Genomic DNA, 57,671 nt, shown 5'->3' with positions numbered 1-57,671 from the left:
CGCTTACAGGTTCTTTAACCTGATGCATATAAAAGAAAGAAGCTGAATTTACTGAACTTTTTGCAGTCTTTAAACCAACTGCCTTAACAGCTTTTAAAACTTTCTTCATACTTTCTTACCCCCTTTTGAATTAAAATTAATATTGCAGTTTCAAAAAGCGTCATTGCCACGATGTCCCCTACTTCTGCCAAGACACTTTTTGAAACGAATACCCCCAACAGATAGCACATGCTGATAAACCGCGATTTTTTTCGATTCATTACGACCTGTTCCCCGTCTAACGGTTTATTGGCATGCGGCACCGGAGCGAGCCACCAGATGATTCCCGTACCGACAGCCGCCAGCAGAAGCACTGCTGTAAAATGACTGTTCAGTTCCCCCGCTGCTGTCAGATTCAATATGTACAATCCGACCGTAGCACCTGCACATCTTACCTTTGTGGCTGCATGGTATCCTCCTGTGAAACTTCTAAGCACTGTAAATGACACAATAAAACAAATGCTTTGCCAGAATCTGCCCCACAATATGCCTAAAACTACTAAGAGCAGTGTTTCCAGAACACCGTCCATAAAAATCTCCAGCCCATATTGATAAATGTCAGCTTCATCTTTTTCAATCATCTGTTCCCGGGATAAATAGTCCGAAAGAATTCCCGCCAGCCGATGTGTCATTCGCTTTTACTCCTTATCTGTTTCTGCCCGAATCATATCTTTTTTCTGAAAAATTTTCAATAGGTTTGTCCTACTTTGCAGATATATGACGTACTTTGCAGATTTTCCGTGTAATAAAATATATTATACACAAGCAATATGCACCATAAACCGGCTGTTTTCTTCTGATATATCAATCAGTCCTCCATATTGATTCACAATTTTTTTCACGCTTAATATGCCAAGTCCGTGATTTTCAGCATCTTCTTTCGTGGTATGTAACTGCGGATTTCTGTCCAACACGGATTCTTCTATATAATTACTTACAATAAAATGACGGATATTATTGACTTCAAAACAGTCTACGCCAATAAATCTTTTTACCTCCGGCAGATTTTCCTCCGCCCGGATTGCATTGTCCATTAGGTTTGAAAATACAATCGCCATATCCATTTCACGTTCTTTCGGATAGCTGGTTGTAATCTGCCAGCGCACAAAAATGTCCTTTTTCCGGCACAGCTGCGCTTTTTCATACATCACCGCGTTAAGCATTTCGTTATCCACAATGTAGTAAACATTTACTCCGATACTGCTGACTGCACCCGTAAAACCTGCCATCTGCTTTTTTGCCTGTTCCACATTTCCTTCTTCGAGAAGCTTTGTCCATGCCATTGCATAATGTTTTAAATCATGGCTTAAAATCCTTGTTTCCCTCTGCATCTGATAAGCTTTTTCAATCATTGCTTTCTGTTTGTCCAGCTGGATTGCTACGATTTTGCCCTCGTTCATACGCTGATTCATCTTACTGATATGCAGTGCCAGAAATGTACAGCACCCCAGAATCACCAGCTGTAAGGTGAAAATTCCGAGAATATGTCCCTGCTCTTTTCCGTATATGCCGGTATTTAAGTTTATTTCTAACAGACTAATCAGGATAAATGCCGCCGCAATCAGAATCAGTAAAATTAACAGCCACTCCTGCCATTTTAAATACACTCTGTTTTTTCTCTGTATCATCGCTGCCCATATCAATATCACCAGCAACAGTCTTGCAATTAAGATAGAGCAGATTCTTGTGAAAATATTTCCTGTAATCAGTACCGACATCGGTTCTCCGGTTACCAGTGAAATCACCGGAAAACAGACACTGCTTGACACAATATACAGTATCATAATAATGATGCTCCACAAGCACCATGACCGCCAGCTTTCTTTTAAACATACATAACACATTCCAATATTGACTGCAATTCCCAATATAAACTGCTGTACCGGCAGCTGAATCAGGTATTGCGCACACAAGTACTGTAGCAGCATAAATAACACCAGATATTTGCTTTTCCCTTTACGGACCCCCAGTATGTATGCCAGCGAACCTATCATAAGCACGCCGTCACCCAGGCTTGTAATCTGCTCTACTATTATATTTAACACTTTTTCCCTCTTTTCTATCTGTACATACTGTTTCCCATTTTTCTGATATACCGCAGGTAGCGTGCCTTACACATTTCAAATTTTCCTCTGCTGATTCGGATAACTTCGTTATTACTCATAACAATTTTATCGCGCTGTATCTCGTATATGTATCTCATATTACATAAGTAGGAATAATGTGGACATAAAAAATCTCCGGTTTCAGCCAGATATGCGAAATCCGAAATTTTTCCGCGGACCTTTAATACTTCTTTCTGTGTGTGGACATACAAATGATGGCTTTGTACTTCGATGTAGATGATTTCCTGCTGTGGTAAAATCGTCGTAACCCCTCCGGTTTCATCAAACTCCAGACATTCCGTTTTTGTATTCTGCTGTATCCAGCTTTCTACCGCCTCTGTAAGTTCTTCCTCCAGATGTGATTTTCTGACAAAACGAAACGGTCTGAAATGAATGGATTCAAACACCAGATTTTCCATACTGCTGACAAAAATAATATTTTCCCCTCCTGTTATTTTATATAATTCCTCTGCAAGCGTAAAACCTGAAACCTCGCCCATTTGGATATCAAGCAGAACAATATCGTAAGGAACCCGGTGCAGCACGTCTAAAAAATGCTGTCCGGTCTGAAATTCCTCAATCCCGGCTTCCAGTTCTTTTTGGGAAAATATATTTTTGACAATTTGGACTTCCTGCATACGTTCCTGCATATCATCATCACAGACTGCAATCGTAAACATCACTCTTTCCTCCGTTTTGTGTTTTAAACCATTCCCCCGATTTATATATCTATTATATATGAATTACGGCAGTTGGGCAATACTCATTCCAACACGGGCATGAATCTTCATTTTTAGTTGATTTCATCACAAAACGGCACAAAAAGTCTCCCTACTCAAAATAATATAAATATACATCTTCTAAATCAATATTATCTTCTACCGGCACGGCTTCTTTAGGCAGCGTATCCCCGACAAGCCGCAGTGCCAGTCCGTTTTTCCGCTGACGGATATTTCCGACTTTATACTCTGCCTGCAATGCACCGACATCATCCAGCGTGCAGGTAATCTCAGCGACCTTTCCCTGCATTTTCTCAATCAGTTCCACCGGAGTCCCCGTTGCTACAATCTGTCCCTTCTTTATTAAAAGGACGTGGTCTGCAATGCACTCAATATCACTGACTACGTGGGTTGCAAATAAAATGATTTTATCCTTTGACAGTTCGGCAATGTAGTTACGGATTCCGATACGCTCCTTTGGGTCAAGTCCCGCGGTCGGCTCATCCAGAATGAGTATTTTCGGATTGCCGAGCAGTGCCTGTGCCAGCAGCACACGCTGTTTCATGCCGCCGGAAAAACCGCCGATTTTTTTATGGGCAACTCCGGTTAAATTGACAACCTCAAGCAGTTCGTCAATCTGCTGATTGACCGTTTTGCCCTCTGCATTTTTCCCTTTTAAACCTTTGACCTCTGCCATATATTTTAAAAATGCTTTGGGTGAAAAATCCTCATAAAATCCCTGCTGCTGTGGCATATAACCGACAATGGCACGAAACCTTTTCCCCAGCTTTAAAATATCTTCTCCGTCATATAAAATCCTGCCGCCGTCACTGCCGTTATCGCGGCTGACATTATCTGTTATCAGGTTAATCATCGTACTTTTTCCGGCGCCGTTTGCCCCCAGTATCCCGTAAATTCCCGGCTTAAAAGTGTAAGTTACTTTCCGTAATGCCTGTACCGTACCGTATGTTTTAGATAAGCCCTCTAACTGTAATTCCATATTTTTCACCTTTCCTTTATACAAGCTGTGTCACCTGATGCAGTATCCACACCAGCAAAATAACGCCTGCCAGTACTGCCGGCATCAAGGCTCTGTTTCCCTTTTTTCCAATCGCTCTAGATACCAGCATGGCAGCTGTCATTGTAAACAATGCTACAACCAATCTTACAAGCAGTAATATCATAAGCCACCCTGAAATACTCACATGACCTGCAAGCCCGCCCCACGCATTTTCCAGAAATGTAAGGCTTAACGCCGGTGCTGCCAGATACGGCATTCCGTAAATGTGGTGCAGATTCCAGATATCAATGCCGTAAACCGCCGCCGTCAGCCCTATGGTCAATACAACACAGGCGGTAATCTTCCAGCGCATCACCGCCGCTCTGCCGTTTGGCGCACTGTGTACAATCTGATACATGCCGGTTCTGTACTCCATGGCAATACTTTCAGACACAATAATCATAATTGCCGTTACCAGTGCAAGGATTAAAATAAACTCACGCTGTCTGCTGTATTTTCCGAAAATTTCTTCATATCCTCTGTCGGAAACCAGCCATATTTCCTGTCCGGTTGTTTCCCGTATCTGCTCTGCGTAAGAGAGTTTACTTTGGTACTCCTGAATCGTATTTACAACCTGTCTTTGATACTGCAAGGCACTGACTGCCGCCGTATACTCTTTTAATTCAATTTCACCGTCCTCATATGCCGCCGCCGCTTCTTCCAATGCTTCCTGCGCCTGCCGGTATGCTTCGAGCCGTTCCTGCACATAATCTTCAATATAACCGTACTCTTTTCCGCCATGCTCTAAATACATTTTGTCATACTCTTTCTGTGCATCGGTAAATGTCATCTGTCCGGTTGTACTGAAATATGCCGCTATGATTATCAGTGCTGCCACCGCCCACAGGGCTTTGCCTGTTATCACCAGCTTGTGCAGTTCTTTTAATACTACCGGATATTTTGCAAATACACGCTGGTACTGTCCGTGAACCGCCGTAAACATGCGGGATAACAATGACACTTTTGTATTCGGCCGCATGGCGGCATAGCGCATTACCGCAAAAATTCCGCAAAACAGACCACACACCGTTAAGAAAAACAACGCCACGGAAAAGACCGAAAATACATAATTTTGAAAACCCCAGTTGATATACGTGCTGTACAAATCACTGATTTTTAAAAAGCTGACAACATTAATATAATGAAAAACATTATACACGCTCTGCACTTCGATTTTCTGATAGACGAGAATCTCTATGCCGACAAATGCAGCTGTGCAAATCAGCGTATGGTTGCGGTTGCGGAATGCCATAAACAGCGCCCATAAAATGATACTGAATGCCGCTAAAATAAACCATGACAGGAAAAACAGCCGTAAAATATATGCGCCTTTACTGAGTGTATATGTAAATTTCCCAAAATCCACAAAGGTCTGTACCGGATTGGTCAAATCCTTTACTCCGCCGTATAACAGCATCGCTGTAAGAAATGTCGTGCCGTACAAAAGAAAGAGAATCGCAAAGGAACCGCCCGCTAACAACAGCAGTCTTTTGAGGGCAAGTACAGTTCTTCCGTTTGGGGTGTTATGTACAATCTGCCACATTCCGTTTTCACGTTCATCAAAAAGGGAATAAATCACCGCCACCATAAGCGCTGCCGCAATGTAATACATCAGGTTGTAGTGAACAAATGCATCTGCGCCCTTATCGTTGTCTAACTTCAGTTCGACATTCTGTACTCTTTCAAAGTCCTGTGCCGTCCTTAAAATGTTGCTGTAGGAAAATGTATTCTGCTTGGAGAAAATACGGAATCGTTTCATATTTTCTGCGTTTGCCATGACTGTATCAATGGAAGTCTCATATCCGTTCAGATATTCGAGCTTACTGCGCAGCTGCTTTAACTGTAATTCCAACTGGGTCTGCTGTTGCGCTGTCAGGCTCTGATGATACGCAATCATTTCACGACTGCCTTCATCGACTTCCGATAAAAGTTCTTCCGATGTCTGCTTCTGTGCCGCATTTTCTGCCGTCTGGCTGTTCTGCATTTCATTTTGAGCAGTATTTTTCGTTTCTTCCTGACTGTTCTCCTGCTTTAAAATTTTTGCATATTTACGGATATTACTGAATTCCGTTCCCAGCCGTTCCTGCGCCTGTTCCAGACTCATATTTTCATAACGCTCAACCAGCTTCTGATACTGTCCCGCCGCAAAAAACATTTCCGTAAGGCTTCTGCCTGCCAGCTCGCTGTACAAAAACAGACACAAATTGCCTAGCACTGCCACCGCAATCAATATCCACATTTTTTTATGAAAAACCCTTTTTACTTCTCCCATATTTTTCTCCTGCATATGACAATTTTTAATTTACCTGAATCCACTCGGATTTATCTGACAAATTTTCTTTTTTCATATATTCCAGATTATCTCCGTTTTCTTCAAACAAATAGTCTGTGTCGCCAAAATAAACGACACCGTTGCAAAGAATTTTGGCAATCTGATTCCCTTTGGTATCCAGCACATAACAATATCTTTGGGTGCGTGTTTTTGTTTCTGTGGCTCTGCCTGCGCCGTTGTTAAAAAGATACAGATTTTTTCCGTCATAAGACATTTTGCACTGTATCAGTTCATCTTCCGCCGGATAAATAAGAGTATTACTGCCCTGTGTCATGTCATAGGCATAAAGCCCCGTTCCCTGCACAAAATAAAACAGCGTCTGATTTTCTGTATCCGCATGATAGTCACAGACATCGGCATCTATAACCTTTCTGGTATCTCCGGTGGCAAAATCATATTCAAACAAGCCTTTATAATCAGATGACACAGCCTTGGTTTCCTTATTCTTTGTATATTCCCGGATAACAAAATATAGTTTATCGCCAAAGCTTCTGCCGCGGTCAATAGAAGCTCCTGTTCCCGTATAGGAAAAAACGGTCTGTTCCGTTCCGTCTGTCAGCGAAATTTTTTTAATAACTTCTTCTGCTTCTTCCTCCTGACCTGCATGTCCGGTATCATCATATGCGTAGACATCATTTTCATGAAAGACAAGTGATATGCTTGATACGCCTGTATTGGCAAATAAATCGGCAATGGTTTCTCTTGCACTTCCGTCTGTATGGATGCGCACAAGTTTTCCCATTCCGCCTTCACATTGAATCAGATACAGATAACCGTTATAGCAGTATATCGTATCGGTCAGATACAATGCCGAACCGGTCTGCTTCATATCACAAAGATACGCATTACAGGTATTATCACTATGCGTACATTCCGGTTTTGCACAGACTGCAACCGCTTCCTGTGTTGTTTCATCAAAAAATGCTATTTTTGAAATTCCATCTGTTGTCTGAATAAAATAATAGCCGCCCATGCCCTTTGCAACTGCATGGTTGTCGGGATTCCAATAGTTCTGCGATTCATTTTGTGTTGTGCCCCACTGCCCGATGGCCACGTTTACTGTATTCTTATCAGGATTTTCACGTACCTGATTTTTCAGGACAAACCCTAAAATTACCGCCGCAGTAACAAGGACAACTGTACACGTTATCATCATTTTTTTCTTCATTGGTAATCACCCGCTTTCACGTTCTAAATTAATTTTAATTAACCGGTATCCATTCTTTTGCTGTCAGGATATCTGCTTTTTCAATATAATATTTTTGTCCTCCGCCCCATGAATCTGCGCCAAAAACATTCTGCTCATCGCCAAAACAGGTAAAATACATACCTTCTGTAGGAATCTTGTTCAATTCATTTCCGTCTGTATCCATAACATATAAATAAGTATCTGTACGCTTGAAAAAGTAAACAGAATATTGTTCATTACTCATATATAAATATTTTCCGTCAAAGGAAAGCTGGCAGATATTTGTTTCATTTTCGACCATTTTGTAGATTCTTTCCGCCTTGCTGTCCGACAATTTACGTTTATATAAACCGTCATTAAATACATAATAATAAAGCGTTTGTGAAACTTCATCTACTGTGTAATCCGTTATGTCCCCGGACGATATATTTTCTGTTTTCTTTGTTGCATAATCATATGCAAAAATGCCTTTACGCGTGTAAGTACGCTCTGCATGCTGTTCTGTACTTTCACGTCCCTCATCTTCCACTAAAAAGAATAATTTTCCCCCATAGCTTTTGGCGGCATGAATCACCGCACCATAACCTGTGTACTCATAGGCATGTTCATCTTCTTTTCCGTCTAACGAACGTCTTCTAAGTACGGCTGTGGATTCCTCATATCCCGAAACACTTCCCTGTCTTTGATAAATGTACACATTTTCATCATGAAAGGTCAGACAATATGCCGGAGAAACAGCTCCGATTTCAAACAGCCTTTTTCTATATGAACCGTCCGGTGCAACCTGCTCAAGATAGGATAAGCCGTCAGTATCATCATTGTAAATCACATAAACCATGCCATTATAATAATAAATTTGCTGTGCATTATATTTTTTGCTTAAATACGCATTGCAATTTTCATCTGTATGACTGCATTCTGCCTTTGAACATAACGGAATTGTGTTTTTAGTTTCATTATCAAGATAGCATATTCTGTTTGTCCCCGCCTCAATTTGTTCTATACAGTAATATCCATTTTCACATTTTGTAATATACCGCCCAAAGATATTCCAATACGGCTGGTCATCTTCAGTTGAAGGATTCAGTGTAACCGAAGTCTGCTTTTGGGTACATCCAGTGGCAAATATGCTTGTAAATAATAAAATTGTAACTGTGAGTATGATATATCTTTTTTTCATGGTAGTCACCCGCTTTCACTATGCCGCTACTCCATTTCTAATAAATATAACTCTAAATATGCCGGTGTATCAGAGGTTTCATATTTTTGACGTATGCCAAAATATTGTGTATGCTCTGTTCCGTCAACTTCCGTTATATCTGCCTGAATCACTGCACTTTCCAAATCTTTTTTATAATCGTTATAATATTTTTCTATTTCTCCGTTACTTTGTACGGCTATACAAAAAAATAAATAAACAGTCTGCTCTGATTCTCCTTCAATTTCAACAGACGGTTGATACATCGCTTCTAACTCATCTGTTGAAAATGAAAATTCATTTTTTGATAATCCGCCAGCAAAGTTATACAGTGTATACACAACCTTCTGAGTGGTTTTTTTTTCAATAATTTCAGGTATTTGAATATTATTGCCGCAAATTAAATACTCTGTTGTAATTTCATTTTCATCAGTTACTTTTTTGTCATAAGAAGCTTTATAGCCTTTTAACATAAATTCTTTTACTTTTTCTTCGGATATGACTTTTTTATCCATTGCCAGATATTTTATCTGATATTGTAAATATTGTTCCTGTATGTAAGTTATCCCGTCTTTATGTGTTTTTTCTATTCTCAGCGGTTCCTGTCTTTTTGTTTCTGTCGATACTGTACTCTCCTGCTTATCTGCATTTTTCGTTTCCCGTATCCCACACCCTGTTATAGAAAATACCAATGCCAGCACTATTCCAATGATATATATTTTTTTCATAATTCCACCTCCAATATAACGGCACAGTTCTTACTCCATTGCCTTCCATTCCCACTCACCCGGCAATGATTTATTAATATAACTGTATTCTGAATTTCCCCCGCTTATTTTTTGAATGACCGTCTGCGCAAATAAATAATTGCCGTCACCAAAATAAATCCGCTGTGTCTTTTCCCCTGAAATTTGCTGAATCATATTACCGTTTGTATCAATTACAAAACACTGTTTTTCAACTTCTTTTCCCATTCTTTTTGAAATTGATGCCCACGCACTGTTATCCATATAAATGTATTGTCCGTCAAATGAAATTTCCGGCATTTGATTCTTTTCATCTGCCTCTATAAGCAGCTTCTGTTCTTTAGTATTAATATCATAACTATACAATCCCTTCTCTTTTACAAAATAAAAAAGCTTGTTTGTATTTTCATCTATGCAATACCCCGTAACTTCCTGTTCCAGCACTCTGCCCGCTTCCATTGTATCCGTCCGGTATACATACAGTCCCTTATATGCCTGATTTAATACCACCTTATCATTTACGTTTTGTTTCTGTACATCCGATATAATAAAAAACAACTGATTTCCATAACATTTTGCCTGCATAATGGCACAGCTTGCTCCCGTATACTGTGCAACGACCGCCTGTTCTTTTCCGTCTAAGGAGTATCTGGTAATCGTTTCTGCATATTCTTCTTCCATTCCCAAATGTTGATTCATATTGTATACATAAACATAATCATTATGAAATACAAGATTTGTTCCTGTATCTCCCTGCCCATACTGGTATACTTGTACTATCTTTTCCCGCTGTGCGCCATCGGGTGAAAAACGTACCAAAAATCCTTCACTGTTTAATAAATATAATGAATCTTTATAATAATAAACCGTCTGCATCAAATATCCGGTACCTTTTTGTGTTCCAACATACGCATTGCAGTCTGTCGTATTATGCTGACAATTCGGCAAGGCACATAACGGATAGCTTTCCTGTGTTTCTTCATCAAAAAACATCAAGTAACTGTCACCATTGTCCATATAATAGTAACCACCTTCGCCTTTTGCAAAATTATGTGCCACCGTTCCCCAATAGCTCTGCGAATCATTTTCTGTTTCCTGCACGGTCTGAATTTCAAGCTGCTTTGCCTGATTTAAATCACTGCTTTGCGGCTGTTCACTTTGATTTTTTGCAGTACACGCACTGCACATAAGACATACTGTGAACACTAGACCTATTAATTTTTTTCTCATATACCCACCCCTCTTTATGGCTGTAAAACTCATATTCCATATTCATTTTACAGCCACAAAAAACACCTTTGTATTTAAAAGTTCTTTCTATTCATATAACGTAATTGCACTGTGATTACCATCATCGTCCCATGCATTGCAGTTTGCGTATGCACTGTCAAAACCGAAATCCATTTCTCCCCTTCATTTAACTATACTTAACCATTCCCACCATTTGCAGAATGAACACGCTCATCATCGCCATATTGATACTGTATCTATATGACGGTAATTTCATCCATGCAAAAAGACATGACAGTATCACCCCTATGATACTGTATACGGCGCTTTTGCAACGATATGCCCTTTTTTCATGTTCGTTTAACGGATTATTACCATTCTGCACCGGTGATAACCAAATAATCATGCCACACATGATACATAGATGTACTATACAAAATATACTGTTCATCTTAATATTTTGTATTAAAAACAGGTTTATCGTAACGAATACTGTTGACAATATCGTACATCTTAATCTTGTGTCTGCATGATAGCCCCCTGCATATCTCCTGACTGTTGAAAATGTAACTAGAAATACTGCCGTTTCACAAAACATATGCATTCCAAATCCAATTATCAGAAATAATGCAATATGTCCTAATGATATAACTGTCTGCTTAATTCCGTAAGTTACTATTTCCCTTTCTTCCGGTAAAATAATCTCATATTCAACCAAAATGTCGCTAACTGTTTTTCCCCTAATCACGTTTACTTCCCTGATACTTTTTTAACTGCTTAACCGTCTCCGGTATCTGTGGCTGATACATTAAAAAAGTACACGCGGAATTTGCGTCCTTTTTCGCTGTTTCCTTAGAAATTTTTGCAATTCCCGTCAATACTGCTTCTGTCACTTTTTTCATAACTGCTTACCCCTTTCTGTTACTTTCCCCTGTTTCTATCCTTACATTAACATGGGATTTTTCAAAATCAAGCAATGTTGGTTTATTCTGCAAAATGTTGGTTTATTCGGTAAAATTTTTACATTAATAAAGAATTAATCTGACAACAAATTCCCCATTTTGCGTATCAAAATCTATTACCCCATGATATTGTTCTACAATTTTTTTAATATGCTCCAGTCCGATTCCATGCCGACTTTTATTCTGTTTTGTTGTTTCAAATACATCTTCCCTCCTCTTTAAAACGCCGCGATATGGATTCTTCACCTTTATGACCATTTTATTTTCATGCTGGCGCATAACAAATTCAATCGATGCATTTTCAATATCTTTGGCTGCCCGAATGGCATTATCCAGTAAATTTCCGGTAATGGTACACAAATCGACATCATTCCACCGGGTGTTTTTTGCGATTGCAACTTCTGTATTTATACAAATTCCCTGTCTTTTAGCTTCTTCATATTTATAAGAAATCAGCGCATCCAATGATACATTTCCCGTTGAAATCCGATACCCCCCGTTATCGGACATATCTAAAAAACGTTGTACATAGTTTATGACTTCTTTATCCTGATTTTGTTCCGCCAAAAGGTATATAACCCCAAAATGATTTTTCAAATCATGTCTTAATGCCCGTGTATTTTCAAAAAGCTCCTCATAATGGTAAAGCTGCTGTTCGTAATTCCTGTTCTGCTCTTCTATTTTATTTTCCTTTATCTTTTCAGCCATGAACTGCGACAATACATCATATAGATAAAAAACAATAAGATTCATCAACAGTAACAATACAAAACTCACACCCGTAATCAGATTATATTTTTCCGGCAGCATACAAAGCACCGCCGCAATATAAATTGAAAATACAGGCAGTAACAGCAGCAATACCCAATACATTCCCGGTATTTCTTCTCCCTGACCGGTCCGTTTTATTTTCTCGGTTCCAAGTACAATCGGAAAACAGGAAATATTTGCAATAAAATACTGAATCATCGTGTAATCTTCCATATTCTGACTGGTAAGCTCCGGCATGACATTTACCGATACAAGCACTGCTATTGCCTCTGTACAGATTGATAAACCCAACTGTACCATGACATAAAACATTCTTTTACGGAATGTTGCCTGATATATGTATGTAACCGCCATTAAACTGACAATGTTTACCGCTAACGTAACGACCGGTACACAAATTTGAATATATACGATTGAATTTATTACATAATATATCAGATATACAAAAAATACACATTTCTTATTGATTTTATATTTGGTAAAAAATATATTATAAAACCGATATATTAAATACACTCTGAATATATTGGTAATTAAATATCCTGCTGTTCCCATATCCTGTCCCTAATCCATAAATTTTAAATACGTTCTCTGCGCCTCTTTCTGATAACTCCGGCTTGTATAATATATCTTTCCGTTACTCATCTGTATCCTGTCTTTATGAAACTGCCGGATATATTCCATATTGAGGATAACCGCCTGATTTATCTTTAAAAATCCGTGATGTCTGACCTGTTCTTCTATCTGCTCCATTGTTGCCCTGAACCGTTCTTCGCCCTCTGTTGTTGTCATGAGAATATATCTTTTATCAGTTTCAAAGGAAATAATTCTGCCAACGCTGACTGCATAAACCTGATAAGATTTCCTATAATAAAATTTATGCTTACGGACAGTCCATTTTCCATATGCCATTGCAATACATTCACGCACTTTAGCTTCATTTAACGGCTTTGCTAAAAAATTTAGCGGCTGAAAATCAAACAATTCGCGCTCATATCCTTCTTTTCCAGTCATATATACAATCTGCATCGTATCATTATGATCTTCTTTCCGGATTTTCCTGCTGATATCTATTCCTGTCATATCCCCCAGTTCAATATCCAAAAATAGTAAATCCACATTATTTTTTGCCATATATTCCATCAACTGTCCACCGGAATAAAATCCCTTTACTGTCTGTATCTGTTTCATGGACTGCTGTTCCGCAATTTGAACAAGCTGTGCTGTAATTTCTTTCATATCATCGCAAACTGCAATATTAAACACGCTAATCTCCATTTCTGAGCGACTTTTTGCGAAGAAGCGATTTCTCATCTGCTATCATAGGTGTTTGCTTTCGTTCGGAAGCAAACATCTGTGTGAAAAATCAGCACATCAGTGTGATTTTTCGCACTATTCCTCCGCAAATCACGAACTTTTTCTTTATTTTACTATTTTGTTACCGGATATACAATAGTCATGTCCTACTTTGCAGATATATGACGTACTTTGCAATTTTTAATTCTTTTAATTTTTATATTTAACTTATCATATATATTAAAGATATAAAATCAGACTGCCGCTTTCCGATTTATTGAAGGCATTCAATATATCCCTCACGCTCCGGCGGCAGTCTTTTCATATTACGCAATTCTTTATTTTATTCTTTATGGCTTTGCTCTATTGCTTCTATTTCTTCTGATTCCACAAACGTTCTGCTGTCGGCTTCCAGTTTTCCGCATAAGATTCGCATTTATCACACAAATGGTCTACGGATTCCATATCCTGATAATCGGTGTTGACAGCGCCTGTTTCTTTAACCATCTGACGGAGTTTTTCCGGATTTTCAAGCATCGGACATGGACGCAAATGATTGTCATTAAACGGCTGGTTGTCATGATATGCCTGAAAAATCGGACTCTTTAATGCTTCAAGCAGTGTGCAGTCATGAATATTTACATTTGAATAATGAATAAATACACATGGCTCTACATCGCCCTTTGCATTGATATGTAAGTACCGTCTGCCGCCTGCAATACAGCCGCCAACAAACTGACCATCATTCTGGAAATCCATCCCGAAAATTGCCTTTGTTTCACGGAAATGACGGATTCTCTTATACATTTCCTCACGCTGCTGTGGTGTCGGCAGTAATTCCGGCACTGCGGAATTGCCAACCGGCATATAATGGAAATACCATACAAATAACGCGCCGCTTTCAATCATCATATCATAAAAAGCTTCGCTGCTGATATCTTCAAAATTCCTGCTTGTGTAGCAGGTTGAAATACCAAACGGCAGTTTGTGGGACTTTAACAGTTTCATTGCGTGCTGAACCTTCTGGAATACACCGTCACCACGGCGTCCGTCATTGGCATCTTCAAAGCCTTCCAGACTGATTGCCGGTACAAAATTCTTTACACGAAGCATTTCCTGACAAAATTCTTCATCAATTAATGTACCGTTTGTAAATGAAAGGAACTCACAATCCGGGTTCATTTCACAAATCTTGATTAAATCCTGTTTACGAACCAGCGGCTCACCACCGGTGTAAATGTACATATAAGTACCGAGTTTTTTGCCCTGCTTTACAATGGAATCAATCGTTTCAAGGCTTAAATTCAACTGATGTCCGTACTCTGCAGCCCAGCATCCTGTACAATGCAGATTGCAGGCTGATGTCGGATCAAGCAGAATTGCCCACGGAATATTACAGTTATTTTCCTGTGAAAGCTGGTCCTGTAACGCACTTCCGTTCAAACTTGCATTAAAAATAAAGTTCTGGAAGAACGCTTTTCTTACACCCGGGTCTAATTCATAAAGTCGTAAAATCAACTCATACCAGTTGCCTTTTTCCTGTATTACCTTACGAATCATATTACGCTGTCCTTCGTACCAGCCCTGCGGTGCAAACCGGTCAACCATTTCCATCAACTTTGGAATATTTTCTTCCGGGTCTTTTTCCAGATATTTTAATGCCTGTTTAATACCAAAATCCTGCATTCCCTTTTGTAATTTGTTCGCCATAGTAATCTCTCCATTTCTTCAGTCTCGATATGCGTTAAATTTTACTTTGAAATGAAACAATTTACATTAGACACAACGACATTTTTGTAACAATTTAGGACAAATTTAAAAATTGTTACATTTTGGGACATTTTGGGAAATGTGTGGCTTTTCTATAAACGTTCCCGGCACAAGCATATTTCAAAATTAAATGGATTGGGTAAAAATGAACTTAAAAAACGGATAACAGCTACCCGTTATCCGTTTCTACATATTTTATTAATGCGCCGATGCTCGACTGCAACATTTTAATAAATAATTCCGGCTCTGTACATTCTTTTTCCGACAGCCAGCGCTCCAGCGCCGCAATAAATGCATCCGAATAAAAATTGATGCAGAATTCTTCATATTGCGGGTCTGCCAGAATATTTTTTACAACCATTTTTAACAATGGCTTTAACGTTTCCCTGAAATGTTCTACAAAAGAATTCTGCCCTTCAATCTGCAGTGCCTTTCTGTAAAATGACTGGTTTTCGTAAAAATACTGACAGCTGTCCTCCAAAAAACGCCACGACCAGTTTGGCAGATTGTAGTCCCGGACATGGACAGCCTGAAAAAATTCCACATCAAAAATCCAGTTCACCAAATCATATTTATCTTTAAAATGATAGTAAAAGCTTTTCCGGTTCATGCCGCATTTTTCACAAATGTCGGAAACACTGATTTTAGAAAACGGTATCTGCTCCATTAATTCTTTCATTGCCATTGCAAGCGCTTTCTTGGTAATATTAGAATCTGGCATTTCAGATACAACCCCCCTTCCTCTTTTTCGCACTGTATTATATTATATACAATTCAGACACACTTTTCAATTGTGAATTTGGTACGATAAAAGGTTCTATACTGCTAATACTGATATTTACCAAAGTTCTACAATGGCACGCACACCTTTATTGGTATCTGTAAAACCGACAACGTGTCTGTCTTCATGCTGGATATACACGCCGGTAATTTCTTCTCCGTAAAGAATTTCCTTCTTATATGAAATGCGGATATGATTCTTTTCGCCTTCTTCATAAATCTGCTGCGGTAGAAGCTCTCCGGCGGCATCTAAATAGGCTAAGTTGTGCATATGCATATTGGAATCAATATCCCGGCGCAGTACTGTATAGCGTTGTTTTACTGCATTTTCCGTATCAAAAAAATCTTTTGGATATGACATATTTTCGAGCTCTTCTTCAAATGCCTGACTCTGCGGCTCCCCCTGATATTTTTCAATCAATTCCTGTGTAAGCCGCAAAGGTCTACGCTTTACAATGTCAATCAAAACCCAGCGTGATGTTGCCCGCGCAAGCTTTTCTCCCTGCGTGTCAAACAATTCAAAATCCCTGTACGCACAGGCGATATTGTGATTTCTTGACCATGTGTATGCCGTGATTTCATCCCGGTAATGCGGACGCTTGATAATCTCAATTTTCCAGTCCAAAACAACCCACGCCTGTCCGGTCCGCTCCACTGAATCCAGTCCGTATCCGACCGAATCCGAATGTAATCCTCCAATATCTTCCATCATTGTCATCAATGCCCTGTTCGTTGCATTGCCTTTGATATCAACGTCTTCAAGACCTATCTGGTAGTTGTGTTTATACTTCATGCAAATCCCCACTTCCCAGCCATACCGCAGTCCGGCTGATTATTTTCATTTAGAAAGTATAACATAATTGGGGAATTTTTGCGACTATGATGTTATGCTTTTCTACTATTATTCCCCCTTCCCCGTCCTATGGAATTTCCCCGTAATCGTTACTACTTCCACGCGGATTACCATTGTCTTTTCAATGGCTTTTTCAAGCATTTCAAATGGAATATCTGTGTAATGTCTCATGATTTTTTCCAAATATGTCCGCTTTTGTGTAGCATCTGCAATTGCTGCATTTCCCGTACCGCAGACACTTTCATAATCCATGTAACTGTTGCAGGCAACAGAACTGATCCTTGCTTCCTCATGGACGTCCATTTCAAAAGCAACCCTGCCGTCTTTTTCTATGAGTTCTTTTTTCGTTCCCGCATTTGCCCCGTGAAAATACAAATAGATTTTATTTCCTTCTCTTTCATATCCGAAATTCATCGGTACAAGATACGGATATCCGTCATGATTCATTGCAAGGCGGCAAACCTTACATTGGTCTAATACTGCACAGATTTCTTCGATACTTTTCATTTCATTTTGTGTTCTACGCATCCTTTTTTCTCTCACAAATTCCGATTAAGATTTTTTTCCTTAAGATTTTCCTCACGCTTGTCGTCAAATACAACCGACGCATTGTCAAGAAATTCCTTCTTCCAATTTCGGAGCAGATTTGGCTGAATATTATTTTCAACTGCCAGGGTATTGATATCCTTCTCACCCTTTAACAGTTCGATAACAAGGTCTGATTTGAATTTTGCGCTAAAATTTCTTCTTTTTCTGGACATGATTTTGAATCCTCTCTTTCATACTGATTGTAGTATATCAGATTCATTAAAATCTGTCCGAAAAAGTGTCTTAATTTATGAGACCATTATATGTTCCTTTTGACAACTTTTCTTGTACAACTGCACAGATTTTTAATACCGTGCCTTCAGCTTTTCAAATGCCTTAAATGAGCGCTGAATCATTGCTTCATCCACACAGTACGAAATTCTTACAAATCCCGGACAACCAAAATCCGTTGCCGATACAAGCAGTAAATCTTCTTCCTTTGCCTTTTCACAAAAAGCATCGGCATCGTCTTCCAGCGCTTTTACAAACATATAAAATGCACCGTCCGGCTTAAAGCACTCATATCCTAATTCCGTCAGTCCCTGATACAATAAATCACGGTTCTTCTTATACAGATTCACATCACCTGTATTGCCGATACACTTCACAAGCATTTTCTGGAACAGACTTGGTGCACATACATAACCTAAAGCCCTGCCCGCTCCGCAGATTGCCGCATACACTTCACGACTTTCGTATGCTTCGTCCGGCACCAGCACAAATCCAATTCGCTCACCCGGAAGTGACAGGGATTTGCTGTAAGAATAGCATACCAGTGTATCATTATAATATTTTGTGACATATGGCACTTCTACACCGTCATATACAATTTCACGATACGGTTCATCCGTAATAATAAAAATGTGTGTTCCGAATTCCTTGGATTTTTTCGTAAGCAGCTCTGCCAGCTTCTGTATGGTCTGCTCAGAATAAACCGCACCGGATGGATTGTTTGGAGAATTAATAATTACACCTTTTGTATGTATATTTAAACGTGCTTCTAACGCATCAAAATCAATCTGGAAATTCTTTGTATCCGGCGGTACAATTGTAAGCTTTGCGCCTGCCGCCTGCACAAATACCTGATATTCAGGGAAGAACGGTGCAATCGTGATAAATTCGTCTTCACTATCCGTTGTAAGTGCCTTAAAACACAGTGAGAGTGATGCAGCCGCTCCCATTGTCATATAAAAATTATCGGCTTTAAATGCTGTCTGATACGTTTTATTCAGATAGTCTGCAACTGCCTGTCTGGTTTCTAAATCGCCCTGTGCAGACGTATAGCCGTGCAGATGTACACTGTCTAATTCCTTTGTCAGCTCCCGGATTGTTTCATTGACACATTCCGGTGCCGGAACAGTCGGATTACCAAGGCTGAAATCATAAACATTTTCCGTGCCGATTTCCGCCGCTCTCTTTTTTCCGTATTCAAATAATTCTCTGATAGCAGAACGCTTACTGCCAAGTTCATACATTTTCTCTGATACTATCATACTAATCCTCATTTCTGCGAACATTTTAATGCCGGAGAAATCGCGAACTGATGCAATTCAGTTCTGCAATAAAAAGATATTTGTGCTGCCGCGGCACAAATATCTGTGTGAACAATCTTTGATTTAAGGATTGTTCACACAAACCTCCCCATACATGTAATAATTATACATGAGATTATAACACTTTCCGGTATGAAATGTATACAACTTTTTCACTAATACAACATCTACTACGATTCTGCTTTTTTCTGATTTTCTGTATTTTCATTGTGTTCCGCTACTTCATGTCCTGTGATTTTTCCCTCGGCAATATGATAAATCTCATCAGACAGGAGATTCAGCTCCTCTGCATCATGACAGGCAAGAATAATGATTGAACCGTTATCACGCAGCTTCCACAAAATCTCCCGCACCTTTAAAGCCCCGGATTCATCGAGGGCGTTAATCGGCTCATCTAAAATCACAATATCCGGCTTTTCCATAATTGCCGCTGCAATACCAAGCCTTTGCTTCATACCGAGAGAATATTTACGGTATGTACGCTTATCATCCGGGTCGAGTCCGACCTCCGCCAGTGTTTCACGGATTTCATCTTCACCAATCCGATTTTGAATTGAAGCAAGCATTTCCAGATTCTTATAACCTGTATAATTTCCCAAAAAGGACGGATTTTCAATTAAAATCCCGATACTTCTCGGAAATGAAATATCCTTGCCGAGAATTTCACCATCAATATTAATCGTTCCGCTGTTTGGAATAATCAGCCCCGATATGGCACGCATCAGCATGGTTTTACCGGAACCGTTCTTACCCTTTAATCCGTAAATTTTTCCGCTTTCAAATGTAACCGTAATATCCTGTAAAATCGGCACCTTTTTAATTGTCTTGCATAAATTTTGTATTTCAATTTTCATTCTGCTCCTCCATTTCCGGCATCCCATCTGCCGCATCATCTCTTTTTTAAAATATCCATTCTATCAAAATAAATCTTACCGATAATAATCGAAATAACCGCCACTGCCACAGAAATTCCTATCGAAAGTCCTGTATTGACACCCCCGTCCACACAACAGGCATTTCTTAACATCATAAATGAATTTCCCTGCAAAAACGGTACTGTATAATATGCCGCTGCCGTGAGCAGTGCAACATTTACAATATATGCAATAACCGGACTGATAACCAGCGCCAGCATCATCTGGAATAATGCCATTCCTACAGACGTAACCAAAGGAAGCCAGCAGACGGTATGCCGCAGTACCTGTAAATCTACCGGTACATCATTGACCGCCGCCGGGATTCCACAGACCGTCTGTACAATCTCCGGTGTAAGCGCCGTTGTCAGTGAACCGCCGGTAATCATACAGATAAGAACCGCCGAAAGATAAACTGCTGCATAAAATCCAATAACTGTGATGACACACCACACACATTTACTCAGCCACCAGAATACTCTTTTCTGTGTCCGCACGAGAATATTTTTTCCAACCCCCAGTAAGTCTTTTAAAATGTAATCCCCTATCATATAAGAAAGATAGAGCTGTAACATCATATATTCTGTCGGAATCATAAACTCTGCACCGTTTATCGGATTGTATATTTCTTTTCCCCTGAAAAAATACAACAGCATATCGCCCAGCGTAAAATTCATTGATGATATCTTTCCCCTGTCCAGCGCATGAAAACATGTTGTTACATAAAACATCGCCAGGACGCACCCTAAAAGAATAGCAATGACATATCGCTGATATTTATATAAAATACCCTGTTTGATATCCATTTGTACTTCCTGTATAAACAGCTTCATTCCAATCTCCTTTCCGCAGGCATCACACTAATCTCCATTTCTAATTATAAATATCTTTTTTTAACAAATCCTTTTTGCAGAACAAAATGTAAGTGATCATCAACAGTCCCGCAAGCACCAGTACCGGGTAGATAAAATTTGAAAACACCCGGATATGCTTTTCGCTGATTACAACGGCATTCATGGTAACTCTGCCGTTAAAAACCAAGCCCCGGTACATTTCTTCTGCGGCATACAAAAGCATGACAATATATCCGCCGACCGGTGATTCAAAGACCCACCAGAAAAATAACATCAATACACACACAATCATTAATGCCGTAAACACCGCCGTAAAGCAGCCTGCCGCCACCAGTATCACAGACGGATGATATACCGTATCCACGCCGCCGTAAATATACACATAGCTTGTCTGCGCACTCCAGTTCCATATAACATCCGTAAAACAAAACGGTATCAGACAGATCAGCACTGTTAAATATACGGAAACCGCCAAAATAATCTTTGTAAGCTTTACACACATTTTCAGCCATACCTGCTTTAACTGTGTCTGCCGGATAATAATTCCGTACCGGTAACAGCCCTTAAAAAAATAAACCATTGTAAACGGAATAAATATTACCGCCATTTGATACAGACATGTCTGCATGCCCGCACCAATAATGTCATACACGCATTTGACATTTTCCGTTCTGTATTGTATGTGGTAATAAAATATATATTCAAAAAATACCACCACAACCGGACTTATCAGCGCAATCGCAAGAACGCACCCCTTATTTGCTTTTAAAAACTCTTTCATCTACAACCCTTCATCTTTCTTCTGCCTCCAGAAATACACTCCGCCAAAAAGCACTGTCAGACACACACATTCCAATACAACCGGTCCGAATCTTAACGCATTGATTCTTGTCATATCCATAATAATGATTGGACTATACTTCGCCTTTTTAATAAATGAAAGCATCATATATGAAAAATAGTTCAGTAAGAACGGAAACAATGTTATTAAAAAGCGGTTATTGACCCATGTTGACAATAACAATGCCAGGGAAACAAAAATAAACTGATAGAAAAAAATTAATATCAGATACAATACCATAAATATGTACGGGTGTGTGTAAAAAATATCTCCCCACAGCGCAATTCCATTCCCTGCATAACACCCCAGCGCTGCCACCGGTTTTAAGGACGGAAGCACCATCATATTGGCAATCAGATTCACAACAAGCGGAATTGTCGCCACAAGTCCGCCCGCGGTACAGCTTACAATATACTTTGCGGCATAATAATATTTCTTGTTGGTTCTTGTATACAGATTTTTAACATATCCCGAATTATGGTCTGCGCAAAATGTCGTTGCATAGGCAAATACCGCCAGTATCGGAAGTATCAGATAATAAATCTGGCGGTACACCAGCGGCGGTCCTGCCATTCCGAAATAACTGCTGAATACCCCATACGGTTCCGATATGCCTTTGGGCGAGTACGCATCTAAAATGTGCATGGACTCCTGCAAACCGACCATTACAAACTGTGTCATCGTCAATATCAATCCGATTCCCATGCTGATATAAAATGTCACCGAACGGAACAATCTTTGAAATTCTATTTTTAATACTGCCTTCATGTTCCTTCCTCCCCTATCTTAAATTCAATCATTCTCTGAACCGGATAAACCGCCTGCACAATCTGGAATGTATTATTCTTTACAAACCGCGGATATTCACTGTCACTGACCATTCCCAGTCCGATTGTATAGGCCGCCAAACATTCACATTCTTCTCCTGCGGCAAGCGTATTCTCCTGCGCATAATGCGTACCTAAACCATTGGTCCACCCGTCCGGATATGAATTAACTGCCAGCTTTAACATATACTGCCAGATATTAATTTCCGAATCCCCTGTATTTTTAATTCTGAACTTAATAACAAGCTGCCGTACACGACCTTTTTTCTTTTTTACCTGAAAATCCTGTCCGCCGAATTCATCCCGCATACAGGCTTCCAGTTCCTCACCCTCTAAAATTCTTGCCGTATCCGCACAAACCGACACACTGTTATCCAGCGGCATCCATTCACCCGGCGCATACACTTCTTTTGTCCGCTGCGGAAACCTTTTATTGACGTTGATTACCGCGGCTATTACCACAAACACCAGCACCAATACTATGCCAATTCCAATCCACTTCTTTTTTTTCATACGCACCTCCTACATTTCTTCCCCTATTTTATTTCAAATTCAATGACTCTTACGATAATGCCTCGTCTTTTTTTACCTGCCAGAAATACAGCAGACTGGTAACTGCCACTAATAATACCCCCTCGGCAAATACCTCCCGAAATTCCAATGACCGGATATTCGTCATATCAAATATCACAATCGGACTCAGACGATACTTTCGTATATTGACTACCAGCATGTGAAAAAAATAATTTAATAAAAACGGAAGTATCACAACCAAAAATCTGTTTGTCACCCGTCTTGACAAAATCAATGCTACATTCACAAATATAAACTGATAGAAAAAAATCAGCAGTATGTATAATAAAATAAATAAATACGGATTCGTATACAAAACATCTGACCATAATCCGATTCCATAAGGATAGATTGCCATTGAAGCCATTGGTTCTATCGCCGGGAGCATCATCAGATTCCATAAAAAGTTCGCAGCAATCGGCGCGGTTACGGCAATTCCGCCTGCAATACCGCTTACAATATACTTTGCTGTGTAATAATCCTGTCTTTTACTTCTGATATACAGATTTTTAACATACCCTGAAGCTTTATCCCCACAGAGTGTTACCGCATGTGCCATAACCGCCAGAATCGGGGCAATCGTATAATAAATCTGCCGATAGACCAACGGTGGACCTGCCAGTCCGAAAAAACTTTCAAATGCACTATACGGCGTACTTACCTCCGAAGGAATATATCCGTCAACAATATTTACCGCCATTGGAAGCCCCACTTCTATCCATTGCAGTGTCGTAATAAGTAATCCAATTCCAAGACTTAAATAAAACATTTTGGAATGAAATACTCTTTTAAATTCCATTTTAATTAGTTTCTTCACGTTTATTCCCCTATCTTAAATTCAATCATTTTGATGACCGGATATGCCGATTTCACAAGACGAATTGTATTGTTTTTTATAAATGTGTCATACTCCTTATCGTCTACATCCCCTCTTGATAACGCTATGGAAATCACACCTTCAGCTTCCTCCTGCGGTTCAATCTGTTCTACTGGAAAATAGTATTCATCTATTCCGTTGGCACAGCCGGCAGGATACGCTTCAAAATGCACTTGATGAACCAGCCTGCTGACCCTTAATGTATCATCTCCTACATTTCTTATTTTAAGCTTCATAAAGATTTCTCTCTCTTTATAACTCATTCCGATTATTTTTTCCCCGCCGAACTCTTCTTCATAATATTTCTCCATTTCCTCCCCTTTTAATATCTTTGCTTCAACAGCACATATTTCCGCTTTCCCTGTCGGCATCCACTCTCCCAGTCCGTATGCCTGGGTTGGTGCTTTGGGAAAACGGGAATTCAAATCGATATATCTGAAAATTCCAAGCAGGAAGACAAATGCCAGACCGATGAAGATGAGGTGTTTTTTCTTGTTTTTGCAAAATTTTTTCATCGCTCCTCATCTCCATATATACCGGAACCATTATCGGGACTCCACCAACATTCAAAATCATCTTGAACAAATCCCTTTGGCGATGCAGCTAAATATGCCGCTGTATATGCGTCATCTCCATATGTTTCATAAACCGTATTCCACATATACCATTCTTTATTTTTTCCAAATACATATGCCCTACGTCCACAATAACTGCCCGATGTGTTGTTATGTTCACTTGTTCCATATACTGTGACATAAAATTCTGATTCGTCACTGCTGGCATTAAAACATTTACACCAAGAGGACGTTGTATCATCTTTTCTTCTAAAATCCGAATGAACAGTATTGTCTCCTGAAAATGAAAAATACTCGTATGTATCTGAATTGTTATTAGCAAATACTTTCGTTCCTGTGCCGGCTACAATAAGCCCTAATAACACTGCCGCAAAACCTGTTGCAATTTGATTTACTTTTCCTGTTTTTTTCTTCATGTTAATTCTCCTATCTCTTTTACTGCTCATCTACCACTTTTCCGTTCTTTATATTCAGACAAATCAGTGGTTCTTCCTCTTGAACATTCCCTACTGCATATGTTTTAATATACACATTTTCTAATGTTGGAGTATCTGTAAATAAAACACCTTCGCTAGAAGAATATCCTTTTGATTGATACTTTGTCAGTCCCAGATATGCTACTGTTACAATTCTTTCTTCTCCCGGCTGTAACGAGGCAAAATTCCCATGCTTTGTTCCAACATAATCTGCATTGTAAACTTTTGAATATCCCTCTGATACTTTTGTAATTGTTCCATATTCATCATCATCATAAACATTGTACAATTCCAACTGACCCGCGTTAATATCCTGTTCTTCATTTGTTGTATTTTTTAAACGGATTCTGACAAACGGCCATATATACTCCCAGTCTTCGTTTTTCTTTACTGTATCAATATCTTCTCCCCCATTTTGACCTGAAAAATATGCCAGTTCTTCCTCGGTAAGCCCTGCTTCCTCTTTACTGTCGGCTAACAGCACATCTACCACTGATACTTCTATTCCACGGTATGTCGCCGTTTCATTCCTTGACAATAACCGATTTCCCTTTGATAACGGTGCTGCCTGTTCTCTTAACGATAAATGTGTTTTTTCTTCCGGTTCTTTAATTACAACATCTTTTTTTGCATATTCCGTTTCTGTTTCTTCTTCTGCCTGTATAGATTTTTCATTGACATCTGCAATACTCTGGCTGCTGCACCCGCTAATGCAGGTGCAGACTGTCAGACCAAGCAGAAGTATTCCTATACTTCGCTTTTTCATATAATCCGCTCTCCTCTTTTTACTACTCATTTACCACTTTTCCATTCTTGATATTCAGACAAATCAATGGCTCTTCCTCTTGAATATTTCCTATTGCATATGTTTTCATGTATACATTTTCCAATGTTGGGATATCTGTAAACAAAACACCTTCACTAGAAGAATATCCTTTTGATTGATACTTTCTCATTCCCAGATATGCTACTGTTACGATTCTTTCTTCTCCCGGCTGTAACGATACAAAATTTTCAAATGATGTTCCCTTATAATCTGCATTATACACTTTTGAATATCCCTCCGATACTTTTGTAACCTTTTTATATTCACCATCATCATAAACATTGTACAATTCCAGCTGCCCTGCACATATATCCTGTTCTTCATTCATCGTATTTTTTAAACGGATTCTAACAAACGGCCATGTATACTCCCAATTTTCGTGTTTTCGTGTTGTATCAATATCTTCACCGCCATTTTCTCCCGAAAAATATGCCAGTTCTTCCTCTGTAAGCCCTGCTTCCTCTTTACTGTCTGCCACCAGCACATCTACTACCGTGATTTCTATTCCACGGTATGTCGCAGTTTCATTCCTTGACAATAACCGGTTCCCCTTTGATAACGGTGCTGCCTGTTCTCTAAGTAAGGGTTTTGTTGAATCTTCCGGTTTTTTAATTACAACATCTTTTTTTTCGTCTTTTGTTTCTGTTTCTTCTTCTGCCTGTATAGATTTTTCATTAACATCTGCAATACTCTGGCTGCCGCACCCGCTAATGCAGGTGCAGACTGCCAGACCCAGCAGAAGTATTCCTATACTTCGCTTTTTCATAAATTTTCTTCTCCTATCGCTGTTCATCTCCGGTAATACCTGAGCCATTGTCCGGACTCCACCAGCAGTCAAAATCATCATAAATAGCCCCCTGTGGTGATGCAATCAGATATGCTGCCGTATAATCACAATCTCCATACGTTTCATATACTAAATTCCACATATACCAGGTAGTGTCTTCTGAAAAATAATATGACCTGCGTCCGCAGTAACTGCCGGAGGTATTATTATGTTCTGACGTTCCATACACCTGAATATAAAATCCCGCTTCACTGTTACTTGAATCATAGCAGTTGCACCAGCTTGAACTGGTATCGTCCTTTCTTCTAAAATCAGAACGTGAAGTATTTTCCCCTGAAAATGAAAAACACTCATAGGTATCACTGTTATTGTTGGCAAATGCTGTTACCCCCGTTCCCCCGATTGTGACTGCCAGCATCGCTGCTGTAATTGCTGCCAATATCTTATTGGACTTTTTAACTTTTGCATTTCTCATGCTTTCCTCCTCCTGCGGTTTCCCCTTCCGCTTTATTTTTATAGGCACTGCATACTTACTTTCCTGCCTATAATCCGATAATACCATGCCGTATTTTTTTGTAAATACCTTTGACCTGACGATGTAACGGATGACCGTTTTCATGTAACGGATGACAAAAAATGCCGCGCGAACATCATTCACGTGGCATTCCAATCATAAATACAATTTCTGTTTTATATTTTGTTTCACTCTTTTTTATACGTAATTCTGCATGATATTTTTGCAATACCTGTTCTACATTCCGGATTCCCCTTCCGTGATTGATTGAATTTTTTAGCGGCTGATGCAGACTTCTGCTGTTTTCAATTTCAAGATACCATTTCAGGGCATTTTCATATCCTTTAATGTGGATATACGGTTTTTCTGTTTTGACATATTCACAGGCTTCTACGGCATTATCAATGAGATTTCCCAGTAACACCCCCATATCCCCGTAATCAATATTTAATTTTTCAGGATATAACATTCTCACAGATACATCTATCTGATCCGATGCAATATTTTGCAGTTTATAGCTTAAAATCGAATTGATATAATTATTATTACAATACCGCTCCTCTTTTACGCTGCTAATCAGTCCCAGTGCGGTCTGGAGTTCTGCTTCAATTTGCTGTCTGTTTTCTCCCTCGTTCTGCATTGCCGCCAATATGCCGGACAGACGGTTTTTCATATCATGCCGGATATTCCGGATTGTATCCTGTCCCTGCTGTATTTTTTCATAAAAATATTCTGTATTTTCCAGTTCCTGCTGTATTTGCTGTTTTTCCGCATATAATTCCTGTAATCTGCTATACTGGCACTGAAATCCAAAGAACAGCAGACTTATGATAATAATTATAATCCAGATAAAACCGGCTGTCACTGCACTCATATCCATTCTGCGCTGTTGCTGCCTGAAAATATATGCTGCACAGTAAACCATCACTTCTGCTCCAAAAATAGTTGTGCTGGCATACTGTATTTTTTTCTTTTTCATCAAAGCGTATACGGCGCAAACTAAAATAATTTCTAAAATACACGTTACAACACAAGTTAATGACAACGTCATGATCTTCATTCTGCTGGGTGTATTCAGCTCGTCATGCAATGAATACTTGACGAATTGATACGAAAATACAGCTGCCGCCTGTCTTGCCGCAAATACATAAAAAATATAACTCATTCCCAAACTTAGTCTGCAAAAAACATTGCTGGTTTGTACATTCATACCCAGCAAAAGTACTGTCTGCAAAATGGTACATGGCAGATAAATATCCATGCAAACCGCTGTTTTTTCTTTATCCAGTACTATTGCTGCAAGTCTGACTACCACTGCCAGACTTGCGGCAATATAAAATATTTTGTCCTTTTTTCTTTCGTATCTGTTTAAAGAATGTATAAATGTATAATACAAAAGCACATAGGAAAATGCTTCAATTATACCCAGTCCCACTATTGCTTCCATTTTTACTGCCTGCTCTTACCTGTAAATTCTATTTCTGTATGCCTCATATTTTTCTTCAAAAGACTTCCTGTATTTTCTTGTTATATCAACGCTGTTTAATCCAATGCCGTGTACATTTTCATAATACACCGTCGCCTTATCAATCGTATGAATATATGCCATATTTTTATTCAAATCACAAAGTAATTTTTGACTATCTTTTCAAAAGTTCTTATATGCCGGTATAGCCTATTGTTACAGGCTTTTCCGGCATTTTTCATTGTGGAAGATACTCTCAAATCTTCTTATATCCCCGTATGTTTTTGTGTTCAAAAGTAGTATGTGGAGTAGTAAATTCTCCATTTACTACTATGCAATCAGCCGCTTCATTTCGGTTATTGACGTTTCGGAAGTTGTGTGTGCGTAATAGTTCAGCGTCATATTGATGTTGGAATGTCCCATGATGTATTGCAATGCTTTAGGGTTCATTCCCGCATTTGCTAACGTGGTGCAGAATGTGTGGCGTAAGGTGTGCGGTGTCATTACCTTTGGCAATGCGACCTTTTGCGTTTTGTTGTATTTCCTTACAAGCCCCCGGAACATACTTTCATAGTTGACTGCCACTTTTGGCAAGCCGTTCCGGTTAAGGAACAGAAACTTTGTGTAGCCCTCTAAAATAACAGGCTGTACATATTTCCGTTTATTTAGCACCCGTTGAAATGCTTCCAACACTTTTTCACTCATAGGAATAACCCGGTTGCCGCTTTTCGTCTTAGGCGTTTCCACATAGTAGCCCACATCTGCAATCTTCAAAAGTTGGTGGTCTACATTGATAAGCTGTTTGTCTAAGTCAATGTCAGCTTCCGTCAGTCCGCAGAGTTCCGAAATGCGAAGCCCTGTCCCTAACAGTATGATAATCTCGTCGTAGTATTTCTGATAGACTTTATCATGCTGTACAAAGGACAGAAAAGCCGCTTCCTGCGTAGGGGATAGAGGTTCCTTTGGTTCCGTATCATCTTCAAGGACTGTGTTCAACTGGAAGTCAAATGGATTTTTACGAATACAATCGTCCTGTATGGCTGTGTAAAAGGCAGCCTTTAAGGAACGCTTGTGGTTGTTGATAGTCTTGAAGCCGTAACCTTTTTCTTTCATGCGTAACGCCCATTCCTTTGCGTCGGAGAGCTTCACATTTTCAATCCGGCAGGCTCCAAGTTTATCCTCCTGCAAAATCCGCATGAGCTGTTTTCGCCCCTGCTTTGTACCATGCCGCACATTTGCCCGGTGGCGTATCTGCTTTGCGTAGAGTTGGCAGACCGTCATTTTCTTTCCGATATGGTCGATACCGTCGTCAAGGTCTTTTTGGATTTCTTTCTCTTTTTCCCTCAACGCTATATCGTCGCGCTTTCCTGCCGGGGTTTTGTCCGTAGGCACTAACTTCCAAGAATAAACAAACTGCGGTTTCCCAAAGGTATCTATATATTTGTAGGCATATCTCCCGTCTTTTCTCTGGCTCTCTCCGGTGCGGAGAATACGATTTTTATTATCCCGTCTTTTTTCCGACATCGTTATGCTCCTTTCCATAATGGAAAGAGCCTTGATATGCTTGACTACATTGTACCACATTCAAGGCTCGATTTCACTATTAGATTGCGTCCACCGTATCAATCATTTTTTCAAACTGCTTACGCTTAATCTGAATACGGTTTCCGTTCATCATTACCCAGTCCGGGACGGGATTTTCTTCTGCCAGTTTCCGCAGCTTGCTTTCTCCGATACGGAAATATTTTGCTGCTTCTTCTATGGTAAGAGTGTACTTTTCCCAAATCGGCACGTCGTTATTGTTCAATTTGTCGTCCCCCTTTCTTAATGGGTCAAAAATCAATCTGTAACATAGGCTTTAATCGGACGGCTATTAGCGTAACCTCATGGGACTTGCACCCCTCCGGCGGTCTGCCGAAGCCCTACCCATTGCCTGCGACGCTTCTAACGCTCGGACTATGGCTGTAAGGAAGTATCATTATGTATTCTGTGCGTTATCGCCCGCAGGCTGCTATCCCTGCTTTACGGTGTGGTATTTCTCGCTCGCTTTTCTGTTAAGAGAAAGGTCATGGCGTACCCGCCGCATGGCTCGGCACAAAAGGAACGTATCCGATTTGCCTTATGCTGCGTCGCCGTTCTATTGCGCCGCTTTCTTTATCAAAGAGCAGGGGGCTGTCTTGCGGTATGGAACGGAAAAGGGGAAAGAAGCGTTCCAATATCGCGTAGGTTATTCAGCCCGAAAAGTGAGGATAGCCCTCATCAGTCTTGCTTGCAGCCGTTCCCGAATATCCTCGTCAACGCCATAATAGACATTGCCGCGCTCGTCGTAGAGCTTCCGCATGGAAAGACTTGCTATGTAGCCGCTGAAATGCTGCAAGACCATTTTCATAGCGTCCGGGTCGCCTTTGCTCGCCGCCAAAATAACGGGATAGGGAACAAGGGCATTTTCCGGGTAGTCGTTTTGATTACCATTCGTTCCATTCATCAGCGTGTTCCTCCAAATATTTCTTTAACAGTTCAAAAGAGCTTGTCCGTCTGTACTGTATCGTGCTGCGCGACGTATTGAACATTTTTCCGATTTCCACGTCAGTCATGCCCTCGAAATAGTACAGAAGTATAGCAGTTCTCTTTTCTTCCGGCAGGGTGCGTATTGCTTCAAGCAATAACTTCGGGGTTATTTCTTTTCCTGCCATTTGATAAGTCGGCTCGGCTGTTTCAGCTTGAAAATATTTATCCGTAGTGTAAAGCTGCCGTTCCTCATGCAAGGCAAGGTCACAAAAAGAAACTTCCCGTTTCCTGCGTCGCCGGATTTCATCATGGGCGTTACAGGCTTCGTTGTGTAGCACCCGTTTACAGAAACTTTGAAAGACACATTGCTTCTGAAATTCTCTGCGATTAGGTTCCATGTAATCACCTCCTTTCTGCCGAAAGGCGGTAGTACCTCCCCTTTTCGCGGGATAATACAGACGACTTTTTTAAACGCCGGACGAAAGCGAAAATTTCTTTGAAAAATCTTCTGTAAAATGCAAAATGCGCCCATCTGCAAGGCGCAGACCGACGCATAGGAAATAACAGCAGTATTTAATTGATTTGATAGTTCATCTGTATAGTCGGACTTGTCCGGTGGGGGAGCTATACTTTTTTTAATGAATGTAACCTATGTATGCTGTATAGCAACAAAGAAATCCCCATAGCGGCAGCCCTCCTAAATGCCGCTAATTTATGTTAGCAGTAGACAAAAAGAAGCGGCGGCTCTAAAAATTAAAGCCACCGCTTCAAATGCGCGTGAAAATATGTCTGCGCTACGACGGCTTTTTTTCTTTTGCTGTCGTAGCGTAGAATTAGGAAGTGTGCATAAAAGACACTATTTTTTCAGTAGTGAGGAATCCAAATTACCAAAACTTGTTACTCCACACCGAATAAAACCTACCATATCAAGCTATTTGAATCAGAGTTCAATTCTTGCTTTTGATGGTTTATCTTCACAATAGATAACTTTAATCGTTGTTCCCTTGTCAGGAGTTTTGTTTCCTGCGCCAATCCATTTTTGGCAGGTGTAATCTTTGACGCCTATCGTGTATTTGACCTTGATAATATGTGGAAAAGCTGCACCATCCATAGCATGGGTACGGACAGGTTTACGATTTACTTTTAACCACCATTGTTTTGTAACTGAAATTACAGTTCCTGTTGTTTCCTTTTCCATAAGTTATACCTCCGATGTTAATTTAGAATGAGTAATTTTCTATTTAGATAGCTACATATTAAAGCAAACTGCCCTTTAATCCTTTTTTGAAAACCAATACAGCCCTTTCGGTTCCCCAAAATGACATTGTGACAAGGCGATAGCTTTCCTTTTCCATTTCCTCTATTTTGGCATTGATTTTCACTGTCGCATTTTCAATAGTAATTTCTTCTAATAATTCTGTCCTATACATCATATCTTTACCTCCATAATTATTAAATAGATGATACATATTTTCGGTTCAATCTTTTTGGTATTTACCAACCTTTTTTTCTAACTGCTTTTTTCTTCTTACCAACAGTCAATGTACCGGGTTCTTTCTTTTTATTTGCAAGAATAATCATAGAAATCAAGAAAGTCAAAACTATTGTAATGAAAGCGGGGAAAATGTGATAAGTATAACCATATTCCGCACCACAAGTAGGGTCTACTAAAATCATGCTTGCTTTAATCGGATAATAATTTAACAGTGTTCCTTCAAAAGTTCCAAAATATCCATACACAAAAGCTAGTGCAACTCCACCCAAAAAATTATTTGCCGAACAACAGAATATCAGAATAATCGGCAAGACTGAAATATAAATTCCTATATTCGCCCCAGTAACACGAATAAACATATTGAGTAGATTGCCAAAATGAACTCCCGGAAATCCGACAATAATATTGATTACTAATGCTATCACACAACCTATAAGACTAAAGCTGATTGTCAACAGCAATAGAATAAGTAATTTTCCAGAAAGTAACTGTTTATATGGAATAGGAATTGTTAATATATTCTTCATAGTATCGTCTGTATATTCCCTTGTTATGATATAACCTGCAATCAGTGCAATAATAATCGGAAAAAATAAGGTACAATTACTAATCATAACCTGTTGCATAAAATAGTCAAACGTCCATGTCGGTCCACCGTTGGCTGTGGAATAAAACAGTGACAGCAACGGAGAAAGTGTTGTCATAATAATTCCGGCTTTTATTACAGAATATCGTTTTAATTTTAAAAATTCAGTTTTTATTATATTTCTCATATCTTTTACCTCGTCCATTTTTTATAAAAGCGAATTATCAGCCACAAAGAAAGTACAACTGTAATTGCCATAATAAAAATTGTATGGAAAGTAGTTGGTACAATCGCATAGGCTTCCGGCAAAAGATTATCTTTTTGCAAATTATCCATCATTAAGCCGCTTGTCCAGTTCATAACACATATAACCGGAAAAGAATTTAAGAAAGCAATTTTGGCAGCACTTATAGATGTCCCAATCGTTCCCAGTATGCCCCAGTTAAAAATGGAATAAAAAAAAGCAAGCAGGATAGAAAGTAAAAAACTTTTGTTAAAGTAAATAATTAAAAATACAATCGGTAAAGAAGCTGCTACGATAAGAACTCCAAAAATAAGGCTCATAAATATCTTATAAGTCATACCGTAAACCATTCCTACATGAAACAATTTACAAAACAACGCAACAGACAATGTGCTTATCAGACAAAATGCAACGCTGAAAATAAAGAGCATAGAAATTTTTGCCATAATGAGTTGTGTATTTGTAACTGGAATTGTTCTAAGGTTTTTGGAAGTATCACAATCTCTTTCTATAAAAAACAAAATAGCGGCAATGATACCAATTAGACATGGAAGCAAAAAAACTAAACCATATCCCAACATCATTGTATAGACATAATCAAATCGGGTTTGAAGATAGTGTTCTGTTGTATCTGCACCAGTTCCCGCCTTTGCCATATATGCCAAAATCAACGGAAAAAATAACGACAATGACATCAGTGCATACAACAGTCTTTTTCGCTTTAATTTCCAAAATTCGCACTTAATCAGTTTAAGCAATTCCTTCGCCTCCTGTCACACGCTTGAAGTAATCTTCAAGACTTTCTTCACAAGTATGGGCTTCTGATACCTCCAATCCATTTTCTACAAAAGCAGTCACGATTTTTCCTACGGACAAATCAAGATTATGCAAGCGTAAATTGTGGTCGTCCTGTATAGAGAAATGACTCTCATGGAAAGTACGCTCTAAAATTCTTGCTGCCTGTGCGGTATCAGAAAGAGTAAATCGGATATGTTTGCTGCTTTTTTGTTCCAGTTCCGCAAGACTTTCTTCTTCCAATAGTGCGCCATGGTCGATAATTCCAATATCATCTGCTAGCAAAGAAATCTCCGAAAGGATATGACTGGAAATTAAAATTGTTTTTCCCTTTGTATCGCAAAGCTCGCGAATAAAAGAACGTACTTCTGCAATTCCAATCGGGTCAAGCCCATTGATAGGTTCATCTAAAATCAGAAGTTCAGGGTCGTGCATAACTGCAAGTGCAATCGCAAGCCGTTGTTTCATACCAAGAGAATACTGGGAAAACAGTTTTTTGTCTTTATAAGGCAATCCTACCAAATCCAATGTGTTTTTAATTGAATGACGGTTGGGTATGCCCCGTAAGGTAGCAAAAATTTGTAAGTTTTCCGTAGCAGTCAAATTAGGGTAAAAACCGGGTGACTCAATCAGACTACCGATACGGGGCAACAATTTCTTTTCATTCCCCTGCAAAGACTTTCCCCATATTTTAACTTCGCCGGAAGTTGGCTTTGTCAATCCAAGTAGCATTTTCATAGTGGTCGTTTTTCCGGCTCCGTTTCTTCCAAGCAGTCCGTAAATTCTCCCTTTCTGCACATGAATATTTAAGTCAGCGACACTCTTTTGTGAGCCGTACTGTTTGGTAAGATTTTTTGTTTCAATGATATAATTTTTGTCCATATTCAAACCTCCTGTTCTGTAAACTATTCTATCATACCAACCTTGCATTAACCTTGCCGCAACCTTGCATTAACCTTGCAATTTGAAATATTGTCCCAAAAATAATTAAGGCTCCCGTCAAAAGAACGGGAGAACCTTAATTTGCTAAGGGAAAAAGCAAAGTAAATTCCGTTCCTGTTCCCTGTGTGCTATTTGCTGTTATTGTGCCGTTCATTTTTTCTACAAGTTGGTGTGCGATAGAAAGCCCAAGACCGCTGCCTTTTTCAGACCGTCCCTTATCGCATTTATAGAGCCGTTCAAAAATATGCTTCAAATCTTCTTTTTCAATCCCTATTCCATTATCTGCTAATCGGATTTGCATATTTTTTTCCTGCTTTGATAGGATTATTTCTATTTTATCCGCATGACTGTGAGAAATTACATTCTGAATAAGATTGTTCAATATCCGCATATAGCCGTCCGTATCAAGTTTTACCCGGAAAGGCTGTTCGGGAATATCAATATTGTAATCTATCTGCTTATCTTCAAATATGGGTATCCAGTCAATCAAGATATTTCGTGTCAGCTCCGCAGCTTCAACAATATTTATATCCATAGCAAACTCATTAGAATTTAATTTGAACCAGTCAAAAAGAACATCAATATATTCTTTCAAATCGTGAGCTTTGCGGCGGGCTGTTTCGATATAGTCGTCCCTGTCTTTTCCTGTAACAATTCCTTTATGTGCAGCGTCAAGATACCCAATAAGCGTTGTAAGCGGTGTCCGAACATCATGGGAAAGACTTGTCATAAGCTGTCGGTTTGTTTCTTCTGTCTGCCGGACAGTAGAAAGCCTGCTCTCATAAGACACAACAATCTCATTTATTTCATAGGCAAGAGGGGCTACCAGTTCATTTGTTGCAGATAAAATACGTCTGTTTCCATTTCCGTTTTTTACATCAATCAATGCGTCTGTTATCTCGGCTATCTGTTTTTTAACACGTCGAATAGCAAAGCAGGAAACAAGAATAGAGAAAAGTGCAATTATTATGGATAGAAAAATGACTGCTTCCATAGAAAATCAAACCTCCTTGTTAAAACGATAACCGATACCTTTAATCGTTTGAATATATTTTGGACTTCCGGGATTTACCTCTAATTTCTTGCGAAGTCGGCTGATAATCGCCATAATGTTGCTGTCATCATAGAAATATTCCTCTCTCCACACTTCTTCATAAATCTGTTGCTTTGTCAGAATTTTCCCTTGATTTTTCGCGCAGTATAAGAGTAAGTCAAATTCTTTTGGAGGCAATTCAAAAGTTCCATTTTCCGTAGTAACAGAACGATTTTCAATATCAATTTTCAACCCGTCAAATTCAAGTTGCTGTGATATTCCGTCCTGTTGATTGAAACGGGTATAACGGCGTATAAGGGAAACGATACGGGCTATCAGTTCGTCCATGTCAAAAGGTTTTGTCAAATAATCATCAGCTCCTGCCCTTAAACCGCGTACTTTAGAAGCACTGTCATTTTTTGATGTAAACATCAAAATCGGCAGGCTGCTTTCTTTTCTAATTTCTTCCAATGTTTCAAATCCGTCCATACCAGGCATCATAACGTCCAGTATCACAAGTTGATATTCTCTCTCTTTTAATTTTTGTAATCCCTCTTTTCCCGTATTACAAAAATCAGCTTCTATATCTTCTGATAGCACGCTGCGTTTAATCAGCGCACAAAGTTCCTTATCATCATCTATAATCAAAACTTTATTCATGGTATAGCTCCTTTCCTTGTTTGGTTCTACCGTCAATCGGTTTTTCCGCGTCTTTTGGTATCAACCACATATACCCAAGTTTTGAAACACCCTGTATGCGTTTCTCCCTGCAAAGTATCTGTACCCGCCTTTCAGAAATTCCCCACTTCTTTGCTGCTTCGGGGCAAGACATATATTCCATAACAACACCCGTCCTTTCTGAAAATCTTATCATAATAATTATAGTCGGACACACGAACAATAGCAAGTATATAAATATGAATTATTATGGCTATTTAGTGGAACTGTATAGACATATCCAAAGAGAAAGGGGAACAGTAAAATGTAACTGGGTGAATAAATATGGCAAAAAGACCGGTAGAAAAATATGACTTCAAGGCATTTGGAGAAGCTATAAAAGCTGCGCGGACGGGGCGCAAAGAAAGCCGCAAACAGGTAAGTGATGAAATGTATATTTCTCCTCGCTATCTTGCAAATATCGAAAACAAAGGACAGCACCCCAGTCTGCAAATCTTTTTTGAGCTTATGCTTCGTTACAATATATCCGTAGACCAGTTTCTTTTAGATACGCCCACCCAAAAAGATACAAAGCGGCGGCAGCTCGACGCTCTCCTTGATGATATGAGCGATAATGGCATACGGATTGTAACGGCAACTGCAAAAGAAATTTCAGAAGTCGAAAAAGAGGACAAATAAATGTGTCCGGCAAATTGAATATGATTTAGGAAGCGTTGTAATCTTTACAGATTGCAGCGTTTTTCTTTTGCTCTTTTTTGGCATATAGAGCATTGCGTTGTAGTAACCAGTGAGGAAAAAACTTTCGTAGCAAGCATAGGAAAAGAGTACCCTTTTCCGTATTTTCTCCCTCCCGTCCTGCGGTGCGTCGGTTGAAAATTGCTTGTTGGGAAGTGTCCCAAACCCTCGGAACGGAAAGGAGTGATTGCATGAATGGACGCAAAAGAAAAGTACAAATCAAATTCTATGTAACAGAGGAAGAACGGGCATTGATTGAGCAGAAAATGAAGCTCGTCCCCACCCGGAACATGGCGGCGTATCTTCGCAAGATTGCCATTGACGGGTATATCATTCAGACAGACCATAGCGACATAAAAGCCATGACAGCGGAGATACAGAAAATCGGGGTCAATATCAATCAGATTGCAAAGCGTGTCAACGCGACAGGCAGCGTCTACCAAGAGGACATAGAGGAAATAAAGGGGGTGCTTGCGGAGATATGGCGGTTACAAAGATTAAGCCTATTAAAAGCACGTTGAGCAAAGCCCTTGACTATATCCAAAACCCGGATAAAACAGACGGGAAAACGCTTGTGTCCTCCTTTGGGTGCAGCTATGAAACGGCAGATATTGAGTTTGGATTTACGCTTGCACAAGCCATAGAGAAAGGGAACAATCTCGCCCACCATTTGATACAGTCCTTTGAGCCGGGGGAAGTGGATTATGAGAAAGCCCACGAAATCGGGAAACAGCTTGCCGACGCGGTAACAAAGGGACAGCATGAATACGTCTTAACTACCCACATAGACAAAGGGCATATCCATAACCATATCATTTTTTGTGCGGTCAATTTTGTTGACTACCACAAATACAATTCCAATAAACGCAGCTACTATGGCATACGGAACATGAGCGATAAGCTGTGCCGGGAAAACGGGCTGTCCGTTGTCGTTCCGGGTAAGGGCAGCAAGGGAAAAAGCTATGCAGAATATCAAGCGGAAAAGGTCGGTGCAAGTTGGAAAGGCAAGCTGAAAATTACCGTTGATACGCTTATCCCCCAAGTGGCAAGTTTTGAAGAATTGTTGCAGCGGTTACAGGCAGCGGGCTATGAGATAAAGCCGGGAAAATATATCTCCTGCCGCGCTCCGGGACAGGAACGGTTTACCCGCTTAAAAACCCTCGGTGCAGATTATACAGAGGAAGCAATCAAAGAACGGATAGAGGGCAAGCGCACAAAGGCGGCGAAAGCTCCCAAAGAGCAGCGCGGCGTATCGCTGCTTATTGACATTGAAAACAGTATCAAGGCAGCGCAGAGCCGGGGCTATGAACAGTGGGCGAAAATCCATAATCTGAAACTGGCTGCAAAGACTATGAATTTCTTGACAGAACATAAGATTGAGCAGTACGCAGATTTAGTCAGCCGGATTGAGGAAGTAAATGCGGAAAATGAAAAGACAGCAGACGCATTAAAGAGCGTGGAGAAACGTCTTGCAAACATGGCGGTGCTGATGAAGCACGTTACCACCTACCAAAAGACAAAACCTGTCTATGAAGCATACCGCAGGGCAAAGGATAAGGACGCATACCGGGCAAAGCAGGAAAGCAGTCTGATACTCCATGAAGCAGCGGCAAAGGCACTAAAAACGGCGGGCGTTTCCAAGCTCCCGAATGTCGCCGCGCTACAAGTAGACTATGAAAAGCTCCGGGAACAGAAAGAAGCCCTTTACGCGGACTATGGCAAACTGAAAAAACAGGTCAAAGAGTACGACGTTATCAAACAGAACATAGACAGCATTTTACGGCAGCCAAGAGAGCCGGAACGGGAAAAAGGGAAAGAACGCGGGGAGTAGTTTTGTTCATACTTGTGTGATATAATAGTTCCTATCAAAGACAGTAGCCACATACTAAAGTGATACATTTTCAGCAAAGGAAGTGTCAGAAAATGGAACAGGAAATGCCGGACTATGAAACGATATGCGCTGCCGTTGTGGGCGAAAAATGGGCGTTGGAAAAGGTGCTTGATTGTTACGGCGACGAAATCAACCGCCTTGCAATGGTAAAAAAGTGTCAGCCGGACGGGACTATCAAAGAGGAAATCGACGAAGATTTACGGCAAACACTCATAATGAAACTGTTAGAAGCTATCCCACAATTTCCAATGGAAAAGGAGTGATACCATGACACGCGGAGAAATTTGGAAAGACTTTTTCAAGAGAAACGTTTTGCCCGCCGTTATTGCATTGTTTTTATTCTTCATGTTCAAGAACATCTTTACAGAGGACGGGTAGACCAATTACTTTTATGTATGGCTGTGCTGCGGTATCCCCTTTGGCATTCGCCGTATGTTCGTATGGCTTGTACCGCATGGATATGACATAGCTGGAACGGTGGGTATCGTTGCCATTAACTTCATTTTGGACGGCATTATCGGCGGGGGCATTTTAATATGGCGGCTTGTCGTTGCTACGTGGTATATCCCCCTTACGATATACCGTTTACTTACCGCAGATAAGAGTGCAACCCCTCAAATCAATATAGAGAAAGGATTTAAAAGTTATGAATGAAAGAGAAAGAATTATTCATTTATGGTTTGATATGTGGCTAAAACAACAAGATTTAGGGATTGATAGTATTTTTACAGAAGATGTGATTTACACTGAAAGTTGGAGTCCTAAGTATGAAAGTCGAAAAACAGTAAAACATTGGTTTGATGAATGGAATACTCGTGGAAAAGTCTTAGTGTGGGATATTAAACAATTTTTTCATAAGGAAAATCAAACTATTGTAGAATGGTATTTCAAAAACAAAATGAATAATGGTAATATTGAAGAATTTGACGGAATTTCTTTAATAGTATGGACGGAAAATAACAAAATAATGGAGTTGAAAGAATTTGGTTGTAATCTCAATACCTATAATCCATACGCCCAAAATGATATGCCACAATTCAGAGATGAAAAAACAAAGTGGTTTTGAAGTTTTAAAAGCCGGGACGCAGACAGTCGGTAAAGACTATCCGCGCCCCGGCTTTCTTATGGGTACAGCGATAAAATGTTACGCAGTAGAACGCCATTTTTGAGGGAAAAGGTATAAAACCCTTGCCGCGTCATTTTCACACCCGGAAAGCCCTGTAAATCAAGGCTTTTTTTGCCCCTACTGCGTAACAAGGGCGCGTCGTTTCCTCATGCGCTCCGCTGCCTGTCTGCGGGTAATACGCTTCCGGCAGTCCGGGCAGTATTTGACGCTGTTAGAGGTGGACGCAAAAGAAGCTCCGCACTCGGTACAACGCTTTTTATCCTCGGTCTTGAAAAGCTCTGCATACAGCAGCTTATCAAAGGGAAGTACGGCGGTCTGAAACCATTTGCATAGAAGAGAATAGGAAATAAGCTGCGGGCAGACACATTCCTCCCCGTCGTCCAGTAAAATACAGTGTCCGTTATCGCAGTTGCAGCACTCCTTTTTTACAAGGCTGTTGACTTTCCGGCTTTGGGGCGGCGTAAGCCGCTTTAGCCCGGTCATACCTCATCAGCGGCGAAAATGGCAAGCTCCGTATACTCATTTTCTGTCAGAGGTGCAATTTTCGCAAGGGTGCGCTTCGCCAGTTCCCGCATATCCTCGTCCATAAACGGCAGCGCAGCGTTGATGTTCTCCATAAGCCCGCGCTTACCGCCCTCATTGTAAATGCTCAACAGGTTTGTTTCTTCAACGGTCAGTCTAATCATGCTCATACCTCCAATTCGTGATTTTTTGATTTTGCCGCTTTTTTCTGTGCGGTTTTTTCTTTGTCTGCTCTAAGCTGCGCCCGGATAGAGGGCTTCTTTTCCGTTTTTGCTGCCTTGCCGCGTTCCTTGTCAGCCTTGACAGCTTCCGCAAGGTCAACAAGGGAAATGGTTTCTCCTGCCTTTACCTTTGCTTCCAGTTCTGCGGTAGTCGGGGTGTTGTTTATCTGCCCGTCAATCATGTTGTAGTTTTGCTCTGTGGTCTGCTCGGCAGCTTTCAGATAGTTCTCTGGCTGAACGGGAACAGCAAAAGCCCTAGTGCCGTTCCCCATAATCAGATATTTTCCGTCGTCGGACTGGTGGTGCAATCCATATCCGGCAGCTTCCATTTGCTCGCGGCTCATGGCGGTTACATAGAAAGTCCCTCTCGGTGTTTTGATTGTTTCGCCCGTTTCCAAGTCGGCGGGAATGAGGGCATTTTCCTGCTCCTTGAAAAACTCCGGCACTTCCTTATAACCGAAGCTGTCTACATAGTGGGCGGTGTCCTGCCCGTTCTGATGAAGCACCACCACGTCGGAAACGGAAAGGCTGTGTCCCTTAAAATCTTTCGGGTGGTCGATATTAAAGCGGGTGTAAATATCTTCAAGGGAAGTCCCCGGCGTAAGCTCTGCGGAATAGACAAGTGTATAGTTTTTCGCGTCTACCCGGTGTCCTGTGGCAGTCAGACGGTCGTAAGGTTCAAAGCGCAAATCTCTTGTTTCGTCCCCGCCTTTTATCTGATAAATGGAAAAGGTGTCTTTGTCCTGTGGGGCTTCCTGTTCCGGCTGCTCCTGTGCATCTACCTTTTGCGCCCGGATATGCGCCCGTTGTAACTCGGTAGGCTTTTCCCCCGTAAGGGGTACAATCGCCTTGACATAATCAGCCGCATAATAGGCGTTACTGGTAAGCTGCCGCTGCCATGCCCCTGCTTTGGGCGACCAACGGAAGCCATTACTTTTTAGGGCTTCCCGCGTGGCTTCGTCCGGCTTATCCTCAAAGAAGATTTGCAGTCGGTTCGCTTCGGTGTTTGCTTCCACCTTGCCGCCGTCAAATTTCCAACCCACAAAACCGATTTCTTTTTGCTGTGAAAGAGATTTGATACGGTCTTTCACGCGCCGGATTTCTGCACTGTTGTTGGATAACGCCCAAGTCGCAAATGGCTTGTCCTCCAAATGCCAACTGCTCGCCATGTCTGCTTTCAGTTTTTCCAGTTCCTCCGGCGGTAAATGCGGGCAGCCGTCAAGGGTCTTATGCTTACGGTAATAGGCGTTTACGGCTTTCATGGTTTCCTGTGATTTTTCAAGGCTTTCCAGTTTCTTTTCTAACTTCTGTACTGCCTGCGGGTCGTCTGCGCTGATACCGCCCATGCCGGTACTGCGGATTTTATCAAGAAGCCCTTGTATGTCCTGCCATTCCCGGTAATTGCTGTCGCGGGCTGCGTTCTGCTTTTCTTTCTTCCTTGTGGGGAAGTTAGAGCCGCCCGCAATCAGGATAGAGGGAACACGCGCGTCAATCTCATAGCCTTTATTCATGTTCGCCGCCAGTTTCCGGGCATAGGTGTCAAGCAGGCTGTCGATTTTCTCATGGTACATCGGGTCTACCCGCTGTTTTTGCCTTTCTGCGATTTGTACGGCTTCATCTACATAATGCCTGTATTCAGCCGTCGCGCTGCCTTGCTTATAATCGGAAAAGCTGTTCATATCCTTTGCACGTTTGGCGGCAGCTTCATTGATAGGATAATAAGGGGCGGCGGGTGCAGCCTGTTCCGGCTGTGTTTCTTTTTCCTGTACCGGGGCTGTTTCTTCGGGAAGCTCCGGCGTGGCGGCTTCTGCTTCGGGCTGTTTGGTAGCTTCCTGTGCGGGCTGCGCCTGTTCGGTGGTCTGTTCCTTATCCTGTGCCTTTTGGATTGCTGCAAAATGTCCGTCTATGGTATCAATCAGATTTGCGGCGGTGCTGCGGATTGTTTCAAGAGAGCCTTTCAGTTCTGCAAGTTCTTTTCCGCTGCTCCACCCGGCGATATATCCAAAAGAATAGTCCGACGTATCAAGCCCGTAATGTTGGCAGACAGCATAGGCGACGCTTTCCGCCTGTACCTCGCGGGTACGGCGGTCGGGGCGTTCCGGCATAGCAAGGGCAGTATCATGCAGCGTGGCGTGGGCGATTTCATGGATTGCGGTCTTGATATTCTGCAATTCGTCCATGCCCTCGTTGATGATGATACGCTTTTCCTCATAATTGCAGCGTCCTTTTACGCCGCCGCTTAGTGCTTCAAATCCCATAGCAAAGGGAGAAGTCTTTTCAAGGGCAGCGAAAAAATCCTTGTATTGTTCCACGTTGCCCGTCAGCTCATAGGTAAGGGCAGGAAGCTCCTTTCCCTCGGTCTGTGAAATATCAAAGACAGATACCACACGAAAGGCGGGTATCTTGATTTCCTTTTCCTCGGTAACAGGTTTCCCGTCCTTATCGAAAACAGGCTTTTGGGTGTCCGGGTCGATTTTTTCCACCTGTTTCTTAACGGTAAACGGGGACGGCGCAAGTATCTTGATAGCTTTTTCTCCCGGCTTTACATGGCGGTCAAATTCCTTTTCCCATTGTTTATAGCCTTTCACAAGATTGCCGCCCTGCATGGCGATAAGGATTGTATTGTTAAGGCTGTAATCATGGAATTTTGACATAGTACGCAGATAGTCGGCGTAACGGTCGCTTTCATACAGTCCTAAAATCCCCTGTTCCAGTCGGTCGGTAATCTCTTTCATCTTGTCAGCGGGCTTTTCAGAAGATAGGATAATCGGGAGAACCGGGGGCTGCTCTGTGGCGGTGGTCGGTATAGCTGCGGAAGCGTCAAGGTCTGCCTGTTCCTTTTCCTGTACTGGCGGCTGCGGCGTTACCCGGTATTCCTCCGGCACGTCGCGCCCGTCATACCATTCTGTAAAGGTATTACGGTTATTGTAGATATAGCCCTGCTCGGTAAATCTGCCCCCGTCATTGATAGCAGCGTCCCGCCCGTATTCCTCATACATGAAATATTTTTTTGCTTCTTCGGGCAGCTCCAACTCGTCCAGTTCTTCAATCAGATAATGCCCGTAATCTTCCTCACTCTGTACGGACGGATAAAGCCAGTAACAATCAAGGTTTTGTGCAAGGTTGATAATGTCCTGCAAGTCCCTTGTATGGTCGCCGTATGCCATAGCTGCAACAAATTTTTCCCTGTCGTCGTCAAACTGCATTTTCAAAAGTTCGCTCAAATAGTTCAGCTCGTCAAGGCTTTCAAGCTCGGTCAATTTTCCTGCCAGTCCCGCAATAGAGGACTGGTATTCTGTGATATGCAGCTCCCCGTAGTTTTTGCCGTCTATGCCGATACGGTCAAAGACTTCTTTCAAATGCTCGGCAGTCGTGGGGAATGATACCCATTCGCCCGCAGGTCTGCCCTCGGTGTACTTTCCAAGATTAGAAAGATACCCGCTTAAAATCGGTTGTTCCATGTGTTCGCTCCTTTCTTTCTCAATCATGCGGTGCATAAGCTCGTAGTCCTCCATGCTCATGCTCCCGTCAAATAGATAGGGGTCGGGTTCTTCGCCGTCCCGGTAGGCTTTTTCAGAGAAAGGCAGCCCCGCAGCGTGGGCGGCGGCTCTTGCTTCCTCGATAAGCTCCGGCGGCAGCCTGTCGTCGTGGGCTTCGATAAATTCCCCGATATTGCTATATCCGTTTTCGTAGTGGCGGCGCACCCCGGCGGTCAGCTCGTCAAGGTTCCTATCCTCGCCAAGATAGCCGGAGTAATAGCCGTTTACCACAACGGCGGCAGGGTCAGCCTGTTTGATTTCTTCCATGCGGCTTCTGTCCTCCGGGTAGAGAATATCGCTCATTTCAAGGTGGAAATATTCTGCGTTCCAAGAGCGTCCCGTTTTCCAAAACGCCACCCAAGCGATACCGTCCCTTAATTCTTCTTGATAGTCCTTTACGGTGTCCCGTAAACTTGCCATGTGTAACCTCCTTTCTTCGGTTTCAGAGGGTTTGGGAAACTTCCCAACAAGCAAAAATCCCCGCCGTTCTCGGTAGAGAAAGCAGGGATTTTACGGAAAAGGGTACTCTTTTCCTATGCTTGCTATTCAGTTATTTTTTCTTCGGCAGTTCAATGCGGTAGTTGACATATCTCCCGCCCGTATCAGCCAATACGATAGTTCCGTTGTAGGTTTTGCCTGTCTTTGGGGAATAGAGCTTTTTCACATTTACCTTGCCGGATTTTAAGAGTGCAGCGGCAATCTTCGGGGTAAAGGTTACTTTTCGTTCTTCAAAGAAACGGTCATTTTTCCACATGGTAAAGATACATTCTTTGTTGCTGCAATAGTAGTTTTTCTTTCCCTCATAGACAGGAGAACCGCAGCGGGGGCAGCTTCCCAACGCTTCCCGTTCCGGCTTGAACATCTGCGCTTTATCATCAGAAAGAAACGGATAGGTCTTTACCAGTTCCCGCGCCATATTCTCGATACCCTCCATAAATGCGGCGGGGTCTGCCTTGCCTTTTGCAATCTGCGTCAGATTGTTTTCCCATTCTGCGGTAAGCTGCGGGCTTGTCAAGGTGTCCGGCAGGACGCACACAAGGTTGATACCGTCTTTTGTGGGAAGTAGCTGCTTGCCTTTTCGTTCCACAAAGCCGCCCTTTACCAGTTTTTCAATGACAGCGGCGCGGGTGGCGGGAGTTCCAAGCCCTTTGCGTTCTGCGTCCGGGTCGGTGTCCTCACTTCCGGCGCGTTCCATAGCAGAAAGGAGCGACGCTTCGTTGTGGGGCTTTGGCGGTGTTGTGTCATGCTCCGTTACCGTTGCAGCCGGATTGTCAAAGGTTTGTCCCTCGGTAAACGGCGGCAGGGTCTTTTCTGTGTCGCTGTCTGCGTCGTCCGTTTCGGGCTTGTTCTTTAAGGCTGCCCTGTATCTTCGGTCAATCTCTTTCCACCCGTCGGACAGCACCGTTTTTCCCCTTGCGGTAAAGGACTGTCCGGCACATTCAAAGACTGCCGTAACCGCTTCAAAGGTATGCGGTGCAGCGGTCGCCATAAGTAGACGCGCCCCGGAAAGGGTAAGGATATTCCTTTCGCTTTCCGGCAGCGCGGCAAGGTCGGTCTTTGCAAGCTCCATAGTTGGGATAATGGCATGGTGGTCTGATACCTTTTTACTGTTCAGCACCTTTCCAAGTTCCGGCGTGAAGTCTTTTCCCGCCATAAAGGAAAACTTCCCACAAAGCAGCTTGATAATGCCCGCCGCTGTGTCGCCCATGTCGTCGGTCAGAAATGCGCTGTCTGTTCTCGGATAAGTAAGCAAACGCTTTTCATACAAGGCTTGTGCAAGGTCAAGGGTCTGTTTTGCCGTATATCCGAACAGGCGGTTTGCTTCCCTCTGTAAAGAAGTAAGGTCAAAGAGCTTCGGCGGAGCTGCGGTCTTTTTCTCTTTCACAAGGGAAGTACATACTGCCCGCGACGCTTCGCAAGTCGTTTTTAATGCGTCGGCTTCTGCCTTATTTGAAATTCGTTCACTTGCAGCTTCCGCGCCGGATAATGCAAGGCGTACATGGTAGTATTTTTCTTTCTTGAAAGTGGTAATCGCTGCGTCCCGGTCAACAAGCATTTTTAAGGTCGGGGTCTGTACGCGCCCCACGTTCAAGGTATGATTGTAAAGGACAGAAAAAAGGCGGGTGGCATTGATACCGATTAGCCAGTCTGCTTTTGCCCTGCATAATGCGGAAGCAAAGAGAGGGTCATAATCCCTGCCGTTCTTCAGACAGGAAAAGCCCTCTTTGATTGCGCTGTCCTCCATAGAAGAAATCCAAAGGCGGCGCATAGGTTTCTTGCAGCCTGCCATTTCATAGACAAAACGGAAAATGAGTTCTCCCTCGCGCCCTGCGTCGCAGGCATTGACGACTTCGGAAACGTCTGCCCGGTGCATAAGCTCCTTTAAGGTTTTGAATTGCTTTTCCTTGTCAGCGGAAACGGTGTATTTCCATTCCTGCGGCAAAATCGGTAAGCTGTCATAGCTCCACTTTTTATACTGCTCCCCGTAAGCGGCAGCTTCCGCAAGCCCTACCAAATGTCCCACACACCAAGAAACGATATAGCCGCTTCCTGTGAGAAATCCGTCTTTCTTTTCCTTTGCCCCAAGTACGGCAGCGATTGTCTGCGCCACACTGGGCTTTTCTGCGATAACTAAAATCAAATAAAAATCCTCCTTTCGGGTAAAAGAAAAGAGCAACCGATTTTTCGATTGCTCCTACAAGTGATTGTATAAAATTGTGCGATATGAAATAGTAAAATGATTTGACAAAACTAAAATTTATCCAATATTGAGTAAACTATGGATTACCCAAGGTTGAACTGTAACCATGATTATAAATGTGTAAATTGCAAACAAAGGCACTTCGACCATATCATTGACATTCTCAGATTGAAATTGTTTTCTTAAATTATTAGGCAAGACTTTTGATAGCAAATAATAAACCAAATATCCTAAACAGACTCCAACTGTATTTGTAATAAGGTCATTTATATCTGTTGAACCCCAACCAAACATCTGAACAATTTCAACAGATAAAGAGAACAGAAAACCAGTTAATACAACAGTCTTTATGTGATGATATTTCTTATACAGCAACGGCAGAAAAAATCCAAAAGGAACAAATAAAACAACATTCAGTATGGTATCTATTGGTCCACTTATCATACCGAGAAACGGAATCAGAGAAATCCTCGGACGAAATGATATTGTGCTTGTATAACCAATACCTGTTACGGTCAAAATCCCGAAAAGATAATAATAGAATAAAAATACAGCAGTAATATGGAGAAGGCTTTGCTTTCTTCCTGATTTTTTAAGGTATAAGAAATACAATATAAAAACTGGAACTATAAACACATATCCACTTATTGAGCGAATAAGAATATCAGAAAGGGGTAACATATTTTTATCTCCTTTGCTTACTCTAAAAATTTGTTTAACTCTATCATTTCCTATGGTTGGAACAATTATATCATATTCCATATCGAAAGTACATCTTTTTATCGTTCCGGCTGTCGTTTTGCTTCAATCTTTCTAATGCAATACCCAACACAAGGGGACTGTCCCTTGTAAGGGCAGGAAGCGCAAGCCGGGGGATAAGGAACAGGCGGAGCATTATCACGCCGCCCGTTCGGTTTCTGTATCATCATCTTTTCAAAGGGATTGTCGGTAAACAGGGTCATAGGGTTTCTTCCTCCGTTTCTTCATCTTCGGGAGTTTCCCCGGTATCTGCTTCCGGCTCGTCCTCGTCGTAGTCCTCAAATTCAAAATCTTCAAGGTCGGTATCGCCCTTTACATTCTGCTTCGGCTTTAGAAACTTAAAGTAGTAGAACGCTGCGCCGCCACCAAGCAGGGCAAAGAGGACTAAGGCAAGCACCACACCGGGATTGCCGCCTTTTCCTTTCGGTTCTTCCGGCTGCTCGGTTGGTGTTGGGGTAGGTTCTTTGCCTGTGCAGCCTGTCATACTGGTAACACATACCGGGCAGGACGTGTTTACCTTTCCGGCTTCGCATTTCTCCGTACAGTTACAGATTTCCGGCTTTTTGGCAGCTTCGCCGTTTTCGGTCAGTGCCATAAGGTCGGCTTCGTCCACTTGATTTAGGAAATGTACGGTCTGTTCGCCCTCGGCGGCGCGGTCAATGAGGATATAGAAATAGTTGCCGCCTTTGGTGGTAACAGTGATAAGCTGCTTATTGCCGCCGTAATCGTCAACCAGTGTTGCGTTTCCCTTTGGGGTAAGGGGCGGCGTTTCCTCTTTTTCCTCCACAACTACGTTGCTGTCGTTGGTCGCGTCCCCTGCGGGCGGCTCTGTGGCTGCGCCCTGTGCATAGGCAGGGACAGAAAAACCGCCCATAAGGATAAGGGCGGCACAAAGGGCAGTCATGGTCTTTTTCAGTTTATTCTTCATCTGCATTTTCCTCCTGTTCTTCGTAGTCTGCCGCTTCGGTAGCGTGTGCGGCGTTCATGCCGGGAATACCGCTGCCGGACAGCATAGCGTTCAGTTCCTGCGGGGTCAGACGCATAGCTCGTACAAGCTGCACGATTTCAAGGTTTTCCGCTTCGGTTTTCTGCGCTTCCAGTCCTTTTAACTTGTTCTGATACTCTGTGATTTTCTCGCGGGTCTTTGCGATTTCCTTATTGATACGGTCGATTTTATTGTTTGCCATAGGTCATTTCTCCTTTCTTTTTGGGGCTGCTTTACCAGTTCATCAGCCCATAGCCTTTGATACATTGATAGTTAAGGTCATAGCTCTTTATCTTGCAGGCGTCGCCGGAATTGCCCTCAACGGTATAGACGCGGCTTCCGTCCCTGCCAAGCACAAGCCCCACATGGTCTGCAACACCGTCTAAATCCCAATCGAAAAAGATAGCGTCGCCCGGTGCGATATTCTCATAGCCCCGCGCGCCCCATTGTCCCCTTGACTGGAACCAAGGAACGCCCTGCCATTCGCAGCCTGCAAAGCGGGGTTCGCTTTTTCCGGCTTGATTGTAGCACCATGACACAAAGCAGGCGCACCATTCCACGCGGCTGTTAAAGCCATACCAACTCCAATAGGGATAACCGCCCACGTTTCCGACTTGCTGTTTTGCAAGCTCCATAAACTCCGGGTTTCCGGGACGTGTGCCGTTTACAAACTCCACGCCGCTTAAATCCTCGGAGGGGCTGCCGTCGGGAGAGCCGCCGCCAAAAATCAACGGTTTGTTGCCCTGTGTCTGTAAGTACACTTTGAACATTTCAAACTGCTGTGGGTTCAGCAGTTCTTCCGCAAGGGAAGCAATCGGCTTGTTTGTCAGCTTCACGTTCAAGATACGGTATTCGTATTCTTCCTCGTTGCCCTCCTCGTCGGTGGTGGTGCGTATCTCGATTTCTTCCGTCAGCGTCAAGGTGTACTGTAAGCCGAACAGCCGTTTTAGCTCTGCCTGTGCGCTCTGTGGGGTGTAGCTCTGTAAAAGGGCGGTCAGATAAGACGCAAGTTCGTGTGGGTTATGCCCGATAGTGTCAAGGTCATAGCGGTATTCATCATAGCCGCTGTGGGTGGTTTCGATATTGTCAATCTCACTTTGCAGTTCGTTTTCCATTGCAGCATAGCTCTGTTCCGTTGCCACAAGGTCGCTGTCCTCGGACGTGTAGGAAGTCCCTAACACGCTGTTCATGCTGCCGGAAAACATTGCCCCACAAGAGGAAAGCCCTACTGATACCATGATGAACAGAAGCAGCGCGGCGATAGCGATTATCACGCCCGCCGGGTGTCGCCCTACAAAGGCAGCCGCTTTCTTTGCTGCTGTCTGTGACGCTCCGGCGGTTGCTTTGGCGGTGGCTGCACCGCCTTTCTTTACAGTTTTTGCATACTGGCGTTTGATTTTTTGTTTCTGCATAAACCGGGAAAAGGGATTGCTTGTAAGCTGAGGATTTTCCTGCAAGACTTTGTGATACTGGAAGTTCACATTTGCCTTGAACGCTGCCTTTTCTGCCTTTGCTGCTTCCCGGTAGGGTTTCAGCTTATGGCTGCGGTAGCCCTGTTTGAATTTCCTTGTCCCGTACCTTGCGCCGCGCTCGGCAAGTTCCTCCGATTTGTGCGCGCCCTCCGCGCCGGAATTGTCTTTCTCGACGCTGTGGATTTTGTTGTGAACAAAAATACCCGCTTCCTGCGCGGGGCGGGATAACGGGTTGCTGTGGGCTTTGCCGCCGGGTATCGGCTTTTCCTGTTCCTCAAAGTGCAGGCGGGTCTTTGCCTTTCCTGCGGCTTCGTCAAAGGTGCGCTCCTTAACCAGTTTCTTTTGCTTTGGGATAGCTGCCTTTGCTGCGTCCAGTCGGTCAGCGGCTTTTTCCGATTTTTTGATGTAAGTTTCCAGTTCCGGCGTTGCCCGTTCTTCCTCGGTAAACTGTAAGCGGGAAGTGGAAGTACGCAAAGCAGTAGCTTCCTGCTCTTTTTTGACTTCCTTTTTGTTTGCTTTTCGGGTATGTGCTGCGTCAAGATGTTCTATGACGCGTTCCGCTGCGGCACTGTCCGGCTGTGAAAAGTCGCTGTCTGCTTCCCGGCTGCTGATACGCTCGGCGGTCTGCTGTGTTTCGTTTACCTCGATAAGCCCGTCGCGGGTCATTTTCTGTGTGATTTTATCGCGTGGTTTTAATTGCTTGATAGTCCTGCACCTCCAATCCGCGCCCTCGCAAGGGCGCAATATTCTGCATTTAATTCAATCCCGATATAATGGCGGTCAAGGCTTTTTGCTGCAAATCCTGTGGTTCCGCTTCCGAAAAACGGGTCTATGACAATCCCACCTTTGGGACAGCCCGCCAAGATACAGGTTTCCGCTAATTTCGGGGGAAAAGCTGCAAAATGCGCCCCTTTATATGGGACAGTGTTAATCAGCCACACGTCCCGCTTGTTCCGCGTGGTCGGCATGAGCGCGTCGTCATAGTAGCCACCGTCCCGCGGTCGGTTTAGTCCCTGCACCTTTCCTTGTCCGGGTATTTCCTGTGTGTATTTGCTGTTGGTGCTGCGCGCTCTGCGATACCGTTCTGCGGTAGTAGGTGCTAAGGGTTCTGCAATGGCGGCAGCGTCATAGTAATATTTCTTTTCCTTTGAAAGCAGGAAGATATGTTCATAGCAGCGGGTCGGGCGGTCTTTGCAGCTTTCCGGCATAGGATTTTGTTTTTGCCATATAATATCGCTCCGTAGATACCACCCCTGTTCCCGTAGGGAAAACGCCAAGAGCCAGGGAATACCGATTAAGTCCTTTTGTTTGCAGCCGGTAACGCGGCTGTTCCTTGCAATCCGCTGTCCGGTGCGTCCCTTTGGGTTTTTTGGGTCAGCATAGCCGCCTTTATTTCCTGTGCCGCAATAGGTGTCTGCGATATTCAGCCATAACGTACCGTCCTTTCTAAGCACCCGGTAAAGCTCGCGAAAAACAGAGGTCAGCCTGTCAATATACTGTTCCGGCGTATCCTCCTGTCCGATTTGTGCGTCAAGCCCATAGTCCCGCAGCGCAAAGTACGGCGGGCTTGTAACGCAGCAATGGACGCTTTCACTGGGTAATTCCTGCAAAGCACAAAGCGCGTCCCGGTTGATAATCACGTCTGTTTTCATAGGCTGCTCACTTCCTCCGGCTTCGTCGTCATAATGCGGTAAAGCTCGGTATCTTTCGGGAAATGGTCTACAAAGGGCAGCACCACATTTCCATAAAAGATAAGTCCCTCGCCTGCTTCGGTATGGGTTACATACTTCATCTGTTGCGGGGAGATATTAAGCTGCTTTGCAAGGATAGCCCGGTCGCCCTGCGCCTGATTGAGCATGAGGACAAAATCAGAGTTTTCAAAGATATTTTCCACCTCGCGTGAAGCAAGCAAGTCCTTAATATTCTGTGTGATAGCTGTCGGTATGCCGCCCCATTTACGGAAACGCTTCCAAATCTCCACACTGTAAGCTGCGGTCTGTTCCTCTTTTAAGAGCAAGTGAAATTCGTCCATATAGTAGCGGGTGGACTTTTTCTCTGCCCGGTTAATGGTAACGCGGTTCCATATCTGGTCTTGCACAATGAGCATACCTAACTTTTTGAGCTGCTTTCCAAGCTGCTTTATATCAAAGCAGACAAGGCGGTTAGAAAGCTCCACGTTGGTTCTGTGGTTGAATACGTTAAGGCTGCCGGAAACATACAGCTCCAATGCTGCGGCAATGCGGGCAGCTTCCGGCTCCGGCTGCTTTAACAGCTCGTCGTAAAGGTCGCCCAAGATAGGCATTTTCTCCGGGTCGGGGTCAGCAAGGTAGTCCCTATACACATTTCTTACAGCGCGGTCAATGACGGTCTTATCAACAGGCTGTAAGCCCTCCTTGCCGCCAATGACAAGCTCGCAGAGAGAAAGGATAAAATCGCTTTTCAGTGCAAGGGGGCTGTCGTCCTCGGAATAGTTGAGGTTCATATCCATAGGGTTCACATACTGGGGCGTACCGTCCATACCTTTGCCTGTCGGGGATAACCGTATCACTTGCCCGCCAAGCCGTTTTACAAGGGCAAAATACTCCGCTTCCGGGTCGCAGATAAAAATATCGTCGTCGGTAATGAGAAAAGCATTTGTGATTTCCCGCTTTGCCGCAAAGGATTTTCCGCTGCCCGGTGTTCCCAAGATAAGCCCGTTTGGATTTTTAAGCTGCTTGCGGTCGCAGAGTATCATGTTGTTTGACAGGGCATTTAAGCCATAATACAGGGCAGCCCCAGTCTGAAATAGTTCCTGTGTGATGAACGGGATAAAAATAGCGGTGCTGCTCGTCGTCAACCCTCTCTGAATAGGGATAAGGTTCTCCCCCAAAGGGATAGAGGACATCAGCCCCGCTTCCTGCTGATAGTCAAGACGGGTCAAGGCGCAGTTGTATTTCTGTGCAATGCCCGCCGCCGCGAAAATGTCATTTTCCAGTTTCCGCTTCGTGTCTGCCATGTTTACCACAAGGAACGTCAGCAGAAACATTCGCTCGTTGCGGCTCTGTAAATCCTGCAACAAATTCTTTGCTTCATTCCCAAAAGTGGCAAGGTCGGACGGGAGTATGTCAATATCGTAACCGCTTCTAACTGCTTTTTTCTGTTCCTCAATCTTCATCTTGTCAAGGTCAGTGATTTTGCGCTTAATGGTCTTGATTGCTTCCGACTGGTCGATACTTTTAATATGGAGATTGACAATAACCCCTGTTTCCAAGTCCAACATATCCGCTAAAATACGGTCGTTTAACTCCGGGGCAAGGATTTCAAGGAACGATACCGCCCCCGTTTTTTTCCCCATAGCAAAGTAGCGTCCCTCCCCGAACTTGAAAGAGGACGGGGCGATAAAGTCCTTTGTGGTAAGCCCTGTCGGGGTCAGCCAGTCATAGGAGAATGAGAACGGCTCGCCTGCCGGGTGGAATACCCCATGCAGCACCTTTAAGCGTTCATAGCCGGATAAGGGGTGCGCCGATACGCCAAGCACCTTGAAATTGTTGAGTACGTCCGTTTCGATACGGGAAAGCCGCGCCCTTGCCGCCGCCGGATTGTCCGCTTCAATGGAAAACGTGATGTACTTGTGCTTTACAAGCCCGTTGTTCCCTTTGGCAAGCTGCATTTTCAGCATATCGGAATATTCGGTGCGGATAGAGTTAAAATCATCATTTTGCGGCGGGATATGGATTGCCCGCGCTGCCTGTTCCTGCTGTGAACCTTGATTGATAAACGAAAGCTGCACATTTACGCTTGCGTCAAAGTAATTGAGAAAATCGCACCAGTTTTCAAAAATGGCGGTCTTGTCGTCTGCCTGTGCAAGCTGATAGTTAATGTCCTCAAAGGCAATGCTCTTTGAATATTTCCGCTGTGCCACTTTGCAGATACCGTCCGGGTACATGGCAAGGTAGGGAATGGTCTGCTGTGCGGTGTGGGCTTTGCCGTCCCCCTTTGCCTGCCGGATAACCGCCGCTATCTGTTTCTTTTCCGCGCGGGTCAGCTTACGCCTGTTTCCTGCGGCTTCCCGCGTCTTTTTTGTCTGTCCTTTTGACAATCGCTGATACCTCCTTTTCTAATGCCCGCTGTTTCTCCAAGAGTGCATATAGGTTTTCTGTCTGATATGGTCGCACTTTGGGGCGGGTAAATTTTGTCTGAATGATGTTCTTTATTACCACTTCAAGGGGCTGCCCATGCTTTTCATACATGGCAACCAAGAAGCAGGGAAGCATGACGACAATCATTACCATTGCCGCAAGGCTCGTCCCTGCGCTGTCTTTGAGCAAAAAGAAAAGCGGCAGTCCTATAAGAAGTGCCACTGAAAAACAAAGGATTTGCCGCTTTGTTAGATTGAAAGCGACTTTTGTTTTGACTTTGGATAGGTCTTTGGGTACAGGTACATACGCCAAGAAAAAACCTCCTTTCTGCCCTTAGTGGGCGTTGAATATGGATTTTGCCAGTGCGCCGGATTTGAACAGGGAGAAACAGAGGATAACGGTATAGGCTGCAAGGGAAAAAATCGCGCTGTGCAGATTGTCCGCTAAGACCATTTCGCCTACTAAAACCGCATAAATGCCGACGCATATCATAATGAGGAAGCCTTGAAAGCCCAGTGCAAACAGCCCCTTTAGGTAGTTGTTCCCAATCTGTCCCCATTCCCGGTTTGTCATGGTAGCAAAAGGGATAGGGGAAACAGAACAGTAGGCGTATATCTCAATCATTCTGCCGTAGAGGATAACGGTTATCAGTACGGACATGATTTTCATACAAAGGCTTACAAGGCTCGTTTCCATGACAAGTAACAGTAGTTCGGGGATTTCCATATCTTTTAGTCCCTCCTGCATGGCGGCAAGGGCTTCGGTTACGTCGATATTCGTATCGCCGCCGATTACCCCCGCCGCGCCGGATACAATATGCTGCGCCATATCAAACACCGCCATAGTAATATCAAAGGTATGTGTTACCAAGAAAACGGCAACAAAGGCTTTGAAAAACCACTTGAAAAACATAAATGTTTCTATGTCGTGCATATTGTTTTTTTCCGTTACCATGCTGATAAGCTCATAACAGAGGACATAGGTAATGACAAGCCCCGCAATGGGTACAATCACATTTTCCGACAGGTTTTGTATCATGCTGAAAATGTTTGCGTTCCACCCCTGCGGGGTCTTGCCTACCTCCGCTGCAATGGTGCCTACTTTTTCGTTTACGTCCCCGAACATAGTGGAAAGGTTGCCGTTAATGGCTCCGATAAGGATTTCTTTTATCCATTCGTTAATCGCTTCCAGTATGCTCTCCATAGGCTACCCTCCGTAATCTTATCCGAACAGACCGGAAAGAAGCGGTACAAGGATAGTGCCGATAAGGGCAACGCCGCCGCCCGCCATAAGCTGTTTTATCCCCAATTAGGTGTAAAACTCTGCTCGATGGCGGGCGGCGGCGTACAAAAAATCTATATGGTGTTTTTAAGAGAATCGTCCCGGTAGGACAGGTCAGGCAGTGACCTGTTCCACCTCTGGGATGGGTTTGAGATTAAAATGAATTTCGATAGAAATGTGTCTTGTTTTATCTTCGTCAATGCGCTCATGCACGACGATTTCTTTGATTAAGCGGTTAAGGGTGGCTGCGTCCAGCTCTGTGATGTTGGCATATTCCTGAATGGCTTCCACCCATTGTTTTGCGTCATTGGCAAGCTGGGCTTCATCGGACAGCCGCTTCCTGCCCTCGGACACTTTTGCTTTAAGCTCCGTCTGCTCGGTCTGTGTCTTTTCCAGCATGGTGTTGAAATTCTGCTCACTGATACGCCCTGCAATCATATCCTCATAAAGCCGCATGACCATTTTATCCAGAACCTCAATCCGTTCCTCGTCCCTTGTAAGGGAGCGTTCCATTGCTTCCCGCTGTTCCCGCTGCTCGGCTTCACAGGTATTAGTCAGGCGGTCGGCAACCGCTTTCCCGTCCATCAGGGCAGCTCTGGCACATTCCCGGATTTTTCGCAGCACATGGCTGTAAAGGGTGTCATAGTCAATCCGGTGCTGGGTGCAGTGGTTCTTTCCAAAGGCATTGTAGGTCTTGCAGGAATAAATCTGCTGGGGATGTTTTGCGTTTGTATAGCGTATCGTCAGCGACTTTCCACACTCGCCGCATTTTATCAGTCCGGCAAACAGGCTGATTTCATTGGTCTGCCCCGGACGCTGGCGGGATTTCAGCTTGTTCTGCACAATGTCAAAGCTCATGCGGTCAATCAGCGGTTCATGCTGTCCCTCCACTACAATCCAGTCCTCCGGCTTCTTTTCCCCAATCGTGCCGATTTTGAAACGGTAGTCTTTTTTCTGGGAAGCAATCGCCCCGGTGTAAACGGGATTCATCAAAAGGTCTTTGATAACGGAGAAGTCCCACATATACCGTCCGTTTTCCGGGTCTTTCTTTTCCCATTTGGTTCGGGTATTGCGAAGCCCCCGTTCCCGGTTCCACCATGTGGGGCAGGGGATTTTTTCTTCCTCCAGCCGTCTGCGGATATAGTTCGGACCATGACCGTTTAGGGCATATCCGAAAATCAGCCGCACAATCGGGGCGGTTTCCTCGTCAATGAGCAGATGGTTTTTGTCCTCCGGGTCTTTTCGATACCCAAACGGGGCAAGACACCCGGTAAACTGTCCTTTCTGCGCTTTCAGAAGATAAGAGGAATGGACTTTCTT

General features: G+C 42.6%; 64 protein-coding genes and 2 pseudogenes (1 of these 66 running past the window's edge). 6 read left to right on the top strand and 60 right to left on the bottom strand.

Annotated features, from left to right (window positions below; translation table 11 throughout):
• The 45 genes from WMO37_RS12510 to WMO37_RS12290 all read right to left on the bottom strand — a co-directional run.
• A protein-coding gene (locus tag WMO37_RS12510; RefSeq protein WP_227090366.1) for a cyclic lactone autoinducer peptide crosses the window boundary here: on the bottom strand, positions 1-109 show its 5' portion. It extends 23 nt beyond the left edge of the window; 109 of the gene's 132 nt are visible here — the first part of the coding sequence; the start codon lies at positions 107-109; the stop codon falls past the left edge of the window.
• Positions 84-671, bottom strand: coding sequence for an accessory gene regulator B family protein (locus tag WMO37_RS12505; protein ID WP_227090365.1), 588 nt, complete (start codon positions 669-671; stop codon positions 84-86). Before WMO37_RS12505 ends, WMO37_RS12510 begins: the two co-directional genes overlap by 26 nt.
• 123 nt (positions 672-794) lie before the next feature.
• Positions 795-2,084 (bottom strand): sensor histidine kinase, encoded by a 1,290-nt coding sequence (locus tag WMO37_RS12500; protein WP_349155168.1) that lies wholly within the window; start codon positions 2,082-2,084, stop codon positions 795-797.
• A gap of 14 nt (positions 2,085-2,098) precedes the next feature.
• A complete protein-coding gene (locus WMO37_RS12495) occupies positions 2,099-2,824 on the bottom strand; it encodes a LytR/AlgR family response regulator transcription factor (RefSeq protein ID WP_349155175.1) in 726 nt (241 codons plus the stop codon).
• Between the two features lie 151 nt (positions 2,825-2,975).
• Positions 2,976-3,863, bottom strand: coding sequence for an ABC transporter ATP-binding protein (locus WMO37_RS12490; RefSeq protein ID WP_349155167.1), 888 nt, complete (start codon positions 3,861-3,863; stop codon positions 2,976-2,978).
• 16 nt (positions 3,864-3,879) lie between these two features.
• On the bottom strand, positions 3,880-6,195 hold the full coding sequence (locus WMO37_RS12485; protein ID WP_349155166.1) for a hypothetical protein: 2,316 nt from the start codon (positions 6,193-6,195) through the stop codon (positions 3,880-3,882).
• A 25-nt stretch (positions 6,196-6,220) separates the two neighbouring features.
• Positions 6,221-7,423, bottom strand: coding sequence for a hypothetical protein (locus tag WMO37_RS12480; protein WP_349155165.1), 1,203 nt, complete (start codon positions 7,421-7,423; stop codon positions 6,221-6,223).
• A gap of 34 nt (positions 7,424-7,457) precedes the next feature.
• Positions 7,458-8,624, bottom strand: a complete 1,167-nt coding sequence (locus WMO37_RS12475; protein ID WP_349155164.1) for a hypothetical protein — start codon at positions 8,622-8,624, stop codon at positions 7,458-7,460.
• Positions 8,625-8,650: 26 nt separating this feature from the next.
• Positions 8,651-9,370, bottom strand: coding sequence for a hypothetical protein (locus WMO37_RS12470; protein WP_349155163.1), 720 nt, complete (start codon positions 9,368-9,370; stop codon positions 8,651-8,653).
• Between the two features lie 30 nt (positions 9,371-9,400).
• Complete coding sequence (locus WMO37_RS12465; protein ID WP_349155162.1) at positions 9,401-10,618, bottom strand: hypothetical protein; 1,218 nt, start codon at positions 10,616-10,618, stop codon at positions 9,401-9,403.
• A 187-nt stretch (positions 10,619-10,805) separates the two neighbouring features.
• A complete protein-coding gene (locus WMO37_RS12460) occupies positions 10,806-11,366 on the bottom strand; it encodes an accessory gene regulator B family protein (RefSeq protein ID WP_349155161.1) in 561 nt (186 codons plus the stop codon).
• Positions 11,359-11,520 (bottom strand): cyclic lactone autoinducer peptide, encoded by a 162-nt coding sequence (locus tag WMO37_RS12455; RefSeq protein WP_349155160.1) that lies wholly within the window; start codon positions 11,518-11,520, stop codon positions 11,359-11,361. Before WMO37_RS12455 ends, WMO37_RS12460 begins: the two co-directional genes overlap by 8 nt.
• A gap of 123 nt (positions 11,521-11,643) precedes the next feature.
• Positions 11,644-12,906 carry a sensor histidine kinase gene (locus WMO37_RS12450; RefSeq protein WP_349155159.1) on the bottom strand — a complete coding sequence of 421 codons (1,263 nt, stop codon included), beginning with the start codon at positions 12,904-12,906 and terminating at the stop codon, positions 11,644-11,646.
• Between the two features lie 9 nt (positions 12,907-12,915).
• Positions 12,916-13,617 carry a LytR/AlgR family response regulator transcription factor gene (locus WMO37_RS12445; RefSeq protein WP_349155158.1) on the bottom strand — a complete coding sequence of 234 codons (702 nt, stop codon included), beginning with the start codon at positions 13,615-13,617 and terminating at the stop codon, positions 12,916-12,918.
• Between the two features lie 402 nt (positions 13,618-14,019).
• Positions 14,020-15,357 (bottom strand): radical SAM protein, encoded by a 1,338-nt coding sequence (locus tag WMO37_RS12440; RefSeq protein WP_022431187.1) that lies wholly within the window; start codon positions 15,355-15,357, stop codon positions 14,020-14,022.
• Positions 15,358-15,586: 229 nt separating this feature from the next.
• Complete coding sequence (dhaS, locus tag WMO37_RS12435) at positions 15,587-16,138, bottom strand: dihydroxyacetone kinase transcriptional activator DhaS (RefSeq protein WP_022431186.1); 552 nt, start codon at positions 16,136-16,138, stop codon at positions 15,587-15,589.
• Positions 16,139-16,255: 117 nt separating this feature from the next.
• Positions 16,256-16,990, bottom strand: coding sequence for an acyl-[acyl-carrier-protein] thioesterase (locus WMO37_RS12430; protein ID WP_349155157.1), 735 nt, complete (start codon positions 16,988-16,990; stop codon positions 16,256-16,258).
• Positions 16,991-17,098: 108 nt separating this feature from the next.
• The gene (locus tag WMO37_RS12425; protein ID WP_349155156.1) at positions 17,099-17,578 is read right to left on the bottom strand and encodes a pyridoxamine 5'-phosphate oxidase family protein; all 480 of its coding nucleotides are present in this window, start codon (positions 17,576-17,578) and stop codon (positions 17,099-17,101) included.
• A gap of 11 nt (positions 17,579-17,589) precedes the next feature.
• The gene (locus WMO37_RS12420) at positions 17,590-17,811 is read right to left on the bottom strand and encodes a transposase (protein WP_227090354.1); all 222 of its coding nucleotides are present in this window, start codon (positions 17,809-17,811) and stop codon (positions 17,590-17,592) included.
• 132 nt (positions 17,812-17,943) lie between these two features.
• Positions 17,944-19,131: a pyridoxal phosphate-dependent aminotransferase gene (locus WMO37_RS12415; RefSeq protein WP_349155155.1), complete on the bottom strand. Its 1,188-nt coding sequence runs from the start codon at positions 19,129-19,131 to the stop codon at positions 17,944-17,946.
• 230 nt (positions 19,132-19,361) lie between these two features.
• Positions 19,362-20,045 carry an ATP-binding cassette domain-containing protein gene (locus tag WMO37_RS12410; protein ID WP_349155154.1) on the bottom strand — a complete coding sequence of 228 codons (684 nt, stop codon included), beginning with the start codon at positions 20,043-20,045 and terminating at the stop codon, positions 19,362-19,364.
• 35 nt (positions 20,046-20,080) lie between these two features.
• Complete coding sequence (locus tag WMO37_RS12405; RefSeq protein WP_022432637.1) at positions 20,081-20,938, bottom strand: hypothetical protein; 858 nt, start codon at positions 20,936-20,938, stop codon at positions 20,081-20,083.
• Between the two features lie 40 nt (positions 20,939-20,978).
• Positions 20,979-21,740, bottom strand: a complete 762-nt coding sequence (locus tag WMO37_RS12400) for a hypothetical protein (RefSeq protein ID WP_227090351.1) — start codon at positions 21,738-21,740, stop codon at positions 20,979-20,981.
• Complete coding sequence (locus WMO37_RS12395; protein WP_349155153.1) at positions 21,741-22,568, bottom strand: ABC transporter permease; 828 nt, start codon at positions 22,566-22,568, stop codon at positions 21,741-21,743.
• The gene (locus tag WMO37_RS12390; protein ID WP_349155152.1) at positions 22,565-23,140 is read right to left on the bottom strand and encodes a hypothetical protein; all 576 of its coding nucleotides are present in this window, start codon (positions 23,138-23,140) and stop codon (positions 22,565-22,567) included. The genes WMO37_RS12395 and WMO37_RS12390 overlap by 4 nt, the downstream gene beginning before the upstream one ends.
• 49 nt (positions 23,141-23,189) lie before the next feature.
• Positions 23,190-24,017, bottom strand: a complete 828-nt coding sequence (locus WMO37_RS12385; RefSeq protein WP_227090348.1) for a hypothetical protein — start codon at positions 24,015-24,017, stop codon at positions 23,190-23,192.
• A gap of 2 nt (positions 24,018-24,019) precedes the next feature.
• Positions 24,020-24,592 (bottom strand): hypothetical protein, encoded by a 573-nt coding sequence (locus WMO37_RS12380; protein ID WP_227090347.1) that lies wholly within the window; start codon positions 24,590-24,592, stop codon positions 24,020-24,022.
• A complete protein-coding gene (locus WMO37_RS12375; protein ID WP_349155151.1) occupies positions 24,589-25,068 on the bottom strand; it encodes a DUF2712 domain-containing protein in 480 nt (159 codons plus the stop codon). The genes WMO37_RS12380 and WMO37_RS12375 overlap by 4 nt, the downstream gene beginning before the upstream one ends.
• 19 nt (positions 25,069-25,087) lie before the next feature.
• Positions 25,088-25,894, bottom strand: a complete 807-nt coding sequence (locus WMO37_RS12370; RefSeq protein ID WP_349155150.1) for a hypothetical protein — start codon at positions 25,892-25,894, stop codon at positions 25,088-25,090.
• A gap of 22 nt (positions 25,895-25,916) precedes the next feature.
• Positions 25,917-26,720, bottom strand: a complete 804-nt coding sequence (locus WMO37_RS12365; protein ID WP_349155149.1) for a hypothetical protein — start codon at positions 26,718-26,720, stop codon at positions 25,917-25,919.
• Between the two features lie 13 nt (positions 26,721-26,733).
• Entirely contained in the window at positions 26,734-27,399 is a 666-nt protein-coding gene (locus WMO37_RS12360) for a DUF2712 domain-containing protein (protein ID WP_022432628.1), read from the bottom strand.
• Positions 27,392-28,702 (bottom strand): GHKL domain-containing protein, encoded by a 1,311-nt coding sequence (locus WMO37_RS12355; RefSeq protein WP_349155148.1) that lies wholly within the window; start codon positions 28,700-28,702, stop codon positions 27,392-27,394. Before WMO37_RS12355 ends, WMO37_RS12360 begins: the two co-directional genes overlap by 8 nt.
• A gap of 15 nt (positions 28,703-28,717) precedes the next feature.
• The gene (locus WMO37_RS12350) at positions 28,718-28,864 is read right to left on the bottom strand and encodes a hypothetical protein (RefSeq protein WP_349155147.1); all 147 of its coding nucleotides are present in this window, start codon (positions 28,862-28,864) and stop codon (positions 28,718-28,720) included.
• 186 nt (positions 28,865-29,050) lie between these two features.
• Positions 29,051-30,244 carry a site-specific integrase gene (locus WMO37_RS12345; RefSeq protein ID WP_044477098.1) on the bottom strand — a complete coding sequence of 398 codons (1,194 nt, stop codon included), beginning with the start codon at positions 30,242-30,244 and terminating at the stop codon, positions 29,051-29,053.
• Between the two features lie 79 nt (positions 30,245-30,323).
• On the bottom strand, positions 30,324-30,527 hold the full coding sequence (locus WMO37_RS12340) for an excisionase (RefSeq protein ID WP_009905235.1): 204 nt from the start codon (positions 30,525-30,527) through the stop codon (positions 30,324-30,326).
• Between the two features lie 420 nt (positions 30,528-30,947).
• Positions 30,948-31,205 (bottom strand): helix-turn-helix domain-containing protein, encoded by a 258-nt coding sequence (locus WMO37_RS12335; protein ID WP_009905237.1) that lies wholly within the window; start codon positions 31,203-31,205, stop codon positions 30,948-30,950.
• Positions 31,186-31,626: an RNA polymerase sigma factor gene (locus WMO37_RS12330; protein ID WP_018112814.1), complete on the bottom strand. Its 441-nt coding sequence runs from the start codon at positions 31,624-31,626 to the stop codon at positions 31,186-31,188. The genes WMO37_RS12335 and WMO37_RS12330 overlap by 20 nt, the downstream gene beginning before the upstream one ends.
• A 542-nt stretch (positions 31,627-32,168) precedes the next feature.
• Complete coding sequence (locus WMO37_RS12325) at positions 32,169-32,426, bottom strand: sugar ABC transporter permease (RefSeq protein ID WP_349155146.1); 258 nt, start codon at positions 32,424-32,426, stop codon at positions 32,169-32,171.
• Between the two features lie 58 nt (positions 32,427-32,484).
• Positions 32,485-32,661, bottom strand: coding sequence for a hypothetical protein (locus tag WMO37_RS12320; RefSeq protein ID WP_166460160.1), 177 nt, complete (start codon positions 32,659-32,661; stop codon positions 32,485-32,487).
• A gap of 61 nt (positions 32,662-32,722) precedes the next feature.
• Positions 32,723-33,496 (bottom strand): ABC transporter permease, encoded by a 774-nt coding sequence (locus WMO37_RS12315; protein WP_016728876.1) that lies wholly within the window; start codon positions 33,494-33,496, stop codon positions 32,723-32,725.
• Between the two features lie 5 nt (positions 33,497-33,501).
• Positions 33,502-34,311, bottom strand: coding sequence for an ABC transporter permease (locus WMO37_RS12310; protein ID WP_069432110.1), 810 nt, complete (start codon positions 34,309-34,311; stop codon positions 33,502-33,504).
• A complete protein-coding gene (locus WMO37_RS12305; RefSeq protein WP_016728878.1) occupies positions 34,304-35,230 on the bottom strand; it encodes an ABC transporter ATP-binding protein in 927 nt (308 codons plus the stop codon). The genes WMO37_RS12310 and WMO37_RS12305 overlap by 8 nt, the downstream gene beginning before the upstream one ends.
• Before the next feature lie 136 nt (positions 35,231-35,366).
• On the bottom strand, positions 35,367-36,284 hold the full coding sequence (locus WMO37_RS12300) for a sensor histidine kinase (RefSeq protein WP_069432109.1): 918 nt from the start codon (positions 36,282-36,284) through the stop codon (positions 35,367-35,369).
• Between the two features lie 6 nt (positions 36,285-36,290).
• The gene (locus WMO37_RS12295) at positions 36,291-36,983 is read right to left on the bottom strand and encodes a response regulator transcription factor (protein ID WP_021360404.1); all 693 of its coding nucleotides are present in this window, start codon (positions 36,981-36,983) and stop codon (positions 36,291-36,293) included.
• Positions 36,976-37,164, bottom strand: a complete 189-nt coding sequence (locus WMO37_RS12290) for a helix-turn-helix domain-containing protein (protein WP_009905249.1) — start codon at positions 37,162-37,164, stop codon at positions 36,976-36,978. Before WMO37_RS12290 ends, WMO37_RS12295 begins: the two co-directional genes overlap by 8 nt.
• A gap of 161 nt (positions 37,165-37,325) precedes the next feature.
• Between WMO37_RS12290 and WMO37_RS12285 the strand changes: the two genes are divergently transcribed.
• The 6 genes and pseudogenes from WMO37_RS12285 to WMO37_RS12260 all read left to right on the top strand — a co-directional run bounded on the left by WMO37_RS12285 (position 37,326) and on the right by WMO37_RS12260 (position 40,693).
• The gene (locus WMO37_RS12285; RefSeq protein ID WP_016728880.1) at positions 37,326-37,679 is read left to right on the top strand and encodes a helix-turn-helix domain-containing protein; all 354 of its coding nucleotides are present in this window, start codon (positions 37,326-37,328) and stop codon (positions 37,677-37,679) included.
• 248 nt (positions 37,680-37,927) lie between these two features.
• Positions 37,928-38,257 (top strand): plasmid mobilization protein, encoded by a 330-nt coding sequence (locus WMO37_RS12280; protein ID WP_009905253.1) that lies wholly within the window; start codon positions 37,928-37,930, stop codon positions 38,255-38,257.
• Positions 38,218-39,567 (top strand): relaxase/mobilization nuclease domain-containing protein, encoded by a 1,350-nt coding sequence (locus WMO37_RS12275; RefSeq protein ID WP_069432108.1) that lies wholly within the window; start codon positions 38,218-38,220, stop codon positions 39,565-39,567. The genes WMO37_RS12280 and WMO37_RS12275 overlap by 40 nt, the downstream gene beginning before the upstream one ends.
• 92 nt (positions 39,568-39,659) lie before the next feature.
• Entirely contained in the window at positions 39,660-39,890 is a 231-nt protein-coding gene (locus WMO37_RS12270) for a helix-turn-helix domain-containing protein (RefSeq protein ID WP_011861102.1), read from the top strand.
• A gap of 4 nt (positions 39,891-39,894) precedes the next feature.
• Positions 39,895-40,281 (top strand): annotated as a pseudogene (locus tag WMO37_RS12265) (DUF6050 family protein).
• A complete protein-coding gene (locus WMO37_RS12260) occupies positions 40,274-40,693 on the top strand; it encodes a nuclear transport factor 2 family protein (protein WP_011861104.1) in 420 nt (139 codons plus the stop codon). Before WMO37_RS12265 ends, WMO37_RS12260 begins: the two are co-directional and overlap by 8 nt.
• A gap of 177 nt (positions 40,694-40,870) precedes the next feature.
• On the opposite strand, the gene WMO37_RS12255 is transcribed toward WMO37_RS12260, so the two are convergent.
• The 15 genes and pseudogenes from WMO37_RS12255 to WMO37_RS12185 all read right to left on the bottom strand — a co-directional run.
• Positions 40,871-41,236 carry a cysteine-rich VLP domain-containing protein gene (locus tag WMO37_RS12255; protein ID WP_069432107.1) on the bottom strand — a complete coding sequence of 122 codons (366 nt, stop codon included), beginning with the start codon at positions 41,234-41,236 and terminating at the stop codon, positions 40,871-40,873.
• Entirely contained in the window at positions 41,233-41,439 is a 207-nt protein-coding gene (locus WMO37_RS12250; RefSeq protein WP_069432106.1) for a transposon-transfer assisting family protein, read from the bottom strand. Before WMO37_RS12250 ends, WMO37_RS12255 begins: the two co-directional genes overlap by 4 nt.
• 2 nt (positions 41,440-41,441) lie before the next feature.
• Positions 41,442-45,455, bottom strand: a complete 4,014-nt coding sequence (locus WMO37_RS12245) for an antirestriction protein ArdA (protein ID WP_069432105.1) — start codon at positions 45,453-45,455, stop codon at positions 41,442-41,444.
• Positions 45,456-45,585: 130 nt separating this feature from the next.
• The gene (locus WMO37_RS12240; RefSeq protein WP_069432104.1) at positions 45,586-47,676 is read right to left on the bottom strand and encodes a DNA topoisomerase 3; all 2,091 of its coding nucleotides are present in this window, start codon (positions 47,674-47,676) and stop codon (positions 45,586-45,588) included.
• A gap of 117 nt (positions 47,677-47,793) precedes the next feature.
• Positions 47,794-48,498: a VanZ family protein gene (locus WMO37_RS12235; protein WP_308451236.1), complete on the bottom strand. Its 705-nt coding sequence runs from the start codon at positions 48,496-48,498 to the stop codon at positions 47,794-47,796.
• A gap of 17 nt (positions 48,499-48,515) precedes the next feature.
• Positions 48,516-48,698 carry a hypothetical protein gene (locus tag WMO37_RS12230; RefSeq protein ID WP_005933783.1) on the bottom strand — a complete coding sequence of 61 codons (183 nt, stop codon included), beginning with the start codon at positions 48,696-48,698 and terminating at the stop codon, positions 48,516-48,518.
• Positions 48,695-49,423, bottom strand: coding sequence for a DUF4366 domain-containing protein (locus tag WMO37_RS12225; RefSeq protein WP_035394374.1), 729 nt, complete (start codon positions 49,421-49,423; stop codon positions 48,695-48,697). Before WMO37_RS12225 ends, WMO37_RS12230 begins: the two co-directional genes overlap by 4 nt.
• Complete coding sequence (locus tag WMO37_RS12220; RefSeq protein WP_069432103.1) at positions 49,413-49,682, bottom strand: DUF4315 family protein; 270 nt, start codon at positions 49,680-49,682, stop codon at positions 49,413-49,415. The genes WMO37_RS12225 and WMO37_RS12220 overlap by 11 nt, the downstream gene beginning before the upstream one ends.
• Positions 49,683-49,713: 31 nt before the next feature.
• Positions 49,714-51,618, bottom strand: a complete 1,905-nt coding sequence (locus WMO37_RS12215) for a CHAP domain-containing protein (RefSeq protein WP_069432102.1) — start codon at positions 51,616-51,618, stop codon at positions 49,714-49,716.
• Between the two features lie 26 nt (positions 51,619-51,644).
• Complete coding sequence (locus tag WMO37_RS12210) at positions 51,645-52,604, bottom strand: DNA-methyltransferase (RefSeq protein ID WP_015529209.1); 960 nt, start codon at positions 52,602-52,604, stop codon at positions 51,645-51,647.
• Positions 52,601-55,030 (bottom strand): VirB4-like conjugal transfer ATPase, CD1110 family, encoded by a 2,430-nt coding sequence (locus WMO37_RS12205; RefSeq protein WP_069432101.1) that lies wholly within the window; start codon positions 55,028-55,030, stop codon positions 52,601-52,603. The genes WMO37_RS12210 and WMO37_RS12205 overlap by 4 nt, the downstream gene beginning before the upstream one ends.
• A complete protein-coding gene (locus WMO37_RS12200) occupies positions 54,978-55,382 on the bottom strand; it encodes a PrgI family protein (RefSeq protein ID WP_044477104.1) in 405 nt (134 codons plus the stop codon). The genes WMO37_RS12205 and WMO37_RS12200 overlap by 53 nt, the downstream gene beginning before the upstream one ends.
• A 21-nt stretch (positions 55,383-55,403) precedes the next feature.
• Positions 55,404-56,273 carry a VirB6/TrbL-like conjugal transfer protein, CD1112 family gene (locus tag WMO37_RS12195; protein WP_032513415.1) on the bottom strand — a complete coding sequence of 290 codons (870 nt, stop codon included), beginning with the start codon at positions 56,271-56,273 and terminating at the stop codon, positions 55,404-55,406.
• A gap of 18 nt (positions 56,274-56,291) precedes the next feature.
• Positions 56,292-56,375 (bottom strand): annotated as a pseudogene (locus WMO37_RS12190) (Maff2 family mobile element protein); the annotation flags it as partial.
• 90 nt (positions 56,376-56,465) lie between these two features.
• Positions 56,466-57,671 (bottom strand): recombinase family protein (locus WMO37_RS12185; protein ID WP_349155145.1); only part of this gene is annotated, 1,206 nt, incomplete at its 5' end.

Origin of the sequence: Lachnospira intestinalis, assembly GCF_040095895.1 — a bacterium.
In the GTDB taxonomy this organism is placed as follows: Bacteria; Bacillota; Clostridia; order Lachnospirales; family Lachnospiraceae; genus Lachnospira; species Lachnospira intestinalis.
This window is presented reverse-complemented; position numbering and strand designations above follow the sequence as displayed.

What these genes read in the sequence shown, in the direction of transcription:
- WMO37_RS12470 (WP_349155163.1), bottom strand. Translation starts at nt 9,370, where the DNA reads ATGAAAAAAATATATATCATTGGAATAGTGCTGGCATTGGTATTTTCT.
- WMO37_RS12415 (WP_349155155.1), bottom strand. Translation starts at nt 19,131, where the DNA reads ATGATAGTATCAGAGAAAATGTATGAACTTGGCAGTAAGCGTTCTGCT.
- WMO37_RS12230 (WP_005933783.1), bottom strand. Translation starts at nt 48,698, where the DNA reads ATGACCCTGTTTACCGACAATCCCTTTGAAAAGATGATGATACAGAAA.
- WMO37_RS12325 (WP_349155146.1), bottom strand. Translation starts at nt 32,426, where the DNA reads ATGGAAAAGGAAACAACAGGAACTGTAATTTCAGTTACAAAACAATGG.
- WMO37_RS12505 (WP_227090365.1), bottom strand. Translation starts at nt 671, where the DNA reads ATGACACATCGGCTGGCGGGAATTCTTTCGGACTATTTATCCCGGGAA.
- WMO37_RS12335 (WP_009905237.1), bottom strand. Translation starts at nt 31,205, where the DNA reads ATGAATGGAACGAATGGTAATCAAAACGACTACCCGGAAAATGCCCTT.
- WMO37_RS12410 (WP_349155154.1), bottom strand. Translation starts at nt 20,045, where the DNA reads ATGAAAATTGAAATACAAAATTTATGCAAGACAATTAAAAAGGTGCCG.
- WMO37_RS12210 (WP_015529209.1), bottom strand. Translation starts at nt 52,604, where the DNA reads ATGAAAACAGACGTGATTATCAACCGGGACGCGCTTTGTGCTTTGCAG.
- WMO37_RS12220 (WP_069432103.1), bottom strand. Translation starts at nt 49,682, where the DNA reads ATGGCAAACAATAAAATCGACCGTATCAATAAGGAAATCGCAAAGACC.
- WMO37_RS12490 (WP_349155167.1), bottom strand. Translation starts at nt 3,863, where the DNA reads ATGGAATTACAGTTAGAGGGCTTATCTAAAACATACGGTACGGTACAG.
- WMO37_RS12440 (WP_022431187.1), bottom strand. Translation starts at nt 15,357, where the DNA reads ATGGCGAACAAATTACAAAAGGGAATGCAGGATTTTGGTATTAAACAG.
- WMO37_RS12395 (WP_349155153.1), bottom strand. Translation starts at nt 22,568, where the DNA reads ATGAAGGCAGTATTAAAAATAGAATTTCAAAGATTGTTCCGTTCGGTG.
- WMO37_RS12420 (WP_227090354.1), bottom strand. Translation starts at nt 17,811, where the DNA reads ATGTCCAGAAAAAGAAGAAATTTTAGCGCAAAATTCAAATCAGACCTT.
- WMO37_RS12350 (WP_349155147.1), bottom strand. Translation starts at nt 28,864, where the DNA reads ATGGCATATATTCATACGATTGATAAGGCGACGGTGTATTATGAAAAT.
- WMO37_RS12195 (WP_032513415.1), bottom strand. Translation starts at nt 56,273, where the DNA reads ATGGAGAGCATACTGGAAGCGATTAACGAATGGATAAAAGAAATCCTT.
- WMO37_RS12375 (WP_349155151.1), bottom strand. Translation starts at nt 25,068, where the DNA reads ATGAAGAAAAAAACAGGAAAAGTAAATCAAATTGCAACAGGTTTTGCG.
- WMO37_RS12250 (WP_069432106.1), bottom strand. Translation starts at nt 41,439, where the DNA reads ATGATTAGACTGACCGTTGAAGAAACAAACCTGTTGAGCATTTACAAT.
- WMO37_RS12480 (WP_349155165.1), bottom strand. Translation starts at nt 7,423, where the DNA reads ATGAAGAAAAAAATGATGATAACGTGTACAGTTGTCCTTGTTACTGCG.
- WMO37_RS12485 (WP_349155166.1), bottom strand. Translation starts at nt 6,195, where the DNA reads ATGGGAGAAGTAAAAAGGGTTTTTCATAAAAAAATGTGGATATTGATT.
- WMO37_RS12450 (WP_349155159.1), bottom strand. Translation starts at nt 12,906, where the DNA reads ATGGGAACAGCAGGATATTTAATTACCAATATATTCAGAGTGTATTTA.
- WMO37_RS12430 (WP_349155157.1), bottom strand. Translation starts at nt 16,990, where the DNA reads ATGAAGTATAAACACAACTACCAGATAGGTCTTGAAGACGTTGATATC.
- WMO37_RS12280 (WP_009905253.1), top strand. Translation starts at nt 37,928, where the DNA reads ATGAATGGACGCAAAAGAAAAGTACAAATCAAATTCTATGTAACAGAG.
- WMO37_RS12260 (WP_011861104.1), top strand. Translation starts at nt 40,274, where the DNA reads ATGAATGAAAGAGAAAGAATTATTCATTTATGGTTTGATATGTGGCTA.
- WMO37_RS12355 (WP_349155148.1), bottom strand. Translation starts at nt 28,702, where the DNA reads ATGGAAGCAATAGTGGGACTGGGTATAATTGAAGCATTTTCCTATGTG.
- WMO37_RS12475 (WP_349155164.1), bottom strand. Translation starts at nt 8,624, where the DNA reads ATGAAAAAAAGATATATCATACTCACAGTTACAATTTTATTATTTACA.
- WMO37_RS12295 (WP_021360404.1), bottom strand. Translation starts at nt 36,983, where the DNA reads ATGAATAAAGTTTTGATTATAGATGATGATAAGGAACTTTGTGCGCTG.
- WMO37_RS12465 (WP_349155162.1), bottom strand. Translation starts at nt 10,618, where the DNA reads ATGAGAAAAAAATTAATAGGTCTAGTGTTCACAGTATGTCTTATGTGC.
- WMO37_RS12495 (WP_349155175.1), bottom strand. Translation starts at nt 2,824, where the DNA reads ATGTTTACGATTGCAGTCTGTGATGATGATATGCAGGAACGTATGCAG.
- WMO37_RS12315 (WP_016728876.1), bottom strand. Translation starts at nt 33,496, where the DNA reads ATGAGAAATATAATAAAAACTGAATTTTTAAAATTAAAACGATATTCT.
- WMO37_RS12235 (WP_308451236.1), bottom strand. Translation starts at nt 48,498, where the DNA reads ATGGAATATGATATAATTGTTCCAACCATAGGAAATGATAGAGTTAAA.
- WMO37_RS12400 (WP_227090351.1), bottom strand. Translation starts at nt 21,740, where the DNA reads ATGAAAGAGTTTTTAAAAGCAAATAAGGGGTGCGTTCTTGCGATTGCG.
- WMO37_RS12245 (WP_069432105.1), bottom strand. Translation starts at nt 45,455, where the DNA reads ATGGCAAGTTTACGGGACACCGTAAAGGACTATCAAGAAGAATTAAGG.
- WMO37_RS12365 (WP_349155149.1), bottom strand. Translation starts at nt 26,720, where the DNA reads ATGAAAAAGCGAAGTATAGGAATACTTCTGCTGGGTCTGGCAGTCTGC.
- WMO37_RS12290 (WP_009905249.1), bottom strand. Translation starts at nt 37,164, where the DNA reads ATGGAATATATGTCTTGCCCCGAAGCAGCAAAGAAGTGGGGAATTTCT.
- WMO37_RS12405 (WP_022432637.1), bottom strand. Translation starts at nt 20,938, where the DNA reads ATGAAGCTGTTTATACAGGAAGTACAAATGGATATCAAACAGGGTATT.
- WMO37_RS12455 (WP_349155160.1), bottom strand. Translation starts at nt 11,520, where the DNA reads ATGAAAAAAGTGACAGAAGCAGTATTGACGGGAATTGCAAAAATTTCT.
- WMO37_RS12300 (WP_069432109.1), bottom strand. Translation starts at nt 36,284, where the DNA reads ATGGAAGCAGTCATTTTTCTATCCATAATAATTGCACTTTTCTCTATT.
- WMO37_RS12275 (WP_069432108.1), top strand. Translation starts at nt 38,218, where the DNA reads ATGGCGGTTACAAAGATTAAGCCTATTAAAAGCACGTTGAGCAAAGCC.
- WMO37_RS12285 (WP_016728880.1), top strand. Translation starts at nt 37,326, where the DNA reads ATGGCAAAAAGACCGGTAGAAAAATATGACTTCAAGGCATTTGGAGAA.
- WMO37_RS12320 (WP_166460160.1), bottom strand. Translation starts at nt 32,661, where the DNA reads ATGATGTATAGGACAGAATTATTAGAAGAAATTACTATTGAAAATGCG.
- WMO37_RS12345 (WP_044477098.1), bottom strand. Translation starts at nt 30,244, where the DNA reads ATGTCGGAAAAAAGACGGGATAATAAAAATCGTATTCTCCGCACCGGA.
- WMO37_RS12330 (WP_018112814.1), bottom strand. Translation starts at nt 31,626, where the DNA reads ATGGAACCTAATCGCAGAGAATTTCAGAAGCAATGTGTCTTTCAAAGT.
- WMO37_RS12370 (WP_349155150.1), bottom strand. Translation starts at nt 25,894, where the DNA reads ATGAAAAAGCGAAGTATAGGAATACTTCTGCTTGGTCTGACAGTCTGC.
- WMO37_RS12215 (WP_069432102.1), bottom strand. Translation starts at nt 51,618, where the DNA reads ATGACCCGCGACGGGCTTATCGAGGTAAACGAAACACAGCAGACCGCC.
- WMO37_RS12270 (WP_011861102.1), top strand. Translation starts at nt 39,660, where the DNA reads ATGGAACAGGAAATGCCGGACTATGAAACGATATGCGCTGCCGTTGTG.
- dhaS (WP_022431186.1), bottom strand. Translation starts at nt 16,138, where the DNA reads ATGCCAGATTCTAATATTACCAAGAAAGCGCTTGCAATGGCAATGAAA.
- WMO37_RS12305 (WP_016728878.1), bottom strand. Translation starts at nt 35,230, where the DNA reads ATGGACAAAAATTATATCATTGAAACAAAAAATCTTACCAAACAGTAC.
- WMO37_RS12255 (WP_069432107.1), bottom strand. Translation starts at nt 41,236, where the DNA reads ATGACCGGGCTAAAGCGGCTTACGCCGCCCCAAAGCCGGAAAGTCAAC.
- WMO37_RS12390 (WP_349155152.1), bottom strand. Translation starts at nt 23,140, where the DNA reads ATGAAAAAAAAGAAGTGGATTGGAATTGGCATAGTATTGGTGCTGGTG.
- WMO37_RS12380 (WP_227090347.1), bottom strand. Translation starts at nt 24,592, where the DNA reads ATGAAAAAATTTTGCAAAAACAAGAAAAAACACCTCATCTTCATCGGT.
- WMO37_RS12225 (WP_035394374.1), bottom strand. Translation starts at nt 49,423, where the DNA reads ATGAAGAATAAACTGAAAAAGACCATGACTGCCCTTTGTGCCGCCCTT.
- WMO37_RS12425 (WP_349155156.1), bottom strand. Translation starts at nt 17,578, where the DNA reads ATGCGTAGAACACAAAATGAAATGAAAAGTATCGAAGAAATCTGTGCA.